At 73.1% G+C, this 41,599-nt stretch carries 32 protein-coding genes and 2 pseudogenes; 19 read left to right on the top strand and 15 right to left on the bottom strand.

Annotated features, from left to right (window positions below; translation table 11 throughout):
* Window positions 1-90 precede the first annotated feature (90 nt).
* Together pepN and ACFVU9_RS36575 are read right to left on the bottom strand one after the other, a co-directional pair.
* Window positions 91-2,673 carry an aminopeptidase N gene (gene pepN / locus ACFVU9_RS36580; RefSeq protein ID WP_380506935.1) on the bottom strand — a complete coding sequence of 861 codons (2,583 nt, stop codon included), beginning with the start codon at window positions 2,671-2,673 and terminating at the stop codon, window positions 91-93.
* A gap of 178 nt (window positions 2,674-2,851) precedes the next feature.
* Window positions 2,852-4,642, bottom strand: coding sequence for a PQQ-binding-like beta-propeller repeat protein (locus tag ACFVU9_RS36575; RefSeq protein ID WP_387601061.1), 1,791 nt, complete (start codon window positions 4,640-4,642; stop codon window positions 2,852-2,854).
* 373 nt (window positions 4,643-5,015) lie between these two features.
* Here ACFVU9_RS36575 and ACFVU9_RS36570 point away from each other — a divergent pair, with 373 nt between their 5' ends.
* The 3 genes from ACFVU9_RS36570 to ACFVU9_RS36560 all read left to right on the top strand — a co-directional run bounded on the left by ACFVU9_RS36570 (window position 5,016) and on the right by ACFVU9_RS36560 (window position 9,996).
* Window positions 5,016-6,209, top strand: coding sequence for an ROK family protein (locus ACFVU9_RS36570; RefSeq protein ID WP_387601058.1), 1,194 nt, complete (start codon window positions 5,016-5,018; stop codon window positions 6,207-6,209).
* Between the two features lie 220 nt (window positions 6,210-6,429).
* Window positions 6,430-8,346, top strand: a complete 1,917-nt coding sequence (gene dxs, locus ACFVU9_RS36565; protein WP_380441988.1) for a 1-deoxy-D-xylulose-5-phosphate synthase — start codon at window positions 6,430-6,432, stop codon at window positions 8,344-8,346.
* 117 nt (window positions 8,347-8,463) lie between these two features.
* Complete coding sequence (locus tag ACFVU9_RS36560) at window positions 8,464-9,996, top strand: ArnT family glycosyltransferase (RefSeq protein ID WP_380441990.1); 1,533 nt, start codon at window positions 8,464-8,466, stop codon at window positions 9,994-9,996.
* Between the two features lie 132 nt (window positions 9,997-10,128).
* Here the strand turns inward: ACFVU9_RS36560 and ACFVU9_RS36555 are convergent, their stop codons facing one another.
* The 5 genes from ACFVU9_RS36555 to ACFVU9_RS36535 form a co-directional block, all read right to left on the bottom strand.
* Complete coding sequence (locus ACFVU9_RS36555) at window positions 10,129-12,258, bottom strand: 3-hydroxyacyl-CoA dehydrogenase NAD-binding domain-containing protein (RefSeq protein WP_387601054.1); 2,130 nt, start codon at window positions 12,256-12,258, stop codon at window positions 10,129-10,131.
* A 2-nt stretch (window positions 12,259-12,260) separates the two neighbouring features.
* Complete coding sequence (locus tag ACFVU9_RS36550) at window positions 12,261-13,505, bottom strand: acetyl-CoA C-acyltransferase (RefSeq protein WP_363655388.1); 1,245 nt, start codon at window positions 13,503-13,505, stop codon at window positions 12,261-12,263.
* 259 nt (window positions 13,506-13,764) lie between these two features.
* The gene (locus tag ACFVU9_RS36545; RefSeq protein WP_380496619.1) at window positions 13,765-15,009 is read right to left on the bottom strand and encodes an HRDC domain-containing protein; all 1,245 of its coding nucleotides are present in this window, start codon (window positions 15,007-15,009) and stop codon (window positions 13,765-13,767) included.
* Between the two features lie 166 nt (window positions 15,010-15,175).
* Entirely contained in the window at window positions 15,176-15,892 is a 717-nt protein-coding gene (locus ACFVU9_RS36540) for a response regulator transcription factor (RefSeq protein ID WP_359975679.1), read from the bottom strand.
* A gap of 331 nt (window positions 15,893-16,223) precedes the next feature.
* Window positions 16,224-16,886 (bottom strand): DUF3000 domain-containing protein, encoded by a 663-nt coding sequence (locus ACFVU9_RS36535; RefSeq protein ID WP_380447875.1) that lies wholly within the window; start codon window positions 16,884-16,886, stop codon window positions 16,224-16,226.
* Window positions 16,887-17,083: 197 nt separating this feature from the next.
* On the opposite strand from ACFVU9_RS36535, the gene hemE reads away from it, so the two are divergent.
* Window positions 17,084-18,136, top strand: coding sequence for a uroporphyrinogen decarboxylase (hemE, locus tag ACFVU9_RS36530; protein ID WP_387601066.1), 1,053 nt, complete (start codon window positions 17,084-17,086; stop codon window positions 18,134-18,136).
* A gap of 50 nt (window positions 18,137-18,186) precedes the next feature.
* Here the strand turns inward: hemE and ACFVU9_RS36525 are convergent, their stop codons facing one another.
* A complete protein-coding gene (locus ACFVU9_RS36525) occupies window positions 18,187-19,137 on the bottom strand; it encodes a DUF4349 domain-containing protein (protein WP_387601050.1) in 951 nt (316 codons plus the stop codon).
* A gap of 123 nt (window positions 19,138-19,260) precedes the next feature.
* Between ACFVU9_RS36525 and ACFVU9_RS36520 the strand changes: the two are divergent.
* The 3 genes and pseudogenes from ACFVU9_RS36520 to hemQ all read left to right on the top strand — a co-directional run.
* Window positions 19,261-19,512, top strand: a pseudogene (locus ACFVU9_RS36520) (Uma2 family endonuclease); the annotation flags it as partial.
* Window positions 19,513-19,546: 34 nt separating this feature from the next.
* On the top strand, window positions 19,547-20,980 hold the full coding sequence (hemG, locus tag ACFVU9_RS36515) for a protoporphyrinogen oxidase (protein ID WP_387601047.1): 1,434 nt from the start codon (window positions 19,547-19,549) through the stop codon (window positions 20,978-20,980).
* Window positions 20,977-21,702 carry a hydrogen peroxide-dependent heme synthase gene (gene hemQ / locus ACFVU9_RS36510; RefSeq protein ID WP_329928538.1) on the top strand — a complete coding sequence of 242 codons (726 nt, stop codon included), beginning with the start codon at window positions 20,977-20,979 and terminating at the stop codon, window positions 21,700-21,702. The genes hemG and hemQ overlap by 4 nt, the downstream gene beginning before the upstream one ends.
* A 55-nt stretch (window positions 21,703-21,757) precedes the next feature.
* Here hemQ and ACFVU9_RS36505 read toward each other — a convergent pair whose 3' ends face one another.
* From ACFVU9_RS36505 to ACFVU9_RS36495, 3 genes and pseudogenes are all read right to left on the bottom strand, one after another.
* Entirely contained in the window at window positions 21,758-22,540 is a 783-nt protein-coding gene (locus ACFVU9_RS36505; protein ID WP_380447882.1) for a TIGR04222 domain-containing membrane protein, read from the bottom strand.
* Between the two features lie 69 nt (window positions 22,541-22,609).
* The gene (locus ACFVU9_RS36500; protein ID WP_387601044.1) at window positions 22,610-23,749 is read right to left on the bottom strand and encodes a TIGR04222 domain-containing membrane protein; all 1,140 of its coding nucleotides are present in this window, start codon (window positions 23,747-23,749) and stop codon (window positions 22,610-22,612) included.
* A gap of 28 nt (window positions 23,750-23,777) precedes the next feature.
* Window positions 23,778-25,060 (bottom strand): annotated as a pseudogene (locus tag ACFVU9_RS36495) (DUF692 domain-containing protein).
* A 282-nt stretch (window positions 25,061-25,342) separates the two neighbouring features.
* Between ACFVU9_RS36495 and ACFVU9_RS36490 the strand changes: the two are divergent.
* The 8 genes from ACFVU9_RS36490 to ACFVU9_RS36455 all read left to right on the top strand — a co-directional run bounded on the left by ACFVU9_RS36490 (window position 25,343) and on the right by ACFVU9_RS36455 (window position 32,828).
* Window positions 25,343-26,269, top strand: a complete 927-nt coding sequence (locus tag ACFVU9_RS36490; RefSeq protein ID WP_387601042.1) for a GNAT family N-acetyltransferase — start codon at window positions 25,343-25,345, stop codon at window positions 26,267-26,269.
* Window positions 26,270-26,403: 134 nt separating this feature from the next.
* On the top strand, window positions 26,404-27,132 hold the full coding sequence (locus ACFVU9_RS36485; RefSeq protein ID WP_380447887.1) for a hypothetical protein: 729 nt from the start codon (window positions 26,404-26,406) through the stop codon (window positions 27,130-27,132).
* Between the two features lie 222 nt (window positions 27,133-27,354).
* The gene (locus tag ACFVU9_RS36480; protein ID WP_387601039.1) at window positions 27,355-28,374 is read left to right on the top strand and encodes an MBL fold metallo-hydrolase; all 1,020 of its coding nucleotides are present in this window, start codon (window positions 27,355-27,357) and stop codon (window positions 28,372-28,374) included.
* A gap of 52 nt (window positions 28,375-28,426) precedes the next feature.
* Window positions 28,427-30,235, top strand: a complete 1,809-nt coding sequence (locus ACFVU9_RS36475) for an ATP-binding protein (protein WP_387601036.1) — start codon at window positions 28,427-28,429, stop codon at window positions 30,233-30,235.
* Window positions 30,232-30,663: a roadblock/LC7 domain-containing protein gene (locus ACFVU9_RS36470; RefSeq protein WP_380444406.1), complete on the top strand. Its 432-nt coding sequence runs from the start codon at window positions 30,232-30,234 to the stop codon at window positions 30,661-30,663. Before ACFVU9_RS36475 ends, ACFVU9_RS36470 begins: the two co-directional genes overlap by 4 nt.
* On the top strand, window positions 30,660-31,013 hold the full coding sequence (locus tag ACFVU9_RS36465) for a DUF742 domain-containing protein (protein ID WP_380505511.1): 354 nt from the start codon (window positions 30,660-30,662) through the stop codon (window positions 31,011-31,013). Before ACFVU9_RS36470 ends, ACFVU9_RS36465 begins: the two co-directional genes overlap by 4 nt.
* 70 nt (window positions 31,014-31,083) lie before the next feature.
* Window positions 31,084-31,641, top strand: coding sequence for an ATP/GTP-binding protein (locus tag ACFVU9_RS36460; protein WP_359961171.1), 558 nt, complete (start codon window positions 31,084-31,086; stop codon window positions 31,639-31,641).
* Window positions 31,638-32,828: a cytochrome P450 gene (locus tag ACFVU9_RS36455; RefSeq protein WP_380444410.1), complete on the top strand. Its 1,191-nt coding sequence runs from the start codon at window positions 31,638-31,640 to the stop codon at window positions 32,826-32,828. Before ACFVU9_RS36460 ends, ACFVU9_RS36455 begins: the two co-directional genes overlap by 4 nt.
* Window positions 32,829-32,882: 54 nt before the next feature.
* On the opposite strand, the gene msrB is transcribed toward ACFVU9_RS36455, so the two are convergent.
* The 4 genes from msrB to ACFVU9_RS36435 form a co-directional block, all read right to left on the bottom strand.
* A complete protein-coding gene (gene msrB / locus ACFVU9_RS36450) occupies window positions 32,883-33,290 on the bottom strand; it encodes a peptide-methionine (R)-S-oxide reductase MsrB (RefSeq protein ID WP_380444412.1) in 408 nt (135 codons plus the stop codon).
* A 21-nt stretch (window positions 33,291-33,311) separates the two neighbouring features.
* Window positions 33,312-34,694 carry a UDP-N-acetylmuramate--L-alanine ligase gene (gene murC, locus ACFVU9_RS36445; RefSeq protein ID WP_380505537.1) on the bottom strand — a complete coding sequence of 461 codons (1,383 nt, stop codon included), beginning with the start codon at window positions 34,692-34,694 and terminating at the stop codon, window positions 33,312-33,314.
* 150 nt (window positions 34,695-34,844) lie between these two features.
* Window positions 34,845-35,306, bottom strand: coding sequence for an indole-3-glycerol phosphate synthase (locus ACFVU9_RS36440; protein WP_380444414.1), 462 nt, complete (start codon window positions 35,304-35,306; stop codon window positions 34,845-34,847).
* Between the two features lie 135 nt (window positions 35,307-35,441).
* Window positions 35,442-36,227 (bottom strand): pyrimidine reductase family protein, encoded by a 786-nt coding sequence (locus tag ACFVU9_RS36435; RefSeq protein ID WP_387601031.1) that lies wholly within the window; start codon window positions 36,225-36,227, stop codon window positions 35,442-35,444.
* Window positions 36,228-36,339: 112 nt separating this feature from the next.
* On the opposite strand from ACFVU9_RS36435, the gene zapE reads away from it, so the two are divergent.
* From zapE to ACFVU9_RS36415, 4 genes are all read left to right on the top strand, one after another.
* Window positions 36,340-37,383 carry a cell division protein ZapE gene (gene zapE, locus ACFVU9_RS36430; RefSeq protein WP_380498203.1) on the top strand — a complete coding sequence of 348 codons (1,044 nt, stop codon included), beginning with the start codon at window positions 36,340-36,342 and terminating at the stop codon, window positions 37,381-37,383.
* A gap of 36 nt (window positions 37,384-37,419) precedes the next feature.
* Window positions 37,420-39,510: an excinuclease ABC subunit UvrB gene (gene uvrB, locus ACFVU9_RS36425; protein WP_380444422.1), complete on the top strand. Its 2,091-nt coding sequence runs from the start codon at window positions 37,420-37,422 to the stop codon at window positions 39,508-39,510.
* A gap of 257 nt (window positions 39,511-39,767) precedes the next feature.
* Complete coding sequence (locus ACFVU9_RS36420; RefSeq protein WP_380444424.1) at window positions 39,768-40,346, top strand: TerD family protein; 579 nt, start codon at window positions 39,768-39,770, stop codon at window positions 40,344-40,346.
* A 224-nt stretch (window positions 40,347-40,570) separates the two neighbouring features.
* Window positions 40,571-41,548, top strand: coding sequence for a TerC family protein (locus tag ACFVU9_RS36415; protein ID WP_387601027.1), 978 nt, complete (start codon window positions 40,571-40,573; stop codon window positions 41,546-41,548).
* The last annotated feature ends 51 nt before the right edge of the window (window positions 41,549-41,599 follow it).

Below are 41,599 nucleotides of genomic sequence, written 5' to 3'. Positions count from 1 at the left end.
GATCGCCCGCGACCTCATCCTCTGGTTGGCCGCCCGGAGCTTCCCCGGGCGGCCAACAAGGCACACCTTCGACGCCTTCTAAAACAGGCCCTAGCGCGCCCCGGCCGCCCGGTCGGCGGCCTGCGCCCGCAGCGCCCGCTCGACCCCGGCCCTCGCCTCGACGACCTGGCGCCGCAGCGCCGGCGCCGGCTCGGCCGCGGCCAGCCACGCGTCGGTGGCGTCGACCGTCGCCTGCGACACCTGCAGCGCCGGGTACAGCCCGCCGATGATCTGCTGTGAGATCTCGTGGCTGCGGGTCTCCCAGACGCCCTTGACGGCGTCGAAGTACTTCGCCGCGTACGGTGCGAGCAGCTCCCGCTGGTCGGCCTGCTGGAAGCCGGCGATGGTGGCCTCCTGCACGTAGTTGGTGAGCGTGTCGGACTCGACGACCGCCGCCCACGCCTGCGCCTTGGCCTCGGCGGTGGGCCGGGCCGCGCGGCAGGTGGCGGCGTGCTCCTGGCCGGCCGCGGTGTTGTCGCGCGCCAGCTCGGCGGCGACGGCCGCCTCGTCGGCGCGTCCGGTGGCCGAGAGCCGGACCAGCAGGGTCCAGCGCAGCTCGGTGTCGACGGCCAGGCCCTTGATCTCGGTGGTCCCGGCGAGCAGCCCGGCGAGCAGGTCGAGCTGGGCGTCGGTGCGGGCGACGGAGGAGAGCGTGCGGGCCCAGGCCAGCTGGTGGTCGCTGCCGGGCTCGGCGGCCCGCAGGTGCTCCTCGGCGGCGGCGGCCCAGCGGGCGAGGCCCTCCTCGCGCCAGGCCGGGTCGGTGTAGGCGTCGAGGGCGAGCTTGACCTGCCGTTGCACGGACTGGACGACGCCGATGTCGCTCTCGCGCCCGATGCCGGAGAGCGCGAGCGCCAGGTAGTCGCGGGCGGCGAGTTCGCCGTCGCGGGTCATGTCCCAGGCGGAGGCCCAGCACAGGGCGCGGGGCAGCGACTCGGTGAAGGCGCCGAGGTGTTCGGTGACGACGGCGAGCGAGTCCTCGTCGAGCCGGATCTTGGCGTAGGAGAGGTCGTCGTCGTTGAGCAGGACGACGGCCGGCCGGTGCCGTCCGACGAGCTCCGGCACCTCGGTGCGCGGCCCGTCGACGTCGAGCTCGATCCGGTCGGTGCGCACCAGGGTGTCGCCGTCGGCGAGTTCGTACAGGCCGATGGCGATGCGGTGCGGGCGCAGCACGGCCTCGCCCTTGGCGCCGGCGGGGAGGGCGGGGGCCTCCTGGAGGACGGTGAAGGACTCGATCTCGCCGTCGGTGTTCAGGACGATCGAGGGGTGCAGCACGTTGATGCCGGCGGTCTCCAGCCAGGCCTTGGACCACGCCTTGAGGTCGCGTCCGCTGGCCTCCTCCAGCGCGCCGAGGAGGTCGCCGAGGCGGGTGTTGCCCCAGGCGTGGCGCTTGAAGTAGGCCTGCACGCCCTGGAAGAAGGCGTCCTGGCCGACGTAGGCGACGAGCTGCTTGAGCACCGAGGCGCCCTTGGCGTACGTGATGCCGTCGAAGTTGACCTGGACGTCCTCCAGGTCGTTGATGTCGGCCATGATCGGGTGGGTGGACGGCAGCTGGTCCTGCCGGTACGCCCAGGTCTTCATCTGGTTGGCGAAGGTGGTCCAGGAGTGCGGCCACCGGGAGCCGGGCGCCTCGGCCTGGCAGACGGCCTCGGCGAAGGTCGCGAAGGACTCGTTCAGCCAGAGGTCGTTCCACCACTCCATGGTGACGAGGTCGCCGAACCACATGTGGGCGAGCTCGTGCAGGATCGTCGCGGCGCGGGCCTCGTAGGCGGCGTCGGTGACCTTGGAGCGGAACACGTACTGGTCGCGCAGGGTGACGGCGCCCGCGTTCTCCATCGCGCCGGCGTTGAACTCCGGGACGAACAGCTGGTCGTACTTGGCGAACGGGTAGGGGTAGTCGAACTTCTCCTGGAAGTAGTCGAATCCCTGCTTGGTGACCTCGAACACGGCCTCGGCGTCGAGGAATTCGCGCAGCGAGGGCCGGCAGTAGACGCCGAGCGGCACCTTCTGGTCGCCGTTCTCGTAGCTGTCGAACACGCCGACGTAGGGGCCGGCGATCAGCGCGGTGATGTAGGTGGAGATGCGGCCGGTCGGCTCGAAGGCCCACACCCGGGTGTCCCCGTCGCCGGTCGGCTGCGGCGTCGGCGAGTTGGAGACGACGACCCAGCCCTCGGGGGCGGTGACGGTGAAGGTGAACGCGGCCTTCAGGTCGGGCTGCTCGAAGTTGGCGAAGACGCGGCGGGCGTCCGGCACCTCGAACTGGGTGTACAGGTAGGTCTCTCCGTCGACCGGGTCGACGAAGCGGTGCAGGCCCTCGCCGGTGTTGGTGTAGGCGCAGTTCGCGACGACGCGCAGCTCGTTCTCGGCCGCGAGGCCCGGCAGCGGGATGCGGCTGTCGGCGAAGCTCGCGGGGTCGAGCGCGGCGCCGTTGAGGGTGATCTCCTCGACGCCCGGGGCGACGAGGTCGATGAACGTGTCCGCGCCGGGGGTCGTGGCGGTGAACCGGACGACGGTGGTGGACCGGAAGGTCCCGCCCTCGCGGGCGGTGCCGAGGTCGAGCTCGATGTCGTACGCGTCCACGTGCAGGAGGTCGGCCCGGGTGCGGGCCTCCTCACGGGTCAGGTTGGTGCCGGGCACTCGCTGAACTCCTTCGTCGGGCTGGTGTTGCGCATCTTCCCATGGGCAACGCGCGGGCCCGCCGAATAATCGCGGGCGGACGGCCCGGGCCGCGCAATGGCGGGGGGACGACGAAGGAGGGGCGGGCCGGGGCCGAAGCCCCGACCCGCCCCTCCCCGGGAGCGACGTCAGTCCGTCGTCACTTCTTCGCCCACTTGGTGAGCGGCGAGTCCGAGCCGTACCGCGAGAAGGTGATGACCTCGCTGGCGTCCTGCGCCATCTTGTACTCGTTCAGGCTGGCGCCGATGTCCATGCCGTCCGGCATGGCCAGGGTCCCGAGGTCGGTCATCGAGCCGTCGGTCGGCGAGAGGGTCACGAGCCGGGCGGGCTTCTTGTACCCCTGGGTGAGGATGGCGCGGACCTTGCCGTCCTTGTCGTACCCGGAGACGAGCCGGATGTCCTGGTTGGCCGTCGGGTTGGCGGCCGACCACAGCCGCTTGCCGGTGGTCAGGTCGTACGCGTTGACGGCGTCCTTGGTCCCGGTGACCTGCGCGTACAGGATGTTCCCGCTGACGACGTTCGCCCTGATCGCGTCGCTCAGGCCGGTCAGGCGCAGGCTGTCGGAGCCGGGCTCCTTGACCGACATCGGGTTGCCCGGCTTGTCGCTCTTGTCGAACGGCAGGACGTAGTCGCCGTTGGTGCCGTTGGTCATGAGCACCACCAGCGGATCCGCGGAGACGACCTTGTCGACCGCCTCGATGCTGCCGGCGAGCGCGAGCGGCGTGCTCTTCTGCGCGCCGGTCTCCGAGTCCACCACGTACAGCTGGGACTTCGGGCTGCTCTCGTAGCAGCGGTCGCTGATCACGATCTGGGCGGCGGCGGTGCGGCCCGTCACGGTGCAGCTGCTGTCGCGCGGCTTCCACGACCAGACGGTGCTGCCGTTGTCGATGCTGACCGCGCCGACCAGCCGGCCGCCGATCGCGACGACCTTGTCGGTGACGGACAGGGTCGGGGAGGAGAGCCGGTCGTTGGAGACCTTGACGCTCCAGGTCAGCTTGCCCGAGGTGAGGTCGACAGCGGCCATGGTGGAGCAGTCGCTGTCACCGGTGTTGAAGGCGACGGCGCCGATGTTCTTGGAGTTGGTGCTGTTCGACGCGGCGCACAGCTCCTTGGCGCCGTTCGGCACCGGGATGGACCACGCGGGCTTGCCGTCGGACAGGTTGTACGCGCGGATGCCGTTGGAGTCCACGCGCACGGCGAGCTTGTCGGTGGCCCAGATGCCGAGCATCTGGGTGCTGCCGTCCGAGTCGGTGGCCTTGGGGACGGACCAGGCGACGTTGTAGCTGGCACCGCTGCCGCCCGTGCCGCCGTTGCCGCTGGTGCCGCTGCTGGTCCCGGTGCTGGTGCTGCCGCCGTCGCCGGAGGTGCCGGTGGTGGTCCCGCCGGTGTTCGCGACCGGGTTGTCGGGGTTGTCCTTCTGCTGGAACAGCACGACCAGCGCGGCGACGATGGCGATCGCGAGCACGCCGCCGATGATGCCGCCCCACACCATGACGGGGTTGCGCTGCTTCGGCACGGCCGGCACCGGCGTGGTCGGGTAGGCGTAGCCGCTCTGCTGCTCCTGCGGGTAGCCGTAGCCGCCGCCGTAGGACTGCCCGGCGTCGGGCGCCTGGTAGCCGCCGGGCACCGGGTCGTACGGGCCGACGGGCGCGCTGGCCGGGGGCGGCGGCGGGGCCTGGGAGGGGAAGGCGGCGGCGGTCGGCGCGTAGGCCGGGCCGGTCGGCGGTGCGGCCGGCGGCGCCGCCGGCTGGGCCGGCGGTCCCGCGGGCGCCGCCGGTCCCGGGATCGCCGAGCCGTCCAGCTGCGTCATCTGGTCGGCGACGGCGGCCGGGTCGACGCCGGGCTGGCGCCCGAACGAGACGCCGCGGTGTTCCTGCGGGCCGCTGCCCGGTGTTTCGCCTGCCCCCGGCGTAGGGTGATCCCCTGCCATCTGATTCCCCGTCATGTCTGGATTCGTCCCCTGCCGGTACCGTCCGCGGTCCGGTGGGACGCGTGAGATTGGGCACCATGGTAGTGGTGACCGGTTTTCGGCTGTCGGCAGGAGCCCGAAAGCCCCCGGACCTCCCCGGGATCCCCCCACCACCTCAACCCCACCGTGACCTGACGACCCCGCCGGCCACCCCGAACGCCCCCCGTCCCCGCCCGGCCGCGCCCCTCCCGCCGCCTCCTCCGCCGCCCGCCGTCACCCTCGCCGCCCCCTGATCCCGCCTCCAGCACCCCTACCTCCCACCCGGAGCCGTAGGCTTCAGGAGTTGAAGGGGACGCCCGGCGGAGGGGTCCCCGCCCCTCTGGGATGGTGGATCATGGCGACGGACACACCGGGCTCGCAGTCATCGCTGCACCGGGCGAACCTGGAGCGCGTGCTGCGGGCCGTGCGGATGGCCGGCTCGCTGACCCAGGCCGAGATCGCCCGCGGCACCGGCCTCTCGGCGGCCACCGTCTCCAACATCGTGCGGGAACTGAAGGAGAGCGGCACCGTCGTCGTCGCCGACACCTCCTCCGGCGGCCGCCGGGCCCGCAGCGTCTCGCTCAGCGGCGACGCCGGCATCGTCGTCGGCATCGATTTCGGCCACACCCACCTGCGGGTCGCGGTCGGCAACCTCGCGCACCGGGTGCTCGCCGAGGAGAGCGCCCCGATCGACGTCGACGTCTCCGCCGCCCAGGGCTTCGACCGCGCCGAGGCCATGGTCGATCGGCTCCTGGCGCAGGCCGGCTTCCGCCCGGACAAGGTGATCGGCGTCGGCCTCGGCGTGCCCGGCCCGATCGACGTGGAGACCGGCGCACTCGGCTCCACCGCGATCCTGCCCGGCTGGACGGGCATCGCCCCCGGCCGCGAGCTGGCCGAGCGGCTCGGCATGTCGGTGCACGTCGACAACGACGCCAACCTCGGCGCGCTCGGCGAGCTGGTCTGGGGCGCCGGCCGCGGTCTGAGCGACCTCGCCTACATCAAGATCGCCAGCGGGGTCGGCGCCGGCCTGGTGGTCAACGGCCAGATCTACCGCGGCCCGGGCGGCACCGCCGGTGAGATAGGGCACATCACGCTGGACGAGGCCGGCCCGGTCTGCCGCTGCGGCAACCGCGGCTGCCTGGAGACCTTCGTCGGCTCCCGCTACCTGCTCTCCCTGCTCTCCTCGACCCTCGGCCCCGACCTCACCCTGCCCAGGGTGGTCGAGCTGGCCCACCAGGGCGACCTCGGCTGCCGCCGGGTGATCGCCGACGCGGGCCGGCAGATCGGCACCGGCGTCGCCACCCTGTGCAACCTGCTCAACCCGCGCCGGGTGATCCTCGGCGGCGACCTCGCCGAGGCCGGTGAGCTGGTGCTGGCCCCGATCCGGGACTCGGTCGCCCGCTACGCGATCCCGAGCGCCGCCCGCCAGCTGTCCGTGGTGCCGGGCACCCTGGGCGGCCGCGCGGAGGTGCTGGGCGCGCTGGCGCTCGTCATGAGCGAGATGGGGGAGTCGGGCGCCCTCGCCGCCGCCTCCGTCAATCGGAATTGACGCGACCCGCTCCCGCCCGGACCCCCGTCACCTCGGGGATCGTCCATGGCCGGCCGGTGGCACCGGGCGCGCCGCTCGGTGTCCGGCAGGCGGACATTAGACTCGACCGGTCGGCACCGACCACGACCGTCGCAGCGGACCGTCGAGGCGCACCGGCACACCGGGCAGCGACGCCCGTCGGACCGGCCGCGGTCCGCGAACACTGAACGAGGAGGAACGGGTGGCCCTGCTGACCCGCATTCGGGGACCGCGCGATCTCGACCGGCTCACGCCCGGACAGCTGGCCGCACTGGCGCAGGAGATCCGGACCTTCCTGGTGACGGAGGTCTCCAAGACGGGCGGCCACCTCGGCCCCAACCTCGGCGTGGTGGAGCTCACCATCGCGCTGCACCGGGTCTTCGACTCCCCGCGCGACCGCATCCTCTTCGACACCGGCCACCAGAGCTACGTCCACAAGCTGCTCACCGGCCGCCAGGACTTCTCGATGCTGCGGATGAAGGGCGGCCTGTCGGGCTACCCGTCCCGCGCCGAGTCCGAGCACGACGTGATCGAGAACTCGCACGCCTCCACCGTGCTCTCCTACGCCGACGGCCTGGCCAAGGCCAACCAGCTCAAGGGCAACAGCGACCCGGTCGTCGCGGTCATCGGCGACGGCGCCCTCACCGGCGGCATGGCCTGGGAGGCGATCAACAACATCGCCGACGCCACGGACCGCCCGGTCGTCATCGTCGTCAACGACAACGAGCGCTCCTACTCGCCGACCATCGGCGGCATGGCCAACCACCTCTCCACGCTGCGCACCACCCAGGGCTACGAGCGCTTCCTGTCCTGGGGCAAGGACGCGCTCCAGCGCACCCCGGTGGTCGGCCAGCAGCTCTTCGAGACGCTGCACGGCGCCAAGAAGGGCCTCAAGGACTTCATCGCCCCGCAGGGCATGTTCGAGGACCTCGGCCTCAAGTACATCGGCCCGATCGACGGCCACGACCTCACCGCCCTGGAGTCCGCGCTGACCAAGGCGCGCGGCTTCGGCGGCCCGGTGATCGTCCACTGCCTCACCGAGAAGGGCCGCGGCTACCACGCCGCCGAGAACAACGACGAGGACCGCTTCCACGCGGTCGGCGTGATCCACCCGGAGACCGGCCTGCCGATCAAGAGCGCGGGCAAGGACTGGACGTCCGTCTTCGCCGAGGAGATGGTCGCGATCGGCCGCGAGCGCGAGGACGTGGTCGGCATCACCGCCGCCATGCTCCACCCGGTCGGCCTGGCCCCGTTCGCGGAGGCCTTCCCGAAGCGGATCTTCGACGTCGGCATCGCCGAGCAGCACGCCGTCACCAGCGCCGCCGGCCTGGCCACCGGCGGCCTGCACCCCGTCGTCGCCGTCTACGCGACCTTCCTGAACCGCGCCTTCGACCAGGTCCTGATGGACGTGGCCCTGCACAAGCTGGGCGTCACCTTCGTGCTCGACCGGGCCGGCGTCACCGGCAGCGACGGCGCCTCCCACAACGGCATGTGGGACATGTCGATCCTGCAGGTCGTCCCGACCCTGCGCCTGGCCGCCCCGCGCGACGCCGACCAGCTGCGCGCCCAGCTGCGCGAGGCCGTCGAGGTCGAGGACGCGCCGACGGTCGTGCGCTACTCCAAGGGCACCGTCGGCCCGGCCGTCGCCGCCGTCGGCCGGGTGGGCGGCATGGACGTGCTGCGCGCCGCGGAGGAGTCCGCCGGGGCGCACCGCGCCGACGTGCTGATCGTCTCGGTCGGCGCGATGGCCGGCACCAGCCTGGAGGTCGCCGACCTGCTGGCCGCCCAGGGCATCACCGCGACCGTGGTGGACCCGCGCTGGGTCAAGCCGGTCGACCCGGCCCTGCCGGGCCTGGCCGCCGAGCACCGCGCCGTCGTCACGATCGAGGACAACGGCCGCGCGGGCGGCGTCGGCGCCGCCGTGGCGCAGGCGCTGCGCGACGCCGACGTGGACCTGCCGGTGCGCGACTTCGGCATCCCGCAGGAGTTCCTGGACCACGCGACCCGGGCCGAGATCCTGGCGGAGATCGGCCTCAACGCCCCGGACATCGCCCGCAAGGTGACCGCTCTGGTGGCCGGTCTGGACAAGGCCGCCACGGAGGCCCGCGTCGAGGCCTGAGCCCCGTCGCAGGGCCGTTTGCCCCAACTCTGTAACAGCTCGTCACAAGACGAGCCGATAATCGCACCGAAAGGCGGGACCGGCGCTGCCCGCGCCGATCCCGCCCGGTAGGTTGTGATGGTGCCGACCACCCCCACCCACCCCCGCCTCGCCGGGCTGGCCCAGCGCCTGCCCGAGCGCGTCCGTACCCACGTCACCACCGGGTACTGGACCAGGCTGGTGCCGGTGCTGGCACTGGTGGCGCTCGCCACCCACATCCCCTCGTTCGCCCGGCCGGTGTGGAGCCCCGACGAGGGCTTCCTGGCCACCCAGGCCCGGATGCTGGCCGACGGCGGGGTCCTGTACGACACCGTGGTCGACCGCAAGCCGCCGCTGCTGCCCTGGCTCTACCAGGCCTGCTTCGCCGTCTTCGGCTCCGCCTCGCTGTGGCCGCTGCGCACCCTCGCGGTGGTCGCCCACCTGGTCACCGCGATCCTGCTGGCCTCCATCGCCCGCGGCCGCTGGGGCAACCGGGCCGGCGCCGGCGCCGGGCTGCTCTACCTGCTGGTGTCCATCGGGCTCTCCCCGGAGGACACCCAGGCGGCGACCTTCGAGGTCTTCATGCTGCCCGCCATGGTGGCCGCCTTCCGCTACGCCGAGCGCCGCCGTTGGCTGGCCGCCGGCATCGCGGTCGCGCTTTGCTCGCTGACCAAGCAGACCGGCGGCGCGGTGCTGCTCCCGGTGCTGTGGATGCTCCTCCAGGACGCCCGCCGCCGCGGGGTGCGCTGGCCGCCCGCCCTGTTCAAGATCGGCTTCGGCTTCGCGCTGCCGATAGCGCTCGTCGCGGTCATCCTGACCAAGCCCAAGGGCTTCCTCTTCTGGGTGGTCACCGGCAGCGGGGACTACGCCTCCTTCGGCGGCGCCTGGCTGCAGATGACCGGCCGCGCGCTCGGCAACTCGGCCATCCTGGTCGCCGCCGGCCTGGGCTTCCTGCTCCCGGTGGGCCGGCGCCTGTGGCTCAAGCACCGCCACCGCCCGCTGCCGGTCGCCGGCGAGGAGCACGGCTCCACCGCCGACCTGTGGGTGTGGCTGCTCTCGTCGGTCGTCGCGGTCAGCGTGGGCTTCCACTTCTTCGGCCACTACTACCTCCAGCTGATGCCGCCGCTGGTGCTCCTGGGCACCGGCGCGGTGGCCACCTCGGCGGTCCGCTGGAAGCCCGTCCTGGTGTACACGACGGTCGCCTCCACCGTCTTCTGGGGCCTCGCCCTGGCCTGGCCGGGGGAGCGGCTCAGCCGCACCACCGAGGTCGCCACCGCGGTGGCCGCCCAGACCACCCCGAAGGACACCGTGCTGGTCTGGGGCATGCACCCCGAGCTGTACTGGCTGGCCGACCGCAAGCCCGCCACCCGCTACCTGACCGCCGGCTTCCTCACCAACTACAGCGGCGGCAAGGACGGCAGCCAGAACGTCGGCGAGCAGTTCAGCGTCTCCAACGCCTGGCAGACCTTCGACAAGGAGCTGGCCAACGGCCTGCCCGAGGTCTTCGTCGACGACTCCGGCATCGCCCCCTACCAGCCCGTGATGGTCCCCAGGATCGAGAACCTGCTGGACACCCACTACGAGATGATCGGCGTCATCGGCGACACCGTCTTCTACCGCCTCAAGCACTGACCCCTGCCTGAAGCACTGGCCCCCGCCTCAAGCACTGACACCACTCCCGGCCCGACAGGCCGGGGGAACGCACGAAGGAGCCCCGGTGACCGTCCAGGTCACCGGGGCTCCGCCGTTCGTACGGGCTACGCCTTACGCGGGCACCGAGGCCACGCCGGGGGCGAGGAACCGCTTGCCGTTCACCCGCTCCGAGACGCCCTCACGGTCCAGGTACGGGGTGATCCCGCCCAGGTGGAAGGGCCAGCCGGCGCCGGTGATCATGCAGAGGTCGATGTCCTGCGCCTCGGCGACGACACCCTCCTCCAGCATCAGGCCGATCTCCTGCGCCACGGCCTCCAGGGCACGGCTGAGGACCTGCTCCTCGGTGAGCACCGAGTCGCCGAAGGCCAGCAGCTCCAGCACCTCGGGGTCGAGGACCTGCTTGCCGTCCACCCAGGTGTAGAAGCCGCGCTTGCCGGCCTTGACCACCTTGCCGAGGTTCTCGGAGACGGAGAACCGCTCCGGGAAGGCGCCGTGCAGGGTCTCCGAGACGTGCAGCGCGATGGCCGGGCCGACCAGCTCCAGGAGCATGATCGGGGACATCGGCAGGCCGAGCGGCTCGACGGCCTTCTCGACGCTGGCGATCGGGGTGCCCTCGTCGATGATGCTCTGGATCTCGCCCATGAAGCGGGTCAGGATCCGGTTCACTACGAACGCCGGGGCGTCCTTGCACAGGACCGAGGTCTTCTTCAGCTTCTTCGACACCGCGAAGGCGGTGGCCAGCGAGGCGTCGTCGGTCCGCTCGCCGCGGACGATCTCCAGCAGCGGCAGGATCGCGACCGGGTTGAAGAAGTGGAAGCCGACGACCCGCTCGGGGTGCTTCAGCTTCGAGGCCATCTCGGTGACCGACAGCGAGGAGGTGTTGGTCGCCAGCACGCAGGTCGGCGAGACCACGTTCTCCAGGTCCGCGAAGACGGTCTGCTTGACGCCCATCTCCTCGAACACGGCCTCGATGACGAAGTCCGCGTCGCCGAAGGCGGCGGCCTTGTCGAGCGAGCCGGTGACCAGGCCCTTGAGGCGGTTGGCCTTGTCCTGGCCGATGCGGCCCTTGCCGAGCAGCTTGTCGATCTCGGCGTGGACGTAGCCGACGCCCTTGTCGACGCGCTCCTGGTCGATGTCGGTGAGGACCACCGGCACCTCCAGACGGCGGGCGAACAGCAGCGCCAGCTGCGAGGCCATCAGACCGGCGCCGACGACGCCGACCTTGGAGACCGGGCGGGCCAGCGACTTGTCCGGCGCGCCGACCGGGCGCTTGGCCCGGCGCTGCACCAGGTTGAAGGCGTAGATGCCGCTGCGCAGCTCGCCGCCCATGATCAGGTCGGCCAGGGCGGCGTCCTCGGCGTCGAAGCCGGCCTGCAGGTCCTGGTCCTTGACCTGGGCGATGATGTCCAGCGCCCGGTAGGCGGCCGGGGCCGCGCCGTGCACCTTGGCGTCGGCGACCAGGCGGCCCCAGGCGACGGCGTCGTCCCAGGCCTTGCCGCGGTCGATCGCCTCGCGCTCGACGGCCACGTCGCCCTTGAGGACCTTGGCCGCCCACAGCAGCGACTGCTCCAGGAAGTCGGCCGGCTCGAAGATCGCGTCGGCGATCCCCAGCTCGAACACGTCCTTGCCCTTGAGCTGCTTGTTCTGCGCCATCGAGTTCTCGATGATGACCTTGACGGCCTTCGCGGGGCCGATCAGGTTCGGCAGGATGGTGCAGCCGCCCCAGCCGGGGACGAGGCCGAGGAAGACCTCGGGCAGCGAGAACGCCGGGACGCCCGCCGACACGGTGCGGTAGTCGCAGTGCAGGCCGACCTCGACGCCGCCGCCCATCGCCGCGCCGTTGTAGAAGGCGAAGGTGGGGACGGGCAGCGCGGCGATCCGCTTGAAGACCTCGTGGCCGCCCTTGCCGATGGCGAGCGCGTCCGCGTGCTCCTTGAGCAGCTCGACGCCCTTGAGGTCGGCGCCGACGGCGAAGATGAACGGCTTGCCGGTGATCGCGGCGCCGACGATGGTGCCCTCGGCGGCCTCGGCCTCGACCTGGTCCAGCGCCTCGCTCAGCTTCAGCAGCGAGCCGGGGCCGAAGGTGGTCGGCTTGGTGTGGTCGAAGCCGTTGTCCAGGGTGATGAGGGCCAGCCTGCCGGCCTGCAGCGGCAGGTCCAGGTGGCGCACGTGCGCGGTCGTGACGACCTCGCCCGGGAACAGCTCGGCGCCCTGCTGGAGCAGCTCAGTGGTGTTGCTCATGCTCACTTACCACCCTCGACCTGAGACGACTTTTCCGCTCCGCTCCAATGCGGGTTCTCCCAGATGACGGTGCCGCCCATGCCGAAGCCGATGCACATCGTGGTGAGGCCGTAGCGGACGTCCGGGCGCTGCTCGAAGCGGCGGGCCAGCTGGTTCATCAGGCGGACGCCGGAGGAGGCCAGCGGGTGGCCGAAGGCGATCGCGCCGCCGAACGGGTTGACCCGCTCGTCGTCGTCCGCGATGCCGTAGTGGTCGAGGAAGGACAGCACCTGGACGGCGAAGGCCTCGTTGACCTCGAAGGCCTGGATGTCGTCGATGGTGAGGCCGGCCTTGGCCAGCGCCTTCTCGGTGGCCGGGACCGGGCCGATGCCCATGACCTCGGGCTCGACGCCGGCGAAGGCGTAGGAGACCAGGCGCATCTTGACCGGGAGGCCGAGCTCCTCGGCGACGTCCTCGGCGGCCAGCAGCGAGGCGGTGGCACCGTCGTTCAGACCGGCCGAGTTGCCCGCGGTGATGTTGCCGTGCGGACGGAACGGGGTCTTCAGGCCGGCCAGCGACTCCATCGTGGTGCCCGGGCGCATCGGCTCGTCCACGGTGGCCAGGCCCCAGCCGGTCTCGCCGACCTCGGGGTTGGTGTTGCGGATCGTGATCGGCACCAGGTCGGGCTGGATGTCGCCGTTGGCGTACGCCTTGGCGGCCTTCTCCTGGGAGCGCACGGCGTAGGCGTCGCAGCGCTCCTTGGTGATGTGCGGGAAGCGGTCGTGCAGGTTCTCCGCGGTCATGCCCATGAACAGGGCGGACTCGTCGACCAGCTTCTCGGAGACGAAGCGCGGGTTCGGGTCGACGCCCTCGCCCATCGGGTGGCGGCCCATGTGCTCGACGCCACCGGCCACGACGATGTCGTAGGCGCCGAAGGCGATGCCGCCGGCCGTGGTGGTGACGGCGGTCAGCGCACCGGCGCACATGCGGTCGATCGCGTAGCCGGGCACGGACTTGGGCAGGCCGGACAGCAGGGCGGCGGTGCGGCCGATGGTCAGACCCTGGTCGCCGATCTGCGTGGTGGCCGCGATGGCGACCTCGTCGATGCGCTCGACGGGCAGGTTCGGGTTACGGCGCACGAGCTCCCGGATGCACTTGACGACCAGGTCGTCGGCGCGCGTCTCGTGGTAGATGCCCTTCGGGCCGGCCTTGCCGAACGGGGTGCGGACGCCATCGACGAAGACGACGTCCCTCGCGGTACGAGGCACGGGGGCTCTCCTCCCAGGGACCAACATTTGAGGTGGGCAGGCTGCCGCCGGCGAAGACCCGAGCGGCGCCGCTTCACCGCCATGCTACCGGTCGGTAACCAACCTGCCCAGGCCTCTCGGAGGGTTCACCCGGTGTGTCCCGCGACACGTCCGACCAGGACCGCTCCCCGGCGGCGGCTCCGGAGGCGCCGAAGGGGACGCCGTCCGTCCGGACGGCGTCCCCTTCGGCCGGCGCGCGAGGCCGGGCCCGCGCCCGGGGTCAGTCCTCGGCGGCCGCCGCCGCGGCGAACGCGGCGGCCACCACCGGGGCGACCAGGTCGACCTGCCACTGCCGGGCCCCGAGGCCGCGCAGCGCGGCGGCCACCCCGGCGGCGCCCGGGTCGGCCGGCGGTTCCCAGGACACCCGGCGGACCAGGTCCGGGGTGATCAGGTTCTCGGCGGGCAGGTTGTGCTTCTCGGCCAGCTCGCTGACGGCGCTGCGGGCGCCGGACAGCCGGGCGGCGGCGACCGGGTCCTTCTCGGCCCAGGCGCGCGGCGGCGGCGGCCCGTCGTGCGGCGCGGCGGCCGGCGGCAGCTGGTTCTCCGGCACCTCCCGGCCGCGCTGCACGGCGGCCAGCCACTGCTCCAGCTGGCGCCGGTGCACCCGCGGCCCGAAGCCCTGGACGGCCTGGAGCGCGGCGATGTTCAGCGGCATGGCCAGCGCGGCGTTGACGATCGCGGCGTCCGACAGGACCCGGCCCGGCGAGACGTCGCGGTCCTGCGCCATCCGGTCGCGGGCCAGCCACAGTTCGCGCACCACGGCCAGCTGGCGACGCCGGCGGACCTTGTGCAGCTGCGAGGTGCGCCGCCACGGGTCGGTGCGCGGCGCCGGACGGGGCGCGGCGGCGATCGCGGCGAACTCCTCCAGCGCCCAGTCGAGCTTGCCCTGGGCGTCCAGCTCCCGTTCGAGTGCGTCCCGCAGCTCGACCAGCACCTCGACGTCCAGAGCGGCGTAGCGCAGCCACGGTTCGGGCAGCGGACGGGTGGACCAGTCGACCGCCGAGTGCTCCTTGGCCAGGCTCAGGCCGAGCACGCTCTCGGTCATCGGACCGAGGCCGACCCGTGCGAAGCCGGCGATCCGTCCGGCCAGCTCGGTGTCGAACAGCCGCCGCGGTCTCATGCCGACCTCGGCCAGGCACGGCAGGTCCTGGGTGGCGGCGTGCACCACCCATTCGGCGTCCGCGAGGGCGGCGCCGAGCCCGCCGAGGTCGGGGCAGGCGATCGGGTCGATCAGCGCGGTGCCGGCGCCCGCGCGGCGCAGCTGGATCAGGTACGCGCGCTGCCCGTAGCGGTAGCCGGAGGCCCGCTCGGCGTCGACCGCGACCGGTCCGGTGCCCGCGGCGAAGGCGGCGACGGTGGCGGCCAGCGCCTCCTCGTCCGCCACGACGGGCGGGATCCCCTCCTTGGGCTCAAGGAGCGGGACCGGGGCTGCTTCTTCTGGGATGGCTGCTACGGCGTCGGTCACTCACCAAGGGTACGACGGACCTCGGAGCCGGGAGTGTTGTCGGACTGGTCAGACCGGGTCACCGACTATGCCACCGGAACCTCCGGGAACGCCGCGGCGGCTCAGGAGGAAACGTTCCTCCTGAGCCGCCGCGGTGTTCCGGTTCAACGGCGCGGCCCCGATCGGCTCAGTGGATGATCCCGGTGCGCAGCGCCACCGCGACCATGCCGGCCCGGTCGCCGGTGCCGAGCTTGCGCGCGATGCGGGCCAGGTGGCTCTTGACGGTCAGTGCGGACAGACCCATGGCGACGCCGATCGCCTTGTTGGACTGACCCTCGGCCACCAGCCGCAGCACCTCGACCTCGCGGCCGGACAGCTCGCGGTAGGCGGTCGGCTGCGCGCCCGGCGCACCGGGGGCGCCCGGGGCACCCTGCGCTCCGGGTGCACCGGGCACGCCCGGCATGCCGGGGCGGCGCATCCGTCCGGCCAGTCCGGCGGCGCCCAGCGGCAGGCCGGGGCGGCCGGGCATCGCGACGTTGGTGCGGGTGCCGGTGACGACGTATCCCTTGACGCCGCCGGCCAGGGCGCTGCGGACGGCGCCGATGTCGTCGGCGGCGGAGAGCGCGAGGCCGTTGGGCCAGCCCGCGGCGCGGGTCTCGGCCAGGATGGTCAGCCCGGAGCCGTCCGGCAGGTGCACGTCGGCGACGCAGATGTCGCGCGGGGTGGAGACCCGGGGGCGGGCCTCGGCGATCGAGGACACCTCGATCACGTCGCGGACGCCGAGCGCCCACAGGTGGCGGGTGACGGTGTTTCGGACGCGCGGATCGGCGATGACCACCATGGCGGTGGGCTTGGTCGGGCGGTAGGCGACCACGTTTGCGGGGTGCTCAAGAAGGACCGACACCAGGCCTCCTGCGGGGAGTGGCGGACGGAACCCCGATGGGGGCGGTCGGAGTGTTCCGCGTTCGGAAAGGGTCACAGTCTGCTTCGGCAGCTACCGTGCCCGGCTTTAGCGAAAGATCACGATCTAGTGAGTAACAATACGGACAAATCGCGCAAATGATTGATGCGACATGCCTGGTATTCGCACAAAATCGATCGGATTCATCCCCGATTGGGTCGATGGCGATCGCTTTCGACCGGTGAATTGACGCAGAGCCGATCCGAAGTCACACTCCGTCAGCCCTGGGGGTGGCGTCGGGCCGACCGTGGCCGCGCGGCCCCGACGCCACTCCTCAGTGCGAGCGCGGACGCCGCCGGGCGGGCATCGGGACCACTCCACCGAGTGACGGGACGTCGGCGGGCGCCTGCGGGGCCGGGGCGACCGGCGGCAGGCCCGCGCTGGTGCACAGCAGCTCCCCCCAGGCGGCCAGGTGCCGCTCGAAGCGGCCGTCGGCCGGCGTCCAGGAGGCCCGGATCTCGATCTCGGTGGAGGAAGGGCGGTCCGCTAGCGCGCCGAAGTACTGCGAGGCGCACCTGGTCACCGTGCCGGACGGCTCCGCGTACCCGGCGCCGTGCGCCTGCAGCGCGTCCAGCAGCCAGGCCCAGCCGACCTCGGACAGCATCGGGTCGCCGGCCATCTCCGGCTCCAGCTCGGCCCGGGTCATCGTCACCACCCGGAACTCCCCGTTCCAGGCCTCCTGCCCGGCCGGGTCGTAGAGCAGCACCAGCCGGCCGTCCGCCAGCTCGTCGCCGTCCACCTCGACCGAGGCGGTCACCGCGAACGCGTGCGGGGCCAGCCGGCGCGGGGCCGGCGCGGGGGACAGCTGCACCTCGGGCCGCAGCCGCGCCCCGTCGAACGCCGCCACGGCGGCCCGGAACTCGCTCGGCACGCCCTCCCGACCAGTTCCGCCACCTGCTCCGCCACCCTGTGCGGGGTGCCCGCCGACCGCTGCCATGCCCCGAAGACTAGGTCGAAGACGCGGGTTATCGCCGCAACTTCCGTCCGAGCGGCGTGCCGGAACGGCAAACCCGGCCAGATCTTGGAGGAACCGACGAGACCGGCCGGGGAGGGCGGTCCGGGGCGCGTGCGAAGATTTGCACCGTGAGCGAGACAACGGCAGACACCACGGCGGCCGCCCCCGACGGCCGGACCATCCCCGCGCGCCGCGGCGCCGCGTACGACTCCGCGTTCCTGCGCGCCTGCCGGCACGAGCCGGTGCCGCACACCCCGGTGTGGTTCATGCGCCAGGCCGGCCGCTCGCTGCCCGAGTACCTGAAGGTCCGCGAGGGCATCCCCATGCTGGAGTCCTGCATGCGGCCCGAGCTGGTCAAGGAGATCACCCTGCAGCCGGTGCGCCGGCACAAGGTGGACGCCGCTATCTTCTTCAGCGACATCGTGGTGCCGCTCAAGGCGGTCGGCATCGACGTCGAGATCAAGCCGAACGTCGGGCCGGTCATCGCCGACCCGATCCGCACCGCCGAGGACCTCAAGCGGCTGCGCCCGCTGGAGCCGGACGACGTCCCCTACATCACCGAGGCCGTCGGCATGCTCGTCGAGGAGCTCGGCGCCACCCCGCTGATCGGCTTCGCCGGCGCCCCGTACACGCTCGCCAGCTACCTGGTCGAGGGCGGTCCGTCCAAGAACCACGAGAACACCAAGGCCATGATGTACGGGCAGCCCGAGCTGTGGGCCGCCCTCGTCGACCGGCTCGCCGACATCACCTCCGCCTTCCTGAAGGTGCAGATCGAGGCCGGCGCCTCGGCGGTCCAGCTGTTCGACTCCTGGGTCGGCTCGCTCGCCCCCGACGACTACCGCCGCTCGGTCATGCCGTCCAGCACCAAGGTCTTCGACTCCGTCGCCCACTACGGCGTGCCCCGGATCCACTTCGGCGTCGGCACCGGCGAGCTGCTCGGCCTGATGGGCCAGGCCGGCGCGGACATCGTCGGCGTCGACTGGCGGGTGCCGCTGAACGTCGCCGCCGAGCGGGTCGGCCCCGGCAAGGGCCTGCAGGGCAACCTCGACCCGGCCGTGCTGTTCGCCCCCACCAAGGTCGTCGAGACCAAGGCCCGCGAGGTCCTGCACGCCGCCCAGGCGCTCGGCACCAGCGGCCACATCTTCAACCTCGGCCACGGCGTCCTGCCCAGCATGGACCCGGACGCCCTCAGCCGCCTCGTCGCCTTCGTCCACGAGGCCAGCGAGCGCTGACACCCCCCGGTGGCGGGCCCCTCCCGGCGAGGGGCCCGCCACCGGTGCGTTCAGTCCTGCTCGTCCCCCGTCGGGCCGGGAGCGGCGACGGCGGCGGGCATGCGGTACCGGCGCCACCACCAGTACGCCACCGCGGCCGGAACACCCAGCACCAGCAGGAACGGCGCCACCGCGGCCAGGGCGACGACCAGCCCGCGCAGGATCGTCAGCAGCACGTGCCAGCCGCCGGCGAGAGCCGAACCGGCCGACGCCCAGAAACCCTTCGCCCCCACCTTCGGCGCCGGTGGCGGGGCGGGGGCCGGCGGCACCTCGCGGTGCACCTCCAGGGTGATCGTCGAGAGCGACGTCTTGCCGGCCAGCTCCTTCTGCTGCTTCTGCAGCGACTCCAGGTCCGACTCCCGGCGGCTCAGCTCCGCCTCCAGCGCGGTGACCTCGCTCAGCGACTTCGCCTGCGCCATCAGCGCCCGCACCCGCTCCACGCTCGCCTGCTGCGACTGCACCCGGCTCGCCACGTCCGCGACCTGCTGGGTCAGATCGTCCGCCTGGCTCTTGCGGGACACCACCTCGCCGAGCCCGGCCAGCTGGTCCAGCGTCTGCTGGAACGCCGCCGACGGCACCCTCAGCGTGAGCTGGCCGCCCGCGTCGCCGTCACCGCCCCCGGCTATCGACTCCCCGCCGACGTAGCCGCCCGCGGAGCCGGCCATCTCCCGCGCCTTGGCGAGCAGTTGGCCGACGTCCTTGGTGCGCAGCGACAGCTGCGCCGTGTACGCGATCAGCCGGTTGTCCGCCACCGGCGCGGCACTCGCCGCACCGTTCGCCGCGGTGCCGCCCGCGGGCGCCTGGGCGGTCGGCGCCGCACTGGGCGCGGCAGCGGCGGCAGGCGCCTTGGCCGCGGGCGCCGCCGCCGACCCCTGTCGCCCCCCGTCGGCCGCACTGCAGCCGGCCCCCAACGCCACCACGGCAGCCAGCACGGCCACCGCCCCCGCTCGTCTCGCCATCATCGGGCCTCTCCCCAAGTCCGTTGTCAGGTCTCCCCATTGGACGAAAAGCGAGCACGAACGGACCCCACCGGGAGATCGCAACTCCATCACAGCTAGGACGCGGCCCGGACTCGCTATCTTGGCGCCCCGGAGTCCGCGCACCGGGACCGCACGGTCAAGGTCCGCAAGTACGCCGAGGCGGGCATCCCCCACTACTGGATCGTCGAGGATGAGGACGGCCTGCCCGTCGTGCACGCATTCGAGCTGGAGCCGGTGACCTTCTCCCACGCACCCGCAGGGATCTTCCGGGGCACCCTGGAGCGGCCGGTGCCGTTCCCGCTGACGATCGACCTCGACGCGCTGGTGCCGCGCGGCGCGAAGCGTGCAGGGGATTGAGGCATCCGTGTAAGGACCTGCGAGACTGCGAGGCATGTCGGATGCACATGTCGTCGTCATCGGTGGCGGGATCGCGGGGCTGGCCGCGGCCGCGTTCCTCAGTGGGGCGGCCGGTGGGGGGCCGGCGCGGGCCCGGGTGACGTTGGTCGAGGCTTCGGGGCGGCTCGGGGGGAAGCTGCGCGGGGGCGACGTCGGCGGGGTGCGGGTGGACCTCGGGGCCGAGTCGATGCTGGCGCGGCGGCCGGAGGCGGTCGAGCTCGCGCGGGCCGTCGGGCTGGCGGAGGCGCTGGAGCCGCCGACCACCGCGAAGGCCGCCATCTGGACCAGGGGCGCGCTGCGCCCGCTGCCGGGCGGGCAGGTCATGGGCGTCCCCGGGGACCTCGCGGCGCTGGCCGCGTCGCAGGTGCTGTCCGCCGACGGGCTGGAGCGGGCGCGGCACGAGGGCGCCACCGAGGTCGGCGACGACGTCGCGATCGGCCGGTACGTCGCCGACCGGCTCGGCCGCGAGGTGGTGGACCGGCTCGTCGAGCCGCTGCTGGGCGGCGTCTACGCCGGCCACGCGGACGAGATCTCGCTGCGCGCCGCCGTGCCGCAGCTGCTGTCGATCGCCCGCGGCGGCGGGTCGCTCGTCGAGGGGGTGCACGAGCTTGCCTCCCGGCCCCAGACCGTCGGCACGCCCGTCTTCCAGGGGCTGCAGGGGGGCCTCGGCACCCTCCCGGAGGCCGTCGCCGCGGCCTGTGCGAAGGCGGGCGTGGACCTTCGCACCGACACCGCCGTCGACGAGCTGCGTCGCACCCCCGGGGGCTGGCGCGTCGTGGCCGGCGGCGAGGTGCTCGCCGCGGACGCCGTCGTGCTGGCCGTCCCGGCGCCCGCCGCGGCCCGGCTGCTGCGCACGGAGGTGCCCGCGGCGGCGGCCGAGCTGGACACCGTCGAGTACGCGGGCATGGCCCTCGTCACCCTGGCGTTCCGCCGGGCCGACCTGGCCGAGGTGCCGTCCGGCAGCGGGTTCCTGGTGCCGCCGGTGGACGGGCGGCGGATCAAGGCGTCGACCTTCTCGTCCAACAAGTGGGGCTGGTTGGAGCGTTCGGCCCCCGACGCGTTCCTGCTGCGCACCTCGCTGGGCCGGCACCGCGAGGAGCAGGCGCTGGAGCTGGCGGACGAGGAGCTGGTGGCGCTCTCGCTCGCCGACCTCGGCGAGGCGATCGGGCTCACCGCGCGCCCGTACGACACCGCCGTCTCGCGCTTCGAGGCCGGCCTGCCGCAGTACCCGGTGGGCCACCTGGACCGGGTGGCCCGGATCCGGGCCGCGGTGGCCGGGGCCGGCGGCCTGGCGCTGTGCGGTGCCGCGTACGACGGCGTGGGGATCCCGGCGTGCATCGCCTCCGCGGCCACGGCCGTGGCGGCGCTCGACAGACTGTTGACCCCGGAGACCGGGGAAGGTTCCACGGAGAGGACAATGGGCGCATGACTGAGACCGTTGAGCGGCAGCCGGAGCAGCAGCCCGAGAAGAAGAAGGCGCGCGACCTGAACCAGGTCATCCGCTACACGATGTGGTCGGTGTTCAAGCTCGAGGGCGCCCTGCCCGAGGACCGCACCGCCCTGGCCGCCGAGGTGGACGAGCTGTTCGCCCAGCTGGCCGCGAAGGACGTGACCGTGCGCGGCACGTACGACGTGTCCGGTCTGCGCGCGGACGCCGACATCCTGGTCTGGTGGCACGCCGCCGACTCGGACGACCTGCAGGAGGCGTACAACCGCTTCCGCCGCACCGGTCTCGGCCGTCAGCTGGAGCCGGTCTGGTCGAACATGGCGCTGCACCGCCCGGCCGAGTTCAACAAGTCGCACATCCCGGCGTTCCTCGCCGACGAGCGCCCGCGCGACTACGTCTGCGTGTACCCGTTCGTCCGCTCCTACGAGTGGTACCTGCTGCCGGACGCCGAGCGGCGCGCGATGCTCGCCGAGCACGGCCAGATGGCCCGCGGCTACCCGGACGTCCGGGCCAACACGGTCGCCTCGTTCGCCCTCGGCGACTACGAGTGGCTGCTCGCCTTCGAGGCGGACGAGCTGCACCGCATCGTCGACCTGATGCGCGACCTGCGCCCGTCCCGCGCGCGCCTGCACGTGCGCGAGGAGGTGCCGTTCTTCACCGGCCGCCGCAAGCCGGTCAGCGAGCTGCTCAACGGCCTGGTCTGACCGGGCGCTCGACGAGGGAGGGGTCCGCTGCGGCGGGCCCCTCCTTCTTTGTGCGTCACGTGCGGTGGGGGCGCAGGGCCGCGCGCAGGCGGGGGTCGGCGAGGGCGGCGGGGCCGTTCATGGCGACGGCGGTGAGGAGTTCGCGCTCCTCGTCGTCCCCGAGGCCGTGCTGGCGGGCCGGGCGCACCTCGCGCAGGACCTCCTGGCCGATCGGGGAGGCCCAGCGGGTGTACGGGTAGACGTCGACCCGGGCCATCAGCAGGGTGCCGGAGGTGAGCACCAGCGGCAGCGAGAACCAGGCGAGCGCGGCGAGGGCGTCGCCGTCGGTGAAGGACCCGACGGCGAGGGCGGCGGCGAGCAGGGCGAGGCTCAGCAGCAGCGCGTGCCGCACCTGGCGGACCACGACGACGGTGTTGCGCTGGATCAGCGCCGGGGTGGCCAGCCCGGCCAGCGAGAGCCGGGAGCCGATCTCCAGCACGGTCGGGTGCTCGCCCATCGCCCGGCGCAGCCCGTCGGTGCGGCACTGGCCGTCCGGGCCGACGGTGGCGATGACCGCCCGCTCCAGCCGGCTGCGGCCCTTGGGGTCCACGACGGTGGTCCAGCCGGTGTGGGCGAGGTGCAGCCGGCCGCGGCCGGCCATCAGGACGAGGGCGAGCTCGACGACCCGGTCCGGGCCGCCGGCCAGGTACGCCGTCTCGTAGAGCCCGATCCCGACGGCCTCCGGCGGGCGCAGCCCGTCCGGCCCGGCGAGGGCGTCGGCGGTGGCGGTCATCCGGACGAGCCGGAGGCAGGAGAGCACCGCGGCCACGCATGCCGGTATGAGGAACAGCAACCACATGGCCTTGTTGTATGCCGCCGCCGACGACCCGGGGAACGGCTTCCGGTGGCGCGATACCGAACTGTGACGTCAGGACCCGCAGCTGGAACCGCAGCTCGACCCGCAGCTGGAGCCGCAGCTGGACGAGGACCCGCAGCTGTGGGACGAGCCGCAGCTGTGCGAGGAGGACGACCCGCAGCTGTGGGAGGACGAGGAACCGCAGCTGTGCGAGGACGACGATCCGCCGCTCGACGACCCGCACCCGGAGGACGTCCCGGTGTCCGAGGAGCCGCCGCACCAGGACACCGCGCCGCCGCACGACGACGAGCCGGACGAGCCCGACGAGTCGGACGCGTACGACGCCGAGCAGGAGGACCCCGAGCCCGACGACCCGCCGAACGCCCCCCGGGCCGCCGCCTGCTGCGCCACCGCCTGCTGGGCCGCCGCGCCGATCATCGCCTCCTGGAGCTCCTCGTTCGCCAGCTCCGCCCCCGCGACGGCCAGCCCGCCGAGCGCGAGCGCGCCGAGCACCTCGCCGCCGGTCGCGCGCGGGTACAGGCCGGAGCCGGGCGTCCACGGCTTGCCGGTGTTCATGAGCGAGAGCTGGCGCTGCCCGGCCGGGGTGATCCGGCCCTTGGCCGGGCGGGAGGCGAACAGGGTGACCAGGCCGAGTGCCAGCAGGACCACCGGGACCCACACGGCCGGCCGGTCGCCGCGCCCGTCGTCCAGGCCGGCGAGCACGAAGGAGAGCACGGAGAAGAGCACCACGGCGCCCACCGCGAGCCACAGCAGCCGGCGGGCCTTGCGGGCGTCCTTCAGCCGGTCGGGGTGGCGCAGCAGGCCGCGGTCGGCGAGCTCGTCGCCGAGGGCCTGGACGGCGGGGGAGCGCATCACGTCCGCGCGCAGCGGTCCGAGGTCGCGGCTGCCGGTCGGGCCGACGGCCGTCATGATCGCCTCGTCGACGGCGTCGTACGGCCGGTCGTGGGTGAGGGTGACGGTGCCGCCGCGGCTGACCACCGCGCGCTCGGCCAGGTGCATCCGGACGAGCGCGGTGTCGAAGACCCGGCCCGGGCCGCCGGCCAGGAACGCGGCGCTCAGCAGCGGGAGGCCGCCGCCGGGCAGGCCCTTCGGGTGCGGGACGTGCCGGACGCGCCGCCCGGTGTGGTCCACGTACAGGACGGCGGCCACCACGAGGATGGCGGGAACGATGAAGAAGCTGTTGTCCCACATGGGCTGATTCCCCCGAGAGTGAAGAGTGTTACCGGCGCCGCAGGGCCCGGCGCAGGCGGGCCAGCGGTCCCGGTGGACGGGCGGGTGCCGGGTGCAGCCACTGCTCCAGGGCGCGGCGGCAGTCGGCGGCCAGCGGGCGCGCGTGGGTGAGCGCCCACGCGGCGAAGGCCCGGGCGTCGGCCCGGTATCCGGCGGTCTGCGGGTGGGTGCGGGCGTAGGCGAGGAAGAGCGGCCCGTACCGCGGGCCGAGCTGCCGGGGCAGCTCGGGCGCGACGCGGGCGACGGTGTCCCGCCGCTTGGCGGCGAGGCCGGTGGACTGGGCGCGGACCTGCGCCGGGTCGAAGCCCGGCGGGACGGGGCCGCCGGCCACCAGGGCGGCCAGCAGTTCCTCCTGACGCCGTGCGAGCTCCTGCCGCGCCGTGGTGAGGTCGGCTGCGAGGCGTTCGGTCATGGTCGGATGCTCCCCTCCAGCACCCGGTGGATGGCGTCCAGTTCACCGGCCAGCTCGCTGGGCGGCGGGAAGGCGGCGTCCCGTTCGAGCAGGACGCCGGGCGGTGCGACCCGCGCGCACAGTGCGGCCAGCACCTCCAGCACCGGTTCGGTGACGGGGTGGGCGTGGGTGTCGTGCCAGACGCCGTCGACCATCGTGCCGCCCGCGACGTGCACGTAGGCGATGGACTCCAGCGGCAGGCGGTCGAGTTCGGCGGCCGGGTCGACGCCGAGGTTCACCCGGTTGGTGTGCAGGTTGGCGACGTCGATCAGCAGCCGTACGCCGGTGCGCTCGACGAGCTCGGCGAGGAACTGGCCCTCGGTCAGCTCGTCGTCCGGCCAGGCCAGCTGGGCGGCGATGTTCTCCAGCGCGAGCGGCACCGGGAGCTGGTCCTGGGCGATCCGCACGTTCTCGGCGATCACCCGCAGCGCGTCCCACGAGTACGGGACGGGCAGCAGGTGGCCCGCCTCCAGGCCGCCGGCCCGGACGAACGCCAGGTGCTCGCTGACCAGCGGCGAGTCCAGCGCGACGGCCGTCCCGGCGAGCCGGGCGAGGCGCTCGGGGTCGGGCCGGTCGGCGCCGCCGAGGCCGAGCGAGACGCCGTGCGGCACGACGGTGACGCCGCGCTCGCGCAGCACCGTCAGCGAGGCGGGCAGGTGGCCGGCGCAGACGTTCTCCGCGACGACCTCGACCCAGTCCAGGCCGGGCTGACGCTCCACCACGGTGTCGATCTCGCTGCGCCAGCCGAGGCCGACGCCCAGCCGGGGCGCGGGTGCCGGGCCGGCCGGGGCGCCGTCGCCGGAGGCCGCCCGGGTGGGCAGGTTCAGTGCAGGGGAAGTCATCGGTACGCCCCCTTCGGAGGGCCGGGGTGAGGGGCCGTCGGGCGGTGCGGGCGCCGTCGCCGGGACCGCCCGTGGGCCGTGTTGCCGAGAATGTCCCCGGGCGGGGTGGCTGCCAAGCCCCACCCGGTCTTCTCAGAGCATTATTTGAGCTTGTCGACGAGGGACTCTAACCCCCGACCCGATCCCTTCGCGCAGGTGGGGTGGCCTGCGCGCGGAAAATCCGGAGGCGTGGGACGGGAGCCGCGGATAGCGTGCGAACCCATGACTTCGAACGAACCGATGATCCGAGACTTCCGCCCCGCCGACGCCGAGGCGGTGGCGGCCGCCCACCGGGCCGGGCGCGAGCACCTGGTGTGGACCGCCGAGGCCCTGCTCTGGGCGAACGCCCGGCAGAACCCCGACGAGCACTTCCGCACCATCGTCGCCGAGTTGGACGGCCGGGTGGTCGGAGCGGTGCGCTGCGGGCTCACCCTCGGTACGTCGACCACCGGCCTCGGCCACGCCAACGGCAGCGTGCTGCCGGAGTTCCGCCGGCGCGGCGCGGCGACCGCGCTGCTGGCCGCGGCCGAACGGCACCTGGCCGCGCACGGGGTGACCGAACTGCACAGTTGGCTGGACGAGGAGCCCGACTCGCTGGCCTTCGCGGCCGCCCGCGGCTACGAGCTCGGGAGCGCGGCCCACTTCGGCGAGCGGGACCTGACGCTGCCGCTGCCCCCGGCGCCGGTGCGGCCGGCCGGCGTCGAGCTGCGCCCGGCCACCGACTGGGCCGACGATCCGCGCCCGCTGTTCCTGGTGGAGGCGGAGGCCATCCGGGACGAACCCGGCGAGGTGACGATGGACGCCCTGGACTACGAGGAGTGGTTGCAGGGCGACTGGGCCCGGCCCGACCTGGACCCGGCCCTGACGGTGGTCGCCGTGGTGGACGGCGTACCGGCGGCGTTCACCCTGGCGCAGACCGACGGGGCGGACCGCTACTGGTCTGCGTTCACCGCCTGCCGCCGGGAGTTCCGCGGCCGCGGCCTGAGCAAGCTGGCCAAGCTGGAGTCGCTGCGGCTCGCCGCGGCGGCGGGCTACCGGCACGCGTACACCAGCAACGACACGACCAACGCGCCGATGCTCGCGGTCAACGCCTGGCTGGGGTACCAGCGCTGCGCGGGGGAGCGCAAGGGGATCAAGCGCCTGGGGTGACCGTCCGTGCGCGGATCGTGACGCTCCGAATCGGCGCGAGTGGGGTATTTCCGGCCACGGGAGGGGACTTAACCAGGGCGCACAGTTCGTGGTCGAGTCTTCCTCCGGGGGATCAAATGGAGATCCTGCTCCAAGTGCTGATCGCATCGGTCCCGGCCGTGATCGGTTTCCTCGCGGCCCGCTCCCTCGCCCGTACCCGGCTGTTCCTGCGGTACGGCTTCCTCCGGGCGCTGCTCGCGCCGTACAGCCGGGTCCAGATCATCACCCCGAGCATCGAGGCCGCGGAGTTCGCCTTCGCCCGGGACGGCCTGCGGCTGACCGCCCGGGCGCCGAAGAACGTGCTGTTCATGCCGATGGCGGAGGCGAGGGCGATCGCCCAGCTGATCGACCTGCTCCGCAAGGTCAACCGGAAGGCGACGATCGAGCTGGTCGCGGCCGGCGCGCAGGATCCGCGGATGCCGACCTTCTCGATCGGCGGCCCGAGCGTGAACCCGTACACCGAGGGCGTGCTGGGCGCGGTGTTCCCGGACTTCCGCATCGAGTACCCGCAGGCGGCGCGGGCCCGGTGGGGCGGGATGACCTTCGAGGCGCTGTACAACGCGTCCGACGAGCTGATCCGGGACCACGGCTTCATCTTCGTGACCCGAACGCCCCGGCACGCGCCGTGCGTCGTGCTGTGCGGGGTGTTCGCGTTCGGCTCCGCGATGGCGGTGGAGGCGCTCGCGGGGGCGGGCCGGAAGTCGCCGCTGGCGGCGCTGTTCCGCTCGGGGGAGAAAGGATTCGTCGCGGTCGAGGGGCGGGTGATCGGTCTGGAGACGGTGGACGTGACGGTCGAGGTGTGCCGGATCCTGCCGCTGCCCTGACGTGGCCGCCCTGACGCAGCTGCCCTGACGAAGTTGCCCTGACGGCCGGGCCGCGTGGGCCGCGGCAGTTCGCGGTGTCCACGTACCGTCCCGCCGAGTGAGACGATTGGTCTCGACCAGATGGCACGAATCCGGACGGTTCGGGAGCGTCTGGGGCACGAACTCGTGGCGATCGCACAGGTTTTGCCCCGCTCCTGACACATCGTCGGCATAATCGCGCACATGACGATCAACCGTGCCTCCCTGAGCGCGATCGCCGACGACCTCCACGTGTGGCTTCCCCCGAAGCGGGGCTGGGGACTGGCGAACTGCGGGCTGCTGACCTCCCGGAAGACCGCGCTCTGGATCGACACCCCCTACGACCCGGCGCTGGCCTCGGAGTTCCTCGCCGCGAGCCGCCGGGTGCTGGCCGACGGCGTCACCGTCGACCGGGTGATCGTCACGCACGCCAACGGCGACCACCTCTGGGGAGCCGGCGTCGTCCCGGACGCCGAGGTGATCTCCACCCGCGAGGCCCTGGAGCACATCCACTACGAGCCCACCCCGCAGCAGCAGCACGCGCTCGTCGCGGGCGGCGACCCGGACTCCCCGCTCGGCGGCTACCTGCGCGAGCACTTCGGCGGCTTCGACTGGTCGCAGACCGAGCCGGTGCGCCCGGACACCGTCTTCACCGGCGAGCTCGAACTCACGGTGGGCGAGCACCCCGTGCACGTCACCGCCCTGCCCTCGGCCCACACCGGCGGCGACCTGATCGTCCACCTGCCGCACCGGCGCACGGTGTTCGCCGGCGACGTCATCTTCGGGTCGACCGCCCAGCAGCCCGGCGACCACCCCTCGCACTGGGCCGGCCCGCTGGAGAACATCGTCGCCGCGTGCGAGCGGATCCTCGACACCGGCGCCGAGACCGTCGTCCCCGGCCACGGCCCGGTGCTCGACCGCGACGGCGTCCGCGCCCACATCGCCTACCTCGCGTACGTCCGCGAGCGCACCCACGCGATGCACACCGCAGGAATCCCCGCGCTGGACGCCGCCCGCCGGGTGATCGCCGAGCAGCGCCATCCCGAACTCGGCCTGCCCGAGCGGCTGGTGCTCACCGTCGCGGCCGAGTACCGGCACCTGGACGGCGGCGAGGCGCCGAACGTCCTGGAGGCCATGACCCAGGTCGCCCTCGTCGCGCGCGAGATCGCCGAGGACTCGGTCCGCGCCCGGCGGCTCCTCCCCGACATCGGCTACCGGGACTGACCGGGCCCGGCCCGCCACCAGCCAGCCAGCAGGAACCCCCCCGAGGACACCCATGACGCAGATCGCGCTGATCGCGCTGATCACCACGGTGCTGGCCGCCGCGACGGCGGGCGTGCTGGCCCGCGGCCGGGCCCGGGCCACCACCCGGGCGGCCGTCGCCGAGGAGCGCGCCCACGTCGCCGAGCAGCGCGCCCGCGCCGCCGAGGAACGGCTCGCCCGCGCCGAGCACCGGCTGCACGAGTCGGCCGCCGCCGCCCGCGAGGCCACCGACGAGGCCGAGGCCCGCTACCGGGCCGCGGAGGAGCGCACCCGCGACGCCGAACTGCGCGCCCGCGCCGCCGAGGACGCCGCCCGCGACGCGCGGGACGCCACCCGCGAGGCCGACGGCCGCACCGCCGCCGCCGACACCAGGGCCGCCGAGGCCGAGCGCCGCCTCGCCGTCGCCGAGGAGCGCGGCGCCGCCCTGCTCGCCGAGGTCCGCCACCTCGCCGACGAGCGCCTGCCCGCGACCGCGGTGCGGCTCAGCCACGTCAACGCCCCCGCCGTCGGCCCGCTGTCCGCGCAGGTCGTCGGCCCGGACGCGACCGAGGCCCTCCAGGCCGTCCTGGACGCCGCGGCCGGCGCCATCACCGACGAGCGCGAGCGGGTCGACGCCGCCGCCCGCGCCGCGATGCGCGGCGCCACCTCCAAGATCCAGACGCTGCTCTACCAGATCCAGAGCCTGGTCCAGCAGCTCCAGGACGACAACGACGACCCCCGGCTGCTGGAGGTCGACTTCCGCAACGAGGTCGCGCTGCGCCGGATCCAGACCGTCGCCGTCCTCTGCGAGGCCTGGCCCGGCCTCGCCCGCAGCGACTCCCCGCTCGCCGAGGTCGTCGTCGGCGCCCTCTCCCGGGTGCCCGGCTACGCCCGGATCAAGGTCGCCAACCACCTGCGGGAGAACCGCCTCGCCGTGGTCGCCCGCGCCGCCGAGCCGCTCGCCATCACCGTCGCCGAACTGCTCGCCAACGCCACCGCCTACTCGCACCCGGAGACCGACGTCCCGGTCACCGTCCAGCAGGGCGGCCGCGGCGCACTGGTGATCATCGACGACAGCGGCATCGGCATGGACGACGACCAGCTTCGCCGCGCCCGCCGCCTGCTGGCCGGCCCGCCCGACGTCCTGCTCACCGAGCTCGGCAACCCGCCCAAGACCGGCTTCGCGGTGATCGGCAAGCTCGCCCGCCAGTACGGCTTCTCCTGCCACATCGAGCCCTCGCCGTACGGCGGCATGCGGACGATCCTGCGCATCCCGGCCGCGCTCGTCACCGTCGTCGACGACGGGCAGCCGCTGTCGGTGCTCACCCCGCTGCCGCTGCGGGCCGGCGCCGGGCCCGCCCCCGCGCCCACCGTCCAGGCCGTCCCGCCGATGCGCGACGCGGGCGAGGACGCCGGGCTGCCCCCGCTCGCCGACCGGCACCACCAGCCGGGCCCGCACCCGGCGCCCGCCATGCACGTCGTGCCGTCCGCCGCCGCCGGACGGCCCGTCGCGGGGCGGCCCGACACCGCCCGCCCCGGCGACGGCAGCGACCTGCCCAGCCGGCGCCGGCGCCAGCCCCTCGCCGCCCCCGCGGCCGGGCCCGCCGAGGCCCCCGCCCGTCCCGCCGGGCCCGGCCCGGCCGAGGCCCCCGGGGCGCCCGCCCGCACCCCCGAGCGGGCCGCCCGGCACTGGAGCGCGCTCCAGCAGGGCACCGGCGAGGGCCGCGCCGCCGTGGCCGCCGCCGCCCGGGACGGTGCCACCCCGCCCCAGGGCGAACCCCCGTCCGCGGGCGCACCCCAGTCAGCGGGCGAAGGCCCCACCCCCGAAGGAGCCGCGCAGTGAGCAGCACGCCCAGCCCGACCGCCACCGACGAGATCTCGTGGGTGCTCACCCCGCTGCTGGAGCTCCCGGGGGTGCTGCACGCCGTCATCGCCACCGGGGACGGCCTCGTCGAGGGCGCCTCGGACGGGCTCGGCCGCGCCTCCGCCGAGCGGGTCGCCGCGATGACCGCCACCGTCCACGCCGCCGCCCGGGCCTTCACCAGCGCCTTCACCGACACCGCCCAGCCCCGGCTGGCCCAGACCGTCGTCGAGTCCGACCTCGGCTACGCCGTCGTCGTCCCGGCCGGGGAGAACACCTCGCTCGCCGTCTTCACCACGCCCGAGGCCCAGCTCGGCAACGTGGCCTACCAGATGCAGGTCCAGGTCGCCGCCCTGGGCCGCGCGCTCGCGAGCCCGGCCCGGCAGCCCGACGGCACACCCCGGTCATGACCGGCGTACCCCGCAGGCGGATGGTGCCCGCCTACCTCGCCACCGGCGGCCGCACCCGCCCCGGCAGCGCCGGCTTCGAGCGGCTGACCGTGCTGTACGCGGCCCGCACCGAACCGCCGCACGGGCTGGAACACGAACACGAACGGCTCTGGGAGCTGCTGCGCCCCGGCGCGCTGACCGTGGTGGAGGCCGCCGCGCACCTGCGCCTGCCGGTCAGCGCCACCGTCTTCCTCGCGGCCGATCTGGTCGAGGCGGGCTGCCTGAACGCCCGCGCGCCGATCCCGCGCGCCCAGCAGACCGACCGCTCCATCGTCGAGAGGCTCCTCGTTGGACTCCGCACGCTCCGGTAACCCGGCCCCCGGCGGCCCGGCCGACCGGCCCAGCCGGGTGGGCTACCTGCCCGACCCGGACCAGACGCTGATGAAGGTCGTCGTGGCCGGCCCGTTCGGGGTCGGCAAGACGACGCTCATCCGCACCCTCTCGGAGATCGCCACCCTGCACACCGAGGAGGCGATGACCGAGACCGGCCGCCCGGTCGACGACCTCGCCGACCTGCCGGAGAAGACCACCACCACGGTCGCCGTCGACTTCGGCCGGCTCACCCTGCCCGGCAACGTCGTGCTCTACATGTTCGGCACCCCCGGCCAGCGCCGCTTCTTCCCGCTCTGGCAGGACATCGCCCGCGGCGCCCTCGGCGCCCTGGTGCTCGCCGACACCCGCCGGCTCGCCGACTCCTTCGAGATCATGGACATGGTCGAGGAGCAGGGTCTGCCCTACGCCGTCGCCGTCAACGGCTTCCCGGACGCGCCCGTCCACTCCGTCGAGGTCCTGCGCGCCCACCTCGACCTGCACCCCGACACCCCGCTCGTGCTCTGCGACGCCCGCGAGCGCGGCGCCAGCCTCGACGCGCTGATCGCGCTCACCGAGCACGTCCTGCACGGCCTGCCGGCCGGCCCGGACCCCCAGGAGGGACCGTGACCACCGAGACCCGACCGACGCCGATCTACGGGCCGGTGTTCGCCGCCGACCCGCACCTGGTCTACGACCGGCTGCGCCGCCACGGCGCCGTCGCCCCGGTCGAGGTCGCGCCCGGCGTGGAGGGCCTGCTCGTCACCGACTACCAGGCCGCGCTGGACCTCCTGCGCGACACCGACACCTTCTCCAAGGACTCCCGGGCCTGGCAGCGGACCGTCCCGCCGGACTCCCCGCTCCTGGTCGTGCTCGGCTACCGCCCCACCGCCCTGTTCAGCGACGGCGAGGTCCACGACCGCTACCGCGCGGTGATCACCGACGGCCTCAGGCTGCTCGAACCGCACGTGCTCCAGCGCCGCGTCGGCGAGGTCGCCCACCGGCTGATCGACCGCTTCGAGGCCGCCGGCACCGCCGACCTCATCGCCGAGTACGCCCGCCAGCTGCCGGTCTTCGTCTTCAACACGTGGTTCGGCGTGCCCGAGGAGCACAGCGACCGCCTGGTGGCCGGCATCTCCAAGATGATCGAGTCCACCGAGAAGGCCGTGGCCGCCTACGGGGACCTCCTCGCCGTGGTCACCGAGATGGTCGCCGACCGGCGCCGGCGCCCCCGGCACGACCTCACCTCCTGGTTCGTCACCCACCCGGCCGGGCTGGACAACGACGAGGTGATCCGGCAGATCACCCTGACCATGATCGCCGGGCACGAGCCGACCACCAACCTGATCGGCAACGCCCTGCTGCGCCTGCTCACCGACGAGCGCTACGCCGGCTCGCTGTTCGGCGGCGCGATGACCGCCTACCAGGCGATCGACGAGGTGCTGTGGCACGAGCCGCCGCTGGCCAACCTGTCGGCGCACTACCCGCGGTACGACATCACCTTCCACGGCCGCGAGATCAAGGCCGGCACGCTGATGCTGGTCTCCTACGCGGCGGCCAACAACCAGGCGGCGCCGCCGACCGACGGCGCCGAGCTGCGCAGCGGCGAGAGCGCCCACCTGGCCTGGGCGGCGGGCCCGCACGCCTGCCCGGCCCGGGACCCGGCCCTGCTGATCGCGATCTCGGCGATCGAGCAGCTGACCAGCCGGCTGAGCGACCTCGAACTCACGCTGCCCACCCAGGACTTGCTCTGGCGCCCGGGGCCCTTCCACCGCGCCCTGGTGAACCTGCCGGTCCGCTTCGCCCCGGTCGTCTGACCACGCGAAGGGCCCGGACATCCGCGTGCGGACGTCCGGGCCCTTCGCGGACGGTCAGTCCTCGACCGGCTTCAGCGTCAGCGAGACGCTGTTGATGCAGTAGCGCTGGTCGGTCGGCGTGCCGTAGCCCTCGCCCTCGAAGACGTGTCCGAGGTGCCCGCCGCAGCGCGCGCACCGCACCTCGACCCGGCGCATGCCGAGCGAGGTGTCCTCGATGTACTGGACCCGGTCCCCGGCCAGCGGCGCGTAGTACGAGGGCCAGCCGCAGTGGCTGTCGAACTTCGTGGTGGAACTGAACAGCTCGGTGCCGCAGGCCCGGCAGGCGTAGACGCCGACGGTCTTGGTGTCGGTGTACTCGCCGGTGAAGGGGCGCTCGGTGCCCGCCTCGCGGAGCACGTGGTACTCCTCGGGGCTGAGCTGCTCGCGCCACTCGGCCTCGGTCTTCTCGATCTCGTAGCTCATCACGGCTCCCGTCGGCGTGCGTCAGACGTTGGAGGCAACGTTCGCGAGGTGCTTGATGATTTCCGGCCCGAGGTTGGTGACGTCCCCGGCGCCCATCGTGAGCACCAGGTCGCCCGGGCGGGCGAGGCCGGCCAGCACGGCGGGGGCGGCGGCGAAGTCGTGCTCGGCGGTGACCTCGGCGCCGGCCCGGTGGGCCGCGTCGATGATCAGCTCGCTGGTCACGCCCGGGATCGGGTCCTCGCGGGCCGGGTAGATGTCCAGCACGACCGAGGCGTCGGCCAGCGCGAGCGCCTGCCCCATCTCCTCGGCGAGCTGCTGGGTGCGGCTGAACAGGTGCGGCTGGAAGACCACCAGGACGCGGCCCTCGGCGGCGCCGCGGATCGCCTCCAGGTCGGCGGCCATCTCGGTCGGGTGGTGGGCGTAGGAGTCGATCACCTGGACGCCGCCCGCCTCGCCCTTGAGCTGGAGCCGGCGGCGCACCCCGGTGTAGGCGCCGAGCGCCTTGGCCAGGTCGGCGGCCGGCACGCCGAGCGCGACGCCCGCGGCCAGCGCGGCGACGGCGTTGTGCGCGTAGTGGCGGCCGGGCACCGAGACCGTGAAGGTCAGCTCGGCGCCGTCCAGCAGGACGGTGACCTCGCTGGTCATGCCGCGGGCGACCACCGACAGGACGCGCAGGTCGGCGTCCTCGGCGGCGCCGACGGTGACGACGTTCAGGCCCTCGCGCGCGGCGACCCGGGCGGTGAGCTCGCGGGCGCCGTCGTGGTCGGCCGAGACGACCAGGGTGCCGCCCGGGGTGATCCGGCCGACGAAGGTCTCGAACGACTCGTGGATCTCCTCGATCGACGCGTAGTTGGCGTGGTGGTCGAGCTCCACGTTGAGCACGATCGCCACCTCGGGCGCGTACTTGTGGAAGCTGCGGTCGCTCTCGTCGGCCTCGGCGACGAAGATCTCGCCGGTGCCGTGGTGGGCGTTGGAGCCCGGCGCGTCGAGGTCGCCGCCGATCGCGTAGGACGGGTCCAGGCCGAGCTCGCCGAGGGCGACGGCGAGCATGCTCGTGGTGGTGGTCTTGCCGTGGGTGCCGGCGACGGCCAGGGCGCGGCGCCCGCCCATCAGCGCGGCCAGCGCGTCGGAGCGGTGCACCACGGGGATGCCGCGCTCGCGGGCCGCGGCCAGCTCCGGGTTGTCGGCGCGGATCGCGCTGGAGACGACCACGCTGCTGGTGCCGTCCGGCACGTGCTCGGCCGCGTGGCCGACGTGGACGGTCGCGCCGAGGGCGCGCAGGGCGAGGACGGTCTCCGACTCCTTGGAGTCGCTGCCGGAGACGCTGGCACCGCGCACCGCGAGGATCTTCGCCAGGCCGGACATGCCGGCGCCGCCGATGCCGATGAAGTGCGGGGCGTGCAGGTCGTGCGCGGCGTCGTTCAAGGCGGGGCTCCGTTGGGGCGGGGGCTGGGTGGGCGGGCGGGCGCTGCCCGCGGGGGCGACGTGCGAATCGTCCTCGCGGACGGACCGCAAGGACGATTCTGCACCAAGGTCGGGGTCGGGTCGGTCGGCTCAGGAGTCGCTGGCGAACAGCCGCAGCACCGGGACGCCGACCTTGTGCCGGGCCTGCGAGGCCCAGTCCCGGTGGAAGAACTCCTCGACGAAGTGCGGGGAGGTGAGCACGACGACCTCGTCGGCGTCCTGGTCGCGCACCACCGCCTTCAGGCGCTCCAGCGGCTTGTCCTCGACCAGCTCGCCGACCGCCTCGGCGCCGGCCCGGCGCAGGTGGCGCAGGCTGTGTTCGAGCGACTCGGACGCCACCGTCGGCCCGCTCTCGGACTCGTCGTGCTCGTGCACCACCTTGTCCAGGTGGCCGAGGGCGACGTCGTCCAGCGCCCGCAGCAGCTCGTCCTGCCGGCCGCGCGGCTGCATCAGGACGACGAAGGAGACCTTCTCGTCGCTGTGGAGCGTGGTGACGAGCTCCACGTCCGCGTCGGAGAGCGCCTTTTCGATCATCAGTACCGTCTTGAACACGTGAGTCCCTTCCAGTGGCCGGCCCCCGGGCCCCGGCATCGCATCCCATAGTGCCCGGCGGAAGCTTTCGGCTCGCTGCTCACCCGGCACGCGGGCCGCGCGGACGAAAGGCCCCCAAGGGGAACGGGATCGCGATCAGGGGGTCACGGGGTCATCCGAACGCAGGTGACGCAGGTAGCGGGTGAAGAGGAATCCTTTCTGCTCGATCAATGAGACCAGCCGCATCGTCCGCACGTCAGGCATTTCCGCATCGTGGATGATGCGCGGCGCGTCGCCGCCCGTGATCAACGGGGCCAGCGACAGGCACAACTCGTCCAGCAGGCCCGCCGCCGCCAGCTGTCCCAGCAGGCGCGGGCCGCCCTCGGTCAGCAGCCGCGTCCAGCCCCGCTCCACCAGGGCGGACACGCCCGCGCGCAGGTCCACCGAACCCTGCCCGGCCGACACCAGGTCGGCCACCGCGGCCACCGCCCGGCGGCGCTCGGCCGGGGCGTCCTCGGTGGTGATCACCACAGTCCGGACCAGCGGCTCGGTGAACAGCGGCGCGTCCAGGTCCAGCGCCAGCGACCGGCTCACGATCGCGATCGCCGGGGCCGGGGCCTGCCCGGCCGCCGCCCGCGCCGCCGCGAACTCGGCCCGGGCCCGGGCCGGGCGGTAGCCCTCCGTGCGGACCGTCTCGGCGCCCACCAGCACGACGTCCGACAGCGCGCGCAGCACCCCGAAGATCCGCTTGTCCGCGTCCCCGGAGAGTCCCTCGGACAGGCCGTCGAGCTTCGCGCCGCCGTCCAGTCCGGCCACCATGTTGGCGCGCAGCCACGGCCGGCCCCGATTCACCTGGTCGGGGTACGCGTAGAGGGCGGCGAGCGACTCCAGCGAGCCCGGGTCGGCGACCGGCTCGGTCAGCGGGCTGATCAACAGGTGCATACCGCCAGTGTTCCACCGGCCGCCCCCGGCGCGGGGTCGGAGGGGCCCGGGAGCAGGCGTACCCTCTACTAACGTGCCCGCAGCTCCCCGCCCCGCCACCGCGACCGAATCCATAGCCGCCGCGCCCGCGCCCGGCGCCCCGGTCGCGCTGACCGACCGCCGCCCCGTCGTGCCCGCCGAGCGCCTGGTCGCCGAGATGGTCCCCCCGCCCCGGTTCGCCGAGGTGAGCTTCGGGACGTACATCCCGGACCAGACCCAGCCGAGCCAGTACGAGGCCGTCCAGGTCCTGGAGCAGTTCGCCGGCACCCTCGGCGCGGGAAACGGTTCCGCGCCCAAGCGCGGCTGGTTCCGCCGCAGCGCCCCCGCGCCCACCGGCCCGGCCGGCGTCTACCTCGACGGCGGCTACGGCGTCGGCAAGACCCACCTGCTCGCCTCGCTGTGGCACTCCGCCCCCGGCCCCAAGGCCTTCGGCACCTTCGTCGAGCTGACCAACCTGGTCGGCGCGCTCGGCTTCCAGCAGGCCGTCCGGACCCTCTCCGGGCACACGCTGCTGTGCATCGACGAGTTCGAGCTCGACGACCCGGGCGACACCGTCCTGGTCTCCACCCTGCTCGGGCGCCTGGTCGACAACGGCGTCAAGCTCTGCGCCACCTCGAACACGCTGCCGGAGAAGCTCGGCGAGGGCCGCTTCGCCGCCGCCGACTTCCTGCGCGAGATCCAGGGGCTGTCCGCGCACTTCCGCCCGATGCGGATCGACGGCCAGGACTACCGCCACCGCGGCCTGCCGGACGCCCCGCCGCCCTACCCGGACGAGACCGTCGACGCCGTCGCCGCGCGCACCCCCGGCGCCTCCCTCGACGACTTCGACGCCCTCCTCGCCCACCTCTCCGCCGTCCACCCCAGCCGCTACGGCGCCCTGCTGGACGACGTCACCGCGGTCTGCCTGCGCGGCGTGCACCAGGTCGACGACCAGTCCACGGCGCTGCGCCTGGTCGTCCTCGCCGACCGCATGTACGACCGCGAGCTGCCCATCACGGCCTCCGGCCTGCCCTTCGACCAGGTCTTCCCCGAGGACATGCTCCGCGGCGGCTACCGCAAGAAGTACCTGCGAGCGGTCTCCCGCCTCGTCGCCCTCGCCCGGGACAGCGCGAAGTAGGCACCGCTTGTCGGTGGTGGGTCGTACGGTGGACACGTGCGACCCATCACGAGTATTGAGCGGTCAGTGGCGCCCTTCGAGGTCGTCAGTCCCTTCCAGCCCAACGGGGACCAGCCGGCGGCGATCGCCGAGCTGGAGCGGCGGATCACGGGCGGGGAGAAGGACGTCGTCCTGCTCGGCGCCACCGGCACCGGCAAGTCGGCCACCACGGCCTGGATGATCGAGAAGCTGCAGCGGCCCACCCTGGTGATGGCGCCGAACAAGACGCTGGCCGCCCAGCTGGCCAACGAGTTCCGCGAGCTGCTCCCGAACAACGCGGTCGAGTACTTCGTCTCGTACTACGACTACTACCAGCCCGAGGCGTACGTCCCGCAGACGGACACCTACATCGAGAAGGACTCCTCGATCAACGAGGAGGTCGAGCGGCTGCGGCACTCCGCGACGAACTCGCTGCTCACCCGCCGGGACGTGATCGTGGTCGCGTCCGTCTCCTGCATCTACGGCCTCGGCACGCCGCAGGAGTACGTCGACCGGATGGTGCCGCTCAAGGTCGGCCAGGAGATCGACCGGGACGTGCTGCTGCGCCGCTTCGTCGACATCCAGTACGCGCGCAACGACGTCGCGTTCACCCGCGGCACCTTCCGGGTGCGCGGCGACACCATCGAGATCTTCCCGGTCTACGAGGAGCTCGCGGTCCGGATCGAGATGTTCGGCGACGAGATCGAGGCGCTGTACACCCTGCACCCGCTCACCGGCGAGATCATCAGCCAGGACGACTCGGTCTACGTCTTCCCCGCCTCGCACTACGTGGCCGGCCCCGAGCGCATGGAGCGGGCCGTCGCCGGCATCGAGACGGAGCTGGAGCAGACGCTCGCCCGGCTGGAGAAGCAGGGCAAGCTGCTGGAGGCCCAGCGGCTGCGGATGCGCACCACCTACGACATCGAGATGCTGCGCCAGATCGGCACCTGCTCGGGCGTCGAGAACTACTCGATGCACTTCGACGGCCGCGAGCCCGGCTCCCCGCCGAACACGCTGCTGGACTACTTCCCCGAGGACTTCCTCCTCGTCATCGACGAGTCGCACGTCACCGTCCCGCAGATCGGCGCGATGTACGAGGGCGACGCCTCGCGCAAGCGCACGCTGGTCGAACACGGCTTCCGGCTGCCGTCCGCGATGGACAACCGCCCGCTGAAGTGGGAGGAGTTCCTCGGCCGGATCGGCCAGACGGTGTACCTGTCGGCCACCCCGGGCGCGTACGAGCTGTCCCGCGGCGACGGCCAGGTCGAGCAGATCATCCGCCCGACCGGCCTGATCGACCCCGAGGTGATCGTCAAGCCGACCGAGGGCCAGATCGACGACCTGGTGCACGAGGTCCGCAAGCGGGTCGAGCGCGACGAGCGCGTCCTGGTCACCACGCTGACCAAGAAGATGGCCGAGGACCTCACCGACTACATGCTCGGCCTGGACATCCGGGTCCGGTACCTGCACAGCGACGTGGACACCCTGCGCCGCGTCGAGCTGCTGCGCGAACTGCGGGCCGGGCGGTACGACGTGCTGGTCGGCATCAACCTGCTCCGCGAGGGCCTCGACCTGCCCGAGGTGTCCCTGGTGGCGATCCTGGACGCGGACAAGGAGGGCTTCCTGCGCTCCGGCACCTCGCTGATCCAGACGATCGGGCGCGCCGCCCGGAACGTCTCGGGCCAGGTGCACATGTACGCGGACAAGATCACCCCCGCGATGGAGAAGGCCATCGACGAGACGAACCGCCGCCGCGACGTCCAGCAGGCCTACAACAAGAAGCACGGGATCGACCCGCAGCCGCTGCGCAAGAAGATCGGCGACATCCTCGACACCCTCGCCCGCGAGGACGTCGACACCGACGAACTGCTCTCCAGCGGCTACCGGGGCCAGGGGAAGGGCAAGGCCCCGGTGCCGGCGCTGGGCAGCGAGCGCAAGCCCGCCAAGTCGATGCCGGCCGCCGAGCTGGCGGAGCTGATCCAGGAGATGACCGACCGGATGCACGCGGCCGCGGCCGACCTCCAGTTCGAGGTCGCGGCCCGGCTGCGCGACGAGGTCAAGGAGCTCAAGAGGGAGCTGCGCCAGATGCGGGAGGCCGGGGTCGCCTGAGGCGCGGCCCGGGCACCGTCGGCCCTGGCCGGTTCGGCACCGGTCAACGCCGACGGTGTCTCAGCCTTGCCACAAACCGGCGAACGCTTGGGGTTCGCGGGTGCCGCAGGCCCTAGGCTGGCCTGCGGCATTCGCGCTCCCGGGACGGAGTGGCGGGCCGGAAGACGAGGGGGCCTCAGCCGGGGGACGGCGACGGGGTGTTCCAGCAGGGAGCCGCGCGCGGACCGGGCGCGCGGCCGGGCAGAGAGGACAACGTCGTGTCGGTGAGTCTTGCCAAGGGCCAGAAGGTCAGCCTCCAGAAGGGCTCGGGCGGTGAGCTGACCGTGGTCCGGATGGGCCTCGGCTGGCAGGCCGCGCCCAAGCGGGGCCTGTTCGGCACCCGCACCCGGAAGATCGACCTGGACGCCTCGGCCCTGCTGTACGCCGAGCGGACGCCCTCCGACGTCGTGTTCTTCCAGCACCTGGAGTCCACCGACGGCTCGATCCGGCACACCGGGGACAACCTGGAGGGCGGCTCGGGCACGGACGACGACGAGGCGATCCTGGTCGACCTGCTGCGCGTGCCGGCGCACATCACCCAGGTCGTCTTCACGGTGAGCTCCTACACCGGCCAGACCTTCGCCGAGGTCCGGAACGCGCACTGCCGCCTGGTGGACGAGACGACCGGGGTGGAGCTGGCCCGCTACGAGCTCGCCGGGGGAGGGCCGCACACCGGCCAGATCATGGCGAAGGTCTTCCGCGACGGCTCCGGCGGCTGGGCCATGCAGGCGATCGGCGCCCCGGCCCGCGGGCGGACCTTCCAGGACCTGCTCCCGGCGATCGAGCCGTTCCTCTGACCCTTCCGACCTCGCCCGGTTCTTTACCTTCTTTACCTTTCCTTGCCGCTCCTGTTACTCTCGATGGCAGCGGAGGGGAGTATTCCTCGTAGCAGTAGCCCCGTCATCACGGGCGCCCGTCGCGGCGCCCCGGGGCACTGGTCCGGCCCGGGCGCGTCCCGGCGGGCGGAAGAGACCTCCGGCAGTGACGATGACCGTCTCGCCTAGCTGCCGGAGGAGCAGTAATGGACGTTTCCGTAGCCATGTGGGCCACCACGGTCGGTGTGCTGATCGCACTGATCGTGGCGGACTTCTTCATCGGAGGGCGAAAGCCGCACGAGGTCTCGGTCAAGGAGGCCGGGATCTGGACCGTGGTCTGGGTCGTGCTGGCGGTGCTCTTCGGCGGCTTCCTCTGGTGGCACTCCGGCGCGCAGCCGGCCGGTGAGTTCTTCGCCGGCTACATCACCGAGAAGTCCCTCAGCGTCGACAACCTCTTCGTGTTCATCCTGATCATGGGCAAGTTCGCGGTGCCCAGGGTCTACCAGCAGCGCGTGCTGATGTTCGGCGTGATCATCGCGCTGGTGCTGCGGGCGGTGTTCATCGCCGGCGGCGCGGCCCTCGTGACGCAGTTCTCCTGGGTGTTCTTCATCTTCGGCGGCTTCCTGATCTGGACCGCCTGGAAGCTGATCAAGGAGGCGCGGGCCGACGAGGAAGAGGAGGAGTTCGAGGAGAACCGCCTGCTCAAGTTCATCGAGCGGCGCTTCCCGTCGACCGACAAGTACCACGGCACCAAGCTCTTCGTCCGGGAGAACGGCCGCCGGCTGATGACCCCGATGCTGATCGTCATGCTGGCGATCGGCACCACGGACGTGCTGTTCGCGCTGGACTCGATTCCGGCCATCTTCGGCCTGACCCAGGACCCGTACATCGTGTTCACCGCCAACGCCTTCGCGCTGATGGGCCTGCGCCAGCTGTACTTCCTGATCGGTGGCCTGCTGAAGAAGCTGGTCCACCTGTCGTACGGCCTGTCGGTGATCCTCGGCTTCATCGGCGTGAAGCTGGTGCTGCACGCGCTGCACGAGGCCGGCGTGCACGTGCCGGAGATCGGCATCCCGTTCTCGCTGGGCTTCATCGTGGTGGTGCTGGCCGTCACCACGGTGACCAGCCTGACGGCCTCGAAGAAGCAGGAGCGGGCGGCCGAGCGCGAGAAGCTCGACGCCTGACCGAGAAATTGGATGGGTTGAGCCCCGCCGCCGGATGCAGCATCCGGCCGC

The organism is Kitasatospora sp. NPDC057936, assembly GCF_042887525.1.
GTDB lineage: Bacteria > Actinomycetota > Actinomycetes > Streptomycetales > Streptomycetaceae > Kitasatospora.
Note: the sequence above shows the minus strand (reverse complement) of the source record. Positions and strands in the feature narration are given on the sequence as shown.

What these genes read in the sequence shown, in the direction of transcription:
- ACFVU9_RS36555 (WP_387601054.1), bottom strand. Translation starts at nt 12,258, where the DNA reads ATGAGCAACACCACTGAGCTGCTCCAGCAGGGCGCCGAGCTGTTCCCG.
- msrB (WP_380444412.1), bottom strand. Translation starts at nt 33,290, where the DNA reads ATGAGCTACGAGATCGAGAAGACCGAGGCCGAGTGGCGCGAGCAGCTC.
- ACFVU9_RS36500 (WP_387601044.1), bottom strand. Translation starts at nt 23,749, where the DNA reads ATGTGGGACAACAGCTTCTTCATCGTTCCCGCCATCCTCGTGGTGGCC.
- hemQ (WP_329928538.1), top strand. Translation starts at nt 20,977, where the DNA reads ATGACTGAGACCGTTGAGCGGCAGCCGGAGCAGCAGCCCGAGAAGAAG.
- ACFVU9_RS36415 (WP_387601027.1), top strand. Translation starts at nt 40,571, where the DNA reads ATGGACGTTTCCGTAGCCATGTGGGCCACCACGGTCGGTGTGCTGATC.
- ACFVU9_RS36525 (WP_387601050.1), bottom strand. Translation starts at nt 19,137, where the DNA reads ATGATGGCGAGACGAGCGGGGGCGGTGGCCGTGCTGGCTGCCGTGGTG.
- ACFVU9_RS36570 (WP_387601058.1), top strand. Translation starts at nt 5,016, where the DNA reads ATGGCGACGGACACACCGGGCTCGCAGTCATCGCTGCACCGGGCGAAC.
- hemG (WP_387601047.1), top strand. Translation starts at nt 19,547, where the DNA reads ATGTCGGATGCACATGTCGTCGTCATCGGTGGCGGGATCGCGGGGCTG.
- ACFVU9_RS36575 (WP_387601061.1), bottom strand. Translation starts at nt 4,642, where the DNA reads ATGGCAGGGGATCACCCTACGCCGGGGGCAGGCGAAACACCGGGCAGC.
- ACFVU9_RS36480 (WP_387601039.1), top strand. Translation starts at nt 27,355, where the DNA reads ATGACGATCAACCGTGCCTCCCTGAGCGCGATCGCCGACGACCTCCAC.
- ACFVU9_RS36505 (WP_380447882.1), bottom strand. Translation starts at nt 22,540, where the DNA reads ATGTGGTTGCTGTTCCTCATACCGGCATGCGTGGCCGCGGTGCTCTCC.
- ACFVU9_RS36460 (WP_359961171.1), top strand. Translation starts at nt 31,084, where the DNA reads ATGAAGGTCGTCGTGGCCGGCCCGTTCGGGGTCGGCAAGACGACGCTC.
- ACFVU9_RS36465 (WP_380505511.1), top strand. Translation starts at nt 30,660, where the DNA reads ATGACCGGCGTACCCCGCAGGCGGATGGTGCCCGCCTACCTCGCCACC.
- ACFVU9_RS36490 (WP_387601042.1), top strand. Translation starts at nt 25,343, where the DNA reads ATGACTTCGAACGAACCGATGATCCGAGACTTCCGCCCCGCCGACGCC.
- ACFVU9_RS36435 (WP_387601031.1), bottom strand. Translation starts at nt 36,227, where the DNA reads ATGCACCTGTTGATCAGCCCGCTGACCGAGCCGGTCGCCGACCCGGGC.
- ACFVU9_RS36475 (WP_387601036.1), top strand. Translation starts at nt 28,427, where the DNA reads ATGACGCAGATCGCGCTGATCGCGCTGATCACCACGGTGCTGGCCGCC.
- ACFVU9_RS36535 (WP_380447875.1), bottom strand. Translation starts at nt 16,886, where the DNA reads ATGGCAGCGGTCGGCGGGCACCCCGCACAGGGTGGCGGAGCAGGTGGC.
- ACFVU9_RS36560 (WP_380441990.1), top strand. Translation starts at nt 8,464, where the DNA reads ATGGTGCCGACCACCCCCACCCACCCCCGCCTCGCCGGGCTGGCCCAG.